This is a genomic window from Paenibacillus sp. GYB004 (genome assembly GCF_036577605.1).
Lineage (GTDB): Bacteria > Bacillota > Bacilli > Paenibacillales > NBRC-103111 > Paenibacillus_AB > Paenibacillus_AB oceani.
In genome coordinates, this window is the sequence record NZ_JARBDB010000011.1 from 1 (window position 1) to 57,671 (window position 57,671).

Here is a 57,671-nt window from a genome sequence, read left to right on the forward strand (position 1 = left end):
TAGATATGGCTGAAGCCAAGAACAAACGCAGCAAACAAACGGTATTGTGTCAACTCCAAGAGTGGATGGCCGATTTGCCCTTGTACATTAAGGGTTTATTCGCTAATCTAAGCTGCGAAAGTTGAGTAAATAACTAAAAATAAGCAAGCGTATAAGCAGTTTACGATTGGCGATTGTATGTACAACCGCTCCTTGCTTACGAGGAGAATAAAAATGAATACCAATTATCAGCTGCTTGAGATCGAATTCGATTATAACGGGCAACATCAAGTGATTACGCCTGTTCTTTTGCAGGATGAACACGAACGGATTCTTGTGGATTGCGGTTATCCCGGTTTTATTCCGCATCTTGAGAAAGCGCTTGGCCGCTATGGAATCGGCCTCGAATCGATCACTCAAATCATTGCGACCCATCACGATATGGATCATATCGGATCGATGGCGGAGCTGAAGCGTAAATTTCCGCACATTCAAATTATAACGCACGAGCTGGAAAAGCCGTATCTGGAAGGCAAAGGAAAATCGCTGAGGCTTGAGCAAGCCGAGTCGTCGCTGGAGGAGATGCCTTCCGAAGCGAAGCCGTATGCGGAACAGTTTATCCGCTTCCTGCAATCAATCGAGACGGCGGAGGTGGATCGGACCGTATCCGGCGGCGACACGCTGCCCTGGTGTGGCGGGATCGTGATCGTTCACACGCCCGGTCATATGCCGGGGCATATCTCGTTGTACTTGCCGGCAGGCAAAACGTTGATCGCAGCCGACGCGGTTGTGATCGAGGACGCGAAGCTGGCCATCGCCAATCCCCAATATACGCTCGATCTGGAAGAAGCGGTCCGTTCGGTCCGTCGCTTGCTTGAATACGACATCGAGCAGCTCGTCTGTTATCACGGAGGGGTATTTCATGGCGACGTACGGCAAGCGCTGCATGAACTTCTCCGGGCCTATCCGATCGATGGAACGAACGCGCAAGTATAAGCGGGATTACACATAATCCCATTCCTTTTAGAAAAAGGCGGGGCAAGCGCAGCAAATCGGCCATTAACCGGTACTTCTGCCTTTGAATTTTAAAAAATGGTTTACCAAACGGCAGTTTTTTGATACTATTATCGCAATATGAAATGCGATGAAGAGACGAGTAAATAAATAAATTCTTTCACAGAGAGCCCCGATCGGCTGGGAAGGGGTAAAGGGTTATTTATTGAAAAAAGACTCTGAGCAGCATGTCGGAACTCAGGCGAGGGATGGCGTGCCAGGAGCTCCTGTTATAGAGCTAGAGTATAAGCATTACGACGTGATGCCGTACTTAAAGAGGCCGGTATGGCGACATACCAGCGAATCAGGGTGGTACCACGAGTATAAGATCTCGTCCCTAAGACCAAGTCTTGGGGGTGGGATTTTTTATTGTTGCCTGAATGTTTGCGGCGCCGTCAGAGCTTTTGTTGCGATTAACAATCGCTGCAGGGAACCTGAGCACCGAAACGGATCGTTTGAATAGTACATTAGTAGAGGATCGAAGCATGCGTCGTTACGTTCCGGGAACGGGCGGCCGTGCAGAGAGGTCTCTCTCCGGGTTGGATGATGGATCTGTCGAAAATTCCTATGTATAAATAACAGAACATGTATATCAGAAAGGAATGGATCGCTTATGTCTCAAAAGCTAAAAGCAGGTATCGTCGGAGGAACGGGCATGGTCGGCCAGCGGTTTGTCCAATTGCTGGATCAGCACCCTTGGTTTCAAGTTACGGCAATCGCGGCAAGCGCCGGGTCGGCTGGCAAAACGTATGAAGAGTCCGTAAAGGGCAGATGGAAGCTGTCCACCCCGATTCCGGAAGACGTCAAATCGATTGTCGTTCAGGATGCTTCCAAGGTGGAGGAAGTTGCGTCAGGTGTAGATTTTATTTTTTGCGCCGTGGACATGAAAAAGAATGAAATTCAAGCGCTGGAAGAGGCTTATGCCAAAACAGGCACGCCCGTTGTTTCCAACAACTCGGCTCATCGCTGGACTCCTGACGTCCCTATGGTTATTCCCGAAGTGAATCCCGAGCATCTGGATGTCATTGCCGCCCAAAGAAAACGTCTTGGCACTTCGACCGGTTTTATCGCAGTTAAGCCGAACTGTTCCATCCAAAGCTATGTGCCTATGCTTCATGCTCTGGCCGATTTTAAGCCGACCCAAGTCGTGGCTTCAACGTATCAGGCGATCTCCGGCGCCGGCAAAAACTTTACCGATTGGCCGGAAATGCTCGATAATGTCATCCCGTACATCGGCGGGGAGGAAGAAAAAAGCGAGCAGGAGCCGCTGCGCATCTGGGGCAGCATCGTCAACGACGAGATTGTTAAGGCGAGCGCGCCGCTCATTACAACCCAGTGCATCCGTGTTCCGGTAACGGACGGACATCTGGCTACCGTATTCGTATCGTTCGAGACAACACCTTCGAAAGAAGAAATTCTCGCACGCTGGTCGAACTACAAAGGCCGTCCGCAGGAGCTGGGGCTGCCAAGCGCGCCGAAGCAGTTCATCACGTATTTTGAAGAAGAGAACCGGCCACAAACCCAACTGGACCGCGATATCGAGAACGGAATGGGCGTGTCGGCAGGCCGGTTGCGCGAGGATTCGCTGTACGACTTCAAATTCGTCGGACTGTCTCACAATACGTTGCGCGGAGCGGCGGGCGGCGCTGTTCTGATCGCCGAGCTGCTAAAAGCCGAAGGGTATATTCAAGCAAAGTAAGGGTAGCGAATCGAATAGATCAATTACAACAGCAGGTTTCCGATTATTCGGGGCTTGCTGTTTTTTTGCTTTTGTAAGGAAAAGATCGATCCTGCAGTAAGAGTCGGCAGTTCGAGTTGATTAAATTGATTTACATCTATTTCAATATAAATGTAAACCACAAATTGAATGTTGTAGCATTCCATTAAAAAGTTACTCCGGTAACTAAATCAATCATTGACTTATCGCTCGAATCGCTCTAGTATTTATATTGAAAAGGGAATATTTGTAAACCAGTAATAATTAATAAATTATACATCAATGTAGATATCTTGGTACATTCCTGTCGGTCCACTTGCATGTCCGGTAATAAAATCTCCCTTTTCCAATACAAGCTGGAGGGCAAAGCGATGAATGATGAAAAGCAAATGAATCGCAGGAATTTGCTTGCGGCAATCGGAACGGCAGGAAGCGGAGCGGTATTATACCATGTTCTCCAAGGTGCGGGAGGCGGAGCCGGGGTGGTTCAGGCGGTATACGGCGGGGGAAGCGGCCCTCATACGAACGGGCTGATCATAGTTGATTCCATTCAAACTTTACGCGGGCTCGATCACACGGTAGCGACGAACGTGTATGCGGCAGGATATTATTCACCGGGGGACGGCGGCGGAGGCAATTATGCATTCGATGGCGCCGATACGGCAAGCCCGGATAACGGAGGCACCATCATCGTAGCCGCAGACGGAGGCAGGTGGAAATTGTCCCACGCCGGCCTGATTTCCGTCAAGCAATTCGGCGCTACAGGGAACGGCGTTACGGACGACGGAGCCCGTATACAGGCGGCGACCGATTCGCTTAGCGGCAAACGGCTGTTTTTTCCGAAAGGCGTGTATATCGTTTCCTCGATTACGATCTCAGCTTCGATCGAATTTAGCGGAGAAGGACCGGAGTCCATCATCAGGCAAAAGGCTCTGTCTAACCGGAACATGATCCAGGTAAGCGGGAGCGGAACGCAAGTCTCCATCTTCGATATGACGATCGATCAGAACAGCGGGAATCAAACGTACGGCCAAGGCAAATTTGCGCTTAACTGCACGGCTGTCGGCACCGGCGTATCGCGTCCGGCGATCCTGCATGTCGAACGCGTCCACATGACGAATACGTGCGAAGGAGCCATTCGCTTTCTGGGCGACAGAACCGAAACGAACCGGGAGATGCTTCGCGTCCTGCGCTGCCGGTTCACGAACGGTTCGGAGAGCAGGTCGAGCCCGGCTTATAACACGTTCACGATTTATATAGCGGATGCGGCCACCGCGACGATCGACGGATGTCATTTCGAGCATACTCCGGCGGAAGCGGGCGAAGGAATTCCGGCCATTTCGGTTGCCGGAACGAACGTATCGTCTCCGGAATACTCGAAGCTTTCCATTACGGACAATTACATCAGCGGGTATGGACGGTTTACGAACGGGAGCGGCATCGGCGTGATTGACATGTATATTTGGTCCCGCAATGTCGTCGTCACCGGCAACCGGCTGGAGAACAGCCACGTAGCTCCGATCCGGGGCAAGGTGAACGCCGACAATATGATCATTTCCGGCAACATCATTCAGGGTGTTACTCAGCACATTCCTGCGAGCGGGTCCGGGATCAGCCTGGTCCCCGCTACTGTCGGGCCGGTCGCAGGACGTTACGTAATAACGGACAATGTTATCAAAGGCAGCGGCTTCAGAGGCATCGAGATAACCGGGACGGCGGACAACAAGCCGGAACTGGTGGACATATCGGGCAATATGATTGATACGGTCGACGATATCGGAATTTATGTGGGTTACTTGAAACATTTCTCGATCGTAAACAATACGATCTCCGGCTCCGGTGCAAGCGGCATTACGTATGCGTTGTGCGAAGGAATCGGGAGGATTGCCGGCAACTTGATCCGCTCTGCGGGGAGAACGGGAATTGGCTATATCGGGGTGCAGAAAAGCTTGAGCTTGTCCATTGAAGGCAATATGCTGGACTCGCCGTCGAGTCAAGGAATCGCAGTGGAACATGTCGGGGAGCTGCTTCTGAGCGGAAATATGGTGAAAAACGTAATCTCCGTGAACGGGACGCAGCGGGCGTTCCGCATAGGCGGAACGTCAGCCGTAGATACGGCCAGTATCCAGAATAATGTCGTGAGCGGCACGGTTGCAAGCGGAGCTATTACATACACGGGAGCCGGCGTGTCCACACTTCATGAGGCCGGGAACAGCTGGAATGGAGCTGCGAAATACGGTACGGCAGCACCCGCAGCGGGAGCATACGCACGGGGCGATCTGGTATACAACACGCTGCCTTTGCCCGGAGGCTGCATCGGCTGGGTGTGTACGACGGCGGGTTCGCCGGGCACATGGAAAGCGTTCGGAACGATCGAAGCTTAAGGCAATCGCCTAGATCGCCGCCCGGCAAGCGTCGATAGCTCTGGCACAATTCATCGCATCTATCCAGAGCATCGATGCCGCCGGCGGACCGGCTTCGGGACCGCATAACTCGCCTCCGTTTCCACAACTCAGAGGCTACCGCGATTACAGGCTTCGTAAACGAGGTGAACGGGCAAACGTTGGATATGATCACGACGAACGGCAATACGAGCATCACCCATAATACGACGATCAAAACCAATACATTGGCGACAAAATTGTTAGAACCAAGCAGGTTGTACCGGTTCAAATGCATATCGGGCACGTGGTATGAGACGAATTAAGCCGGCCTCCTTTGGGCTTAAGTGAGGCAGATCCTTCCGCGGCGTTGCCCGCAGCCGGAAGGTTGGGAAAGTGTCTATTCACAAGAGTTCGTATACGTATGACGGGACAACGTGTACCGGTCTTCAAACGAAAGGACCTCAACTTCCACTGTAGCGTGGAGGCTGGGGTCCTTTTCTCGAGCAAAATCAGGAACCGAATAGGAGCGGTTTGCAGCCTTTAATTTGTCCGAAATCCCGCGTGGACACGGAATAAGAGCGGTTTGAAGCTGCTAATATCGGCGAAAAGGGCGCAGGCTCCATCCGTCGGCGGAAATAAGAGGTACGAACCGCCTCTATTCGTCGCTGCCATCGCAATTTACCGATAATAGGGGGTGCCAGAGAGGCTGTCGATTCATTGTGTAGAAGTGTTAGCAGGCCGTTCCAAGTGAAAAATTACCTTCTTCTACTCAAACAGGTTGTCCGGAATCCCTTGGTTTAATAAGGATTGTAAGGTAGGGGGTTCCAGACAAAACTCGCCAGAAGGTCATCTTTTCCCTTCCCACATGGTTGTCCTCAATGAATCGACAGCCTCGCCAGAGACTTTTATCTGCTCTTCACGCCTCTACAACCGGTGCTCCAAACGATACTGCTTCGGAGTTACGCCGCAATTGTTCTTAAAGACACGGCTTAAGTAAAACCCGTTCTGGTAGCCACAGCATTCGGATAATTGATCCAGCGTCAAATTCGTTTCGACGAGCAGCTTCTTCGCTTTCTCAAGCCGCAGGGCGGTCACGTATTTGATCGGCGTCGTTCCCAGCTCGGCATGGAACTTCTGGCATAACTGCGCACGGCTCACTCCGAGGGAGGCGGCTAACGTGTTCAGGCTGAACCGCTCGAACGCCTGGGATTGCATCAGAACGGTCGCCTTCCGGATCAGCGGATCTAGCGAGCCGGGAGCTTCGGCGGACGGCAGCTGCTCCGCCTGTTCGCAATACATCAGCCAAATATGGTGCAGGCAATGCCTGCGTCCGATCATGCTCCATCGCTCATCCAGATAATGATGCCGCTTCATGGCGGCGTAATCGTCCAGAAGCCTCTCGGTGTCGTGCAGACTTACTTTGCCGACCGGAATGCGGTCGAGCCGCAGCGGGTCGAGCTCGTTGCCCTGGTCGTCGCCCCAGCCCATCCGGAGAACGAACAAGGTGACCGGAGCGATCACGACGCGTTTGAAATTAACGCCGGGAGGACAGAACACCAGATCGCCGAAGGAAGCGGTTGCACAATGGTCTTCGATCTCGTAATAAAAGGACCCGTCTTCGACCGCAAAGACGAGCCATTCGGTTTGCACACTCTCGTATTGAAAAAACTGCTCGCGCTTGACTACGTGCTGAAAATAGGTGAGACGCGGGATATGCCCGCATAAAGGAAAAGACATCCCAACCTCTCCCCTCGTCGGCCAACGAACGGATCACGCCCGGCAGGCAATTTTTTGTATATGGATTAGATTACAAAAGTGTATGGTGAAAGTAAAGCGTTTTCTCCTACAATGAATAAGGGAAGCGGGCCTGCTGAAACCGAATACAAAGAAAAGGGGAGCGCTAAAAATGAAGCTGTCGAAATCAGTAACGGGTGTAGTGGGGACGGGTCTTGCCGTCGTTATGCTGACCGGCGCTTGCGGGTCGGCGGACAACCAGAAGAACGGGCCGGCTCCGGAGGCGGCTCCGAAGTCGTATGTCGACGAGCCGGCGGAGCTCGTTATTTTCGGGGCGGTCGGCAATACCGAAGAGGTATGGAACGAGAGATTCGGGACTGCGCTTAAGATGAAGTTTCCGAAGTACAAATTCACCTATATTCAAGGCACGGCCAAAAATACGCTGCAAAGTAATATTGCCGCCGGCCAGACGATCGATCTCATCCACGACTCGCTCGGCAATATGCGCGCGAACATTATCGATAACGGGTTTCAGTACGATTTGTCGACGCTGATGAAGACGCATCAAATCGATACGAGCCGGTTCGAAACGGCGGTGTTCGACGCGCTCAGCGACAAGGGGAAGCTGTACGGTTTTCCGCTGCATGACGGCGGGCTGGTGATGTATTACAACAAAGATATTTTCGATAAATTCGGCGTCGATTACCCGAAAAACGGCATGACGTGGGATGAGGCGATCGCGCTAGGTAAACGCTTAACCCGCTTCGAAGACGGGATTCAATACCTCGGCCTCGGCGTATCGATCAATCATATGCTGACGATGAACCCGTATTCGCTGCCGTTCGTCGACGAAACGGGCGCCAAAGCGGCGATCAACAACGACGCATTCCGCAAGCTCATCAGGAAGTCGATTCTCGAGCCGACCGAGGCTAACGGATACCGTCAATATTTAACTTCGGTGAACAAAACGATTAATAACGATAATTTCATGAAAGATAAAAATTTGGCCATGTTTGTCATGAATTTTTATTTGCAATTGCAGCCGGACTTCAACACTTTTAACTGGGGAATCGCAAGCTTGCCGGTGTTCGGCGACTTGCCCGGCGTCGGTTCGCAGCCTTACCCGAACGGGTTGTTTATTACGAGCACGAGCAAGTACAAGGATCAGGGGATGGAAGTGCTGAAGTTCCTCGTATCGGACGACTTTCAAATGCAGCTGTCGCGGAAAGGGTTCATCCCTGTCGTGAAGACGAAAGCGGTCCGGGATGCGTTTGCCCAGGATACCACCTTTAAGGATAAACAGATCGTCGAAGCGCTGTATACGAACAAACCGGCCGCCCCGATGGCGCGTTCGGCGAACGAAGGTTTGGTGCTGTCGCCGCTTGGCGCGAATCTGGCTAAAGTGATCATGGGCCAGATGGATCTGAACACGGCGCTGCGGCAAACCGAGGAGCAGGGGAATAAAGCGCTGGAAGAGGCGGTGCGCAAATGAGTACGGGGCGAAACGGCGGGCAGACTGTTACCCTCCCGCTGCCGGCGAAAGACGAGGTTTATGGCGATTACGACATCATGGTGTTCGGCGGCGGATCGGCAGGATGCACGGCGGCCATTCAGGCGGCCCGGGCCGGCAAGCGTACGGCGCTCGTGGAGAAAAACGGCATTCTCGGCGGGACGACGATCGTAGCCTCGGTTAATTTCCCCGGCCTGTTTCACGCCTGGGGCAAGCAGGTCATTCGCGGCATCGGCTGGGAGATTATCGAACGAACGGCGGAGCTGGGCGGCGCGGAGCTTCCGGATTTCTCCGTCGTTCCGCCCAGACACTGGAAACATCAGATATTGGTGAACCGGTTTCTGTACAGCGCCGTGCTGGATCAGCTCTGCCTGGAGTCGGGCGTGAGCCTGCGGCTGCACGAGATGCCTGCTGCGGTACTCAAAGGCGAAGACGGCCTGTATGTCGCGCTCGTTGGCAAGTCGGGGCTGAGATGGTTCAAGACGCGCAAACTGGTCGATGCGACCGGGGACGCGGATGTGACGGGCATGATGGGATACGCGCGCCGGAAAGGCGAGGTACTGCAGCCGGGAACGCTGATCAACGATATCGGCGGCTACGATCCGTCGGCCGTCGATCAGAGCGAACTGAACCGGCTGTACGAAGAAGCGTTCCGGAGCGGGGAAGTGGACCGCAGCCGCAACGGACTGTATAACGACCTGAGAGCGGGACGGATCAACATGCACGTTCAACATATCGACGGCTCGGAATCGGAGTCGAGGACGGCCGCGGAAGTGAAGGCACGGCGGAATTTGCTGGACACCGTACGGTTGCTCCGCCGGGTGCCGGGCTGCGAGAAGCTGGAGGTTCGCTACGTTGCGAATGAGTGCGGCATCCGTGAAACGTGGCGCATCGACGGGGAAGCGGAGGTAGACGAGCAGTCGTACGTGTCCGGTTATGTGTGGCCGGATGCGGTATGCTACAGCTTTTACCCGATCGATCTGCACCATCACAGCGGCTACCATATCGAGCAAAAATATCTTCAGCGCGGTATCGTTGCGACGCTGCCTTACCGGGCGTTGATTCCGAAGGGAAGCGACGATCTGCTCGTCGCCGGACGATGCATATCGGGCGACCGGATGGCCAATTCGGCCTTCCGCGTGCAGGCCAGTTGCATGGCGACCGGACAGGCGGCCGGCATGGCCGCGGCGATTGCCGCCGGGTTGAATTGTTCGGTGCGCAACGTTCCGATGGAGCTATTGCGCGAACAGCTGGAGCGATCCGGTGCGATTGTACCGGAAATTCCGATTTCGTCCACGTAGTAGGCCGCTTCCCTCTCTTCCTACAGTGATCCGAAGCGGGGAGACCGTCGCCGGAGGACCTTCGGGCGTTTCCGTCTGGCGCAAGCGACTCCGACACCGGCTTCGCTCTGATTATACGAACTACCGGCACAGCGCGTTTCCGCGTACATGTAGGGTAAACTCATCCATTGGAATGCATCATCCCCAATGATAGAAGTCCGGTATTTTTATTTTCGCAGGGAGATCAAGCAGGATGCTTCTGTTCAGGGAACAGGGGCATCTTTTTTTTGTTGAAAAAAACTTGGGGTGATGGCTGTGAGCCAAGATAGCCGCCGCAACCCGCACAAATAGGATCATCCAACGATCCTCCTGACGATTTCGTAACCCAAAAGGATGTTTCACGTATTAAGATATAAACATGATCCGACGAATTTATTGCGGCGTGAGTTCCATTCCGATTTGATTCATGGTGTAACCTCATTCTCCTTACGGGATCCATGTTAAACAACAATAGAAATTGAGGGAATCCTATGAAACATCCATATACAGATCATGCCGACGCCTGGTACCGGTTGGCCGAGCGGAAGGCGGCCCAGTATTTCGCATCGCTTGAAGCGTTGGTCAGGGACCGGACTTATGCGACTGCTTTGACGAAAGATTTTCAATCGTGGCAAAGGAACCATATTCATCGGTCTTGGCTATCCTTGTTGCTGCGGGGCAAGAACAAACCTGACTCCCGGGATTTCAATAAATACATCCGGTGGCTGAACTTTACGGGGAAACTGGACGATTACTTGGACCGAAGCGTCTCCTACATGTATATGAGGGATCTGGGCCAAGCGCTCGATTCGCCCGTCACGTTGTCCCGGATACAACGTATGGTCGCCGATGTCAAAAGCCGTCTGATCCGTTCCGCCGCAACCGCCAAAGGGAACGAGTCCGAAGATTTGAGCTTGGCCGGACTGTACCGGTGGGCCCGGAAGGAAGGCGTGGAGAGCGCGACGATCTGGGTCATCGACAAGCTGAAGAACGTATCGGCCCATATTCCCGAAGAGATGAACGCGGAGCATGCGCTGCGCAAGCTGATCAAAATTATCGTCGGCGTCGTCCTTCATGTCGTCGAAGAGATGGGGGACGAGGCGCCGCCTGCGGAACGTGCCCGCAGATTGGATGAGGCGATCCGGCTTGGTTACTCGTACGGCTTGTCGTATCCGTTTATCGACGATCTTCTCGATTCCGGGGTGTTAACCGACCGGGAGAAAGAACGGTATTCCCGCATGATCCGCACCGCGCTGCTCACAGGATCGGTGCCTGAGCTGGGCGAGTGGAGCGGAGCGAACCTGAGTATGGTGCGATTTGTGCATGCGGAGCTTCGGGACGCTTTTGAGTATATTAAAAGCTACCAGCGGCCGGAGACGCGGCAACCTTTTTTTGAGCAGTCCTACGTGTTTTTCCATTCCCAGGATACGGACCGCAACAAGAAACTGTCGGATGCGGCTTACACCAATGAAGAGCTGTATGTGCCCATCATCATTAAATCCTCTTCCTCCCGGCTTATTGTCCGTTCGGTCATTAGCGCTGCCGCAGACGAAGGCTTCGATACTCGAACGTTTTACTACGGCATCTACAACCAGCTTGCCGACGATTTGGCGGATATGTTCGATGATAGCAAGATCGGAGCGGTTACACCTTATACCTATTATTACAAATACCATCGCCAGCGCCCGGATCTGATCAATCCTTACGAGCTGTACTGGGCGGTGATCTCATATTTGATTCATCACGTATACCGTTCCGACGCCAAGTCCCGCGAGGTCATACTGGATCGGGCGATCAATGGGCTGCAGCGGTTCAAGAAACGGATCGGCACGGATACGTACAACGAAGTGATGAACGTGTTTGCCACCGGAAATCCGGAGTTCCACCGACTTGTCCACTATATGGTGCAGCGGGCGGAAGACGTGGATTTCTTCGATAAACTGCTGCGGGACCAGTTGATCCATGTGCTGAGAAGCGACCGGGAAGAAAAGGAACATTTCCGGAAGACGCTCGACACGGTCCGCCAGCAGATCAATGACCAGTTGAGCATCCATAAACCTGAAGGAATTCCGATTATGAAAGAATCGCTTATCGATGCCGCGAACTACAGTCTGGAAGGCGGCGGCAAACGTCTGCGGCCGATCCTGACCTGGGTGATGGGAGTTCAGGAATACGGATTGGGGGCAGCCGCGATCGTGCCGCTGCTAAGGTCGCTGGAATATATGCATACCGCCTCCCTAATCTTCGACGATCTGCCTTCGCAGGATAATGCGTCCACCCGCAGAGGGCGTCCCACCGTGCATCAGGTGCACAATAGCGCGACAGCGGAATTGACCGGTTTGTTTCTGATCCAAAAAGCGATTGAAGAGCAGTCGTCACTGCAGTCTTTCGACGCTGCGACCGTGCTCGAGCTGATCCAATATTCGTCCCGGCGGGCAGCTGATATGTGCGTGGGCCAGGCGATGGATCTCGATTCCAAAGGAAAACGGCTGACGCTGGAACAACTGAACGCGATCTGTTTTTACAAAACCGGCATTGCCTTTGAAGCGGCTCTCGTCATGCCGGCCATACTCGCCCGGATCGGCGCGGAGGAGATCGAAGCGTTGAAGAAATTCGCTTATCACGCGGGGATCGCCTTCCAGATTAAAGATGACCTGCTCGATGTCGAAGGGGATCTGCTCGTGCTAGGCAAGCCCACCGGTCAGGATGCGGAAAATAACAATTCGAACTTCGTGACCGTACTCGGTCCGGAAGGCGCTCAGAAAGAAATGTGGGAGCATTACTGTCTGGCGGTGGAACAGTTGCAGACGATGCCCCGCAATACCGCATTTTTAAAGCATTTAGTAACGTATATCGTTAACCGTGAATGTTAACTTAGCAGATAGCTGGAAAGGAGGTCATCCGTTATGATCGTGGCGATCCTCCTGTTTGATGGACAAATGAAGGGATGCATTCGGCTCGGATGCCGTTGAATATAGAGGGGCAGCTCCCGCGCACCGTGAAAGCAAGGCGTGCCGGAGCTGCTTATTTTGTTCGGCGTGATGCCTCTTTCGTTTAAATCGGATAGAATAGAGTTATATTGTTTAAAGATACCGTTGCACCCGCTAAGTCTTATTACCGGATAATCGGCGGGGTCAGCCTATATTTGGAGATATCTTGAAACCTTTGAAGCCCGTAATACGTCTGACTTGTCAAAGGAGTGGAGTGACATGAGAACCTTGAAAAAGCTTCATTTGCTCGCCTTGCTTTGTTTTGTCATTCTGTTGGCCGCATGTGGCCGTTCCGCAGGATCTGCCGGTCCCGCTCCGGCCAACCCTTCACCGGAACCGGTCACCGAGCAGAAGGGACCTGCGGTCAAAGCGATGGACAAAGGCCATATCGTACAGAAGGACGGGAATCGGTGGCTAATTACGGCCTATGCCGACAAAACCGGCACACCTTCCATCGACGCCTACTGGTTCACCGTGACCGAGCAGACGGTGCTGGAGACCCGTCTCGGCCAAACGGTTACACCGGATAAAATGGCGGTCGGCGCGCAAGTGGAGGCTTGGCATACGGGGAAAGTGGCGGAATCGTATCCGGCTCAGACGACAGCAGCCAAAATCGTCATGCAGGAGGAGCAGGTCAAGCTGCCCGAAGGTACGATCAGCCAAACGGCAGCGGTACAGTCCGCCTTGCAATCCTTGACCGGAACAACGGCCGCGACGGCCGTCAAAAACGTCTCGCTGCAAACGGATGACGGCTACTGGAAAGTCGAGCTCGTCCGTCACGAAACGCCCGATCAACCGCAAACGATACGCATTGATGCCCGCTCCGGCAAAGTGATCCCGACCCCGGTAGCGGAGAACGACGCTTTCCGGATTTTCGCGCCCAAGCCGGGAACGAAAGTTCCCAAAACGTTTACCGTGGAAGGCGAAGCCCGGGTATTCGAGGCTGCTTTCAGCTGGGAGTTGGAAGACGGCCACAATATATTAGCCAAAGGCCATGAGATGGCCGAAGAAGGGGCTCCGGCGTGGGGGCGGTTCAAATTCGAGGTCAGCTACGAGAACGCCTCGCAGCCGAATCTGATGTTGATTTTGTTCATCCACAGCGCCAAGGACGGCTCCATCCAGCATCAGCTGATCCTTCCGTTGAAGGCTTCCTAAGCATACTAGCACCTGGTTTTGCCAGAACGAGCCGCGCAGATCGCGGCTTTTTTTGTTGTTGCGCGCCTAGCCAAGCCAGACACAACGAACCGGCATTTGAATCACACAAAATGATAAGTATTGCGATTGTTCGGATATTCGAGATACGCAACGCCTGTGGTAAGGTGAAATTACTGTAACATATGGTGTTCAAATATCCTAATTGCAGATTACATAACAAGGGGATGTAGGGAAATGAAGTTGAAAACGTACGTTTTACCGTCAAAGCCTCAGTTGGAACAAGTGTGTTCCGCAAGGTGCAGAGAATGGCTGGAGGAGCAATTTAACCCGGTCTGGAACGAAACGGATGAGGAGTATACGCAAGAGAAGCTGATGGAAATGATCGCCGATGCTGAAGTAATACTGACAAGCTGGGGATCGCCCGTGCTTACGGGGGAGATGCTGGCGAAAGCTCCGAAGCTCCGCTACATCGGCCATGCTGCCGGCACGGTTAAAAAGCGTATTCCGAAACAAGCGTTCGCTCAAGGAATCGGCATACATTCCGCTGCGCCTCGACTTGCATGGAGTGTAGGCGAATATTGTCTTTCCGCATTGATGACCTTGCTCAGGAAGCTTCCGCAGTTCGAAGCGAACTATCGCAATGGCGGCTGGAAGCTTCAGGATGTCAGAGGGAACGAATTAATCGGCAGAACGGTAGGCATCGTATCGGCCAGCTCGACCGGAAGAGCGTTTATCCAACTGCTGAAGCCGTTTCAAGTGAACATTCTGCTGTACGACCCGTACTTGAGCGAACAAAAAGCGCAAGAGCTGGGGGTGCGGCGTGCAACGCTGGAAGAGGTGATGGAATGTCCGATCATTTCGATCCATGCGCCATCCATCCCGGCGACGGACAATCTTGTTCATGCGGATCTGATCCGCCGCATCCCGGATGGCGCCATACTAATCAACTCCTCGCGAGGGGCCGTACTGGACGAGGAAGTTTTGTTCGCGGAACTGAGAACCGGCCGGTTCTACGCCGCTCTTGATGTATTTACGAAAAATCCGGCGAAAGATCCTTCGCTTCGCTGGCTGCACAATGTGTTATTGACGCCTCACATAGCAGGGGATACCGTGGAGGGCCATCTGTCGCTGATGGAGGAAGTAGTCGCCGATATATTGCGCAAAGAACGCAACGAGCCTACTCGCTTCGAAGTGTATGAACATTTATGGGAGATTTTAGCTTAGACTGCGATTTGAACGGTAACGGATCGTTGGCATGTGCAGAATCGCTGCACAATGGAAGTCATGGAGGCAGCGTAATCCGACTAATCGATTCCCTTGTTCGGAAGTAATGTATACGGTTTCATGACGGCGAGTAAGTCTGCTGCACATGTAAAACGGGTTACCGGCCTCATCTCGAGGTCGAGTAACCCGTTTCTTGCTGACGAGTCTGAAAGTTGAAGCATGGTGCGGAACGTTTGTTTTAGATCATTTTTTCTGGGGGAATGCGTTACATCATCTGGTAAGATGAATTGTGATTGAATCCGAAGCCCGGGCTTTGGATTAGATTGGAGGTATGCATTTGCCGGGAAGAAAAGTACAAAAGCCGGCCGCTCATGAACTCATGGAGTTGCATGTAGCGGCGCTGTTTACGCATGACCGGAGCATGAGGCTGCAGACAATAAACGAGCCGTGGCCGGGTGAGGCGGCTGCCCCCCGCTTTTTTTTGGGACGGACGATAGAGGGGACGAGCGTTTGCCGGTTCCGGCACGATGTTCCGAAAGAGCTCGTCAGACAGCTGGAAGATTTGGGCGCAGACGAACCGAAGGTGACGGATTTCCGGACGAAGCCGAAGCATTTCGCAACCTATATGAATTTGCTTCAGGGGGTTACGTTTACGACGGGGCCATGCTTCGAGATTCCCGGCGAAGCCGTTCCGTCCATGCAGGTGACGGAGATTACGCGCGGGAATATGGAGGGACTGCTGCACGGTGGTTTCGAATGGCTGGCCTCCGAGATTGATTTCGCCCAGCCCTGTGTGGCACTTCTGCACGAGAATCGGGCCGTCTCCGTATGTCGCAGCGTACGCATCACCCCGCGTGCGCATGAAGCGGGGCTCGAGACGCTGGACGAGTTCCGCGGCCGGGGATACGCCGCGGCGGTTGTAGCCGGTTGGGCCAAGGAGGTACGGAGGGCAGGGGCGGTCCCGTTGTACAGCACATGGTCGGACAATCTCGCTTCCCAACGTGTAGCGGGCAAGTTGGGCTTGTTCTACTACGGAGTCAACTTTACGATCGTATGATCCGGTGTTTCTTATGTTCTTCTGCAACATCCGGGGCGCCGGAGCCGTCAAAAAGATAAGTTGTTGACGGGGAGAGAAGCCGATGAAAAAGCTGATATTGGCGGTATGGATCGCCATGTTCGGAATGTGGAGTGCCGTGCCTGAAGCGCAAGCGTTATCCTGTGCGCCGCCCAGACCGGTCAACGAAGAGATGGATACGAGTTCGGTCGTATTCAAGGGAACGGTCATCGAGATCAGAAAAGGGGGATTGACGATCTTTCAAGTCGATCGAGCTTGGAAAGGCGTAGACGGTCCCCGTGTGCAGATTTATGACAACGGCTGGGACCCTTACACGAAGGGTGCCGACTATTTGGTGTTCGGCGGCCACCGGGAAGGACAGCTCCGAACGAACCTGTGCGGGCGGACCGGAACGTGGGACCCGGCCAGAGATGAGGCGATGAAGGGGGCCGGGGTTCAGCCTGCTGTATTTCAAACGGAGCAAGCCCCGGTTGCAGGCGCACCGGCTGAACAAGCTGGGCGGTATACGGTGGTTCTCGTATTGGCTGGAATCCTGTTGGTCGCCATTTCGGGAATCGTGTTGTACAGGAAAAAAAAGAAAACGACGTAGCGGAGCCGGTATGATGTAACATCCGGCTGTCCAGATCGGGGGGGCTTCCGTATAATGGGGAGGACATGATTGTCGACCTGATTAGGGAGAGGAGTTGGCCTCATATGTACGAACATCTGGTATCATTTCGTTTCAAAGCGCCTCTAACCTTTGAGAAGGAGCGGGAATTGCTGGACGCGCTGCATTCGTTCCGAGGAAATATTCCAGGCATCGTGGAATTAACCGCCGGCATCAACGTGACGGAGGAGACCGGCAACATCCACGGGTACACGCTCGGCCTGCGCGTTACGTTCGAAGACCGGGAAGCGCTGCGGTTATACGGACCACATCCGCTGCATCAGCGGTTCGTTCAGATGCTGGACGGAATTCTCGACAACGTAGTCGTCGTGGATTATCCGGTCAAGGGTAGTCCGTAAGCTGCGGAAGCACGGATCGAACCGCCCGTTCGCAAGCCGGAGGCCGAAGCTGCAGGTATCCGGCTTGCGTTGTCTCGGGACGCGTGCATCCGCGGTTATTACGGGAAGTCCAGATCGTCGTCGATCGTCCGGAATACTTCTCCGATTTTGCCCGGGTAACTCCGCTCAAGCTCTTCCCAGGTTGCGACAGGCAATATGACAAATTCATGCGTATCGGACAAGTAAGAAGCCTCCAATAAACGCACTTCATACCGGTCGCGCACGATCGACTGGAATCCTCTGATCGTGATGTACCGGTCCTTCGGAGAGAAGCTGAGCGGGATCGAATAGCTGCGGCCGTCGTACACGACATTCAGCCCTTCGTCCGTATTTTCAACCTCTACCTGCTCCGGAATCATTTTTCCGAATAAAAGAACGATGTCTTCGTCAAACTCCCGCCAATCCACCGCCACTCCATAAATAATCGCGAACGCCTGCACGATCTGGTCCCGGATCGGCTCTCCGGACCGTTCGGTCCAATCCTCTTCTGAAATCCCTCGACGTTTTAAGGTCATCTTGTGCTCCGCTATAAATTGCCGCAGCTGCAAGTCGTTTTCCTCAAAAAGAATCGACATTTCGGCACTCGTCGGCATCGGCATGTGTTCTGTCTCCTCCTTGGTATGCGAATACAATCGATTTCCGTATCACGCATTTTTATACAGATGACCTGTCCCATAACTTGGTCATTTTCCTAGTTTTGCATGTCGGACTTCATTTGTATATTCGACCAAATGACTATTTTAAGAGCGTTCTAGGATAAAATATGAAAAAATGTAGTTGCAACTATGAATTTACTGGAGTAAAATTCAGGTGTAAACCTCGAAGGGAGTTCAAAAGCTCCCCTTTATTCCCCTCAATATTTACACGAGTATATTTTAAATGGGAGGAAGAAAACCATGATCGAGATGAATTTGGATATTCCGGCACTAATGAAGCAATTTCACGGAGAAGGGTATTTGCTGCTCAGGGGCGCCTTGTCCGAATCCAAGGTAACGGAGCTGAACGCCGCCATCGACCGGATCGTCGCCGAGGAACCCGAATCCCTCGCTTATAACGTCTATCATAGCGTCGAGCGGGACCCTTCGATAATGTCGCTGATCGATCATCCGTCCTTACTGCCGCTTATGGTTAATCTGATCGGGTACAACATTCAGCTGCACATCTCCCATCTGACGGTCCGCAAGCCGAACCCGGATGACGTGAAGACGGCGACGAACAGCTTCATTAACTGGCACCAGGACGGACCGCATCCGCATTTTCCGAAGATCGGCGGCTTGACCGCCCCGTATTACGTGAAGATTTGCTACATTATGAGCGATATGTCGGAGCCGGACCGCGGCAATACGAAAATTATTCCGGGCAGCCACCGGAAAGCGGGCTTTCAACCGGTGCAAACCGATGTGAACGTCCCGGTGGAAGGCGAGCTGCAAATATGCGGCAAGCCGGGAGACGTATTCATTTTCCCGCAAAACCTGTGGCATGCCGGGTCGCCTAACCGGTCGGCCTTTACGCGACGTCAATTGTTTATCGGCTACAGCCCGCTCTGGATTCGCCCGATCGATTACCATCAAGCCTCGCCTGCGCTCCTGGAAGGGGCGGACCCTATTCGCCGCCAGCTGCTCGGTGCCATTAGCGACAATTGCTTCAAATATTACGTCCCGGAAGCGGCGATGGTCCCGTTGAAACAGTACTGGCTCGGCGGCGGTGAATCGCAGACGGCCTATGCGCACTGAGAGGGATTTCCCGTTGTTTCATCTCCAATCTATTGCTTTCCAACCCCGTCATCCGGTGATGACGGGGTTTCGCTTTGTACAGGAGAGGCACACAAAACGACAAATACTAACGCAATTTAGCCATTCGTTTTTCCTGGAGGACATGATACATTCGATTTGACACTGCCGTCCGTGAAGGGACATTCCTAAGGCAGTAACTATTTAATAGGCGAATATAACAGGCCGATTGCTGACGATTGAATAAGGAGTGAGGGCGAGAAAATGAAACGACCGAATGTACTGTTAATCATGACCGATCAGCAGCGCTGGGATACGCTGGGTTGTTACGGGAACAAGACGATCGAAACCGCTAATCTGGACTGGCTGGCGTCGGAAGGAACGGTGTTTACGAGCGCATATACGAGCACCCCGTCTTGCGTCCCGGCCAGAGCTACCTTGATGACCGGCATGGACCCTTGGAATACCGGCATTCTTGGAATGGGCCGCGGTCAAGGACCGATAAGCTGCTTGGAACATACGCTGCCCGAGCAATTGGCTAAGGCCGGCTACCACACGCAAGGTGTCGGAAAAATGCATTTCCATCCGCAAAGGTCCCTGTTCGGTTTTCACCACACCGTGCTGGACGAATCCGGAAGACAAGGCGATCCCGGCTTCATATCCGACTATAGAAGATGGTTCGATCAGAACAAATCGGGGGATTACGGGTTTACCGACCACGGCATCGATTGGAACTCGTGGATGGCCCGTCCTTACCACGCTCCGGAGTATTTGCATCCGACGAATTGGACGGTTAACGAGTCGATCCGGTTTGTGCAAAACCGCGACCCGAACAAACCTTTTTTCCTGAAAATGTCGTTCGCTCGTCCGCACTCGCCTTATGACGCGCCCGCCTTTTACTACGACATCTACGAGAAGAAGAATATTCCGGAGCCGTATATCGGATCATGGTCCGCCATGCATCATGTAGAGAAGGACGCCGCCAAGCCGGATGCCTGGAGAGGCAAACGGAGCGATGAAGAAATCCGCAGAGCGCGGATCGGTTACTACGGCAACATCCACCATATCGATCTGCAAATCGGTCGCCTGCTGATGATGTTGAAAAAAACCGGGCAGTTCGACAATACGCTGATCCTGTTCACCTCCGATCACGGCGATATGATGGGCGATCACCATCTGTGGCGCAAAACGTATGCTTATGAAGGTTCCGCACATATTCCGCTTATCGTAAAGCTGCCGAAAGCGATGGGCGGCTCTGCGGTCGAAAGAAGCGGAGCTCCCGTATGCTTGCAGGATATTATGCCTACTATTCTTGATGTCGCCGGAGCGCCGATACCCGATTCCGTGGACGGGCTCAGCCTGCTGCCGCTAATGAAGGGAGAGTCCGTTCCTTGGCGGGAGTTTGTACATGGAGAGCACAGCACCTGTTACTCCGAGTTGCAGGAGATGCAGTATGTGACGGACGGCAGATGGAAATATATGTGGTTTCCGCGAATCGGCACGGAGCAGCTGTTCGACCTGGCCGCAGATCCGGGCGAATGCGAGGATCTGGCAGCAAGCGGGCACTATGCTGCGGAGCTGAACCGTTGGCGGAAGAAGCTGGTGGCGGTATTGGCGCAGCGGAACGCCGGCTTGACGGACAACGGATCGCTCGTATGCCAAGCAGGCAAGCCTCCGATCGTATCGCCGAAGTACAAGGAGCGAATCGACCGTTTGAGCGGCGCAGGTGAAAAGTAAATCAGGTATCACGCAAAAAGATAAGTTTAACTTGGATTTCGCCATTCGTTCACAATCGGCCGGATGCTATATTGGTACTGAATTCATCATCGAAAGAGGTGTTCTGCAACGTGGACAACATTGGAGTGTTACTGCCTACAAGTATGCAAAAAGCTATATTTTCCGAGGCTAGCCGCAAGGAGCTGGAATCGGTCGCAAACGTCAGGTGGAATGAAACGGACGAACAGCTTACGGAAGAGCAAGCATGTACGTTCCTGAGAGACTGTCAAGTTGCAGTCGGGTCCTGGAGAACGCCCAAGCCAAGCAAGGCGATTCTGGAGTCGTGTCCGTCCCTTCAGCTGTGGGAGCATGCGGCGGGCAGCGTCAAAGCTTTTTTTACCGACGACCTGCTCGGAAGCGGTCTGATGATTGCTTCTTGCGCCCCTGCGATCGGCAAAACCGTCGCGGAGATGGCTCTTGGGGAGATGATCGTCGGCCTGCGCCGAATTATTCCGAACTCGCAAAGCAATCGTACCGAACGGAGAGCGCCCCTCCCGAACAAGCTGTATTTGGCGGCGTCGACGATCGGAGTGGTCGGCGCTTCGCAAGTAGGCCGATACTTTCTGCAGCTCGTACGCCCATTCGGTCCTAGAGTGCTGGTATACGATCCGTTCCTTACGCCGGAAGCGGCGGCTGAGCTTGGGGCAACGAAGGTCGACAGCTTGCTGGAGCTGTGCGGGCAGTGCGATGCGATTACGATGCATACTCCAATGACCGAGAGCACCCGCCACATGATGGGCGCGGCTGAGTTTCAGGCGATGAAGGACGACGCCGTGTTTATCAATTCCTCGCGGGGGGCCTGCATCGATGAAAAAGCGCTGATCGCAGAGCTGGAGAAAGGCAGACTGTTCGCATTTCTGGACGTATCGGACCCGGAGCCGGCGGAGATGAATAACCCGATCCGCACGCTGCCGAACGTCATCTACACGTCCCATCTTGCCGGAGGACCCAGTTATTATATCGGCAACCAGGTGGTGGAGGACATCCGATCTTACAAAAGCGGGCAGAAGCCGAAAATGGTCGTAACCTGGGATATGCTCGATCGTCTTGCGTGAGGTAAAAGGGGAGATGAGACTATGAAAGAAATGACATACTCGCTGTTTCCTAAATTTTTTCAAAACTGCACGGCGGATCAGCTGGCGGAGGTCGTTCTGGATTGCGGTTTGGATGCGGTCGATCTGGTAGTGCGGGACGGATTTTGGGTCACTCCGGACCATATGGCCGCGGAGACGGCGTCTTTTGTCAAAGCCATGCATCGCCGCAACATAAAGGTAGAGTTCGCAACGACCAGTTTCTCGCCGGACCAACTTGCCGAGGACGATACGCCGCTGCGCGTGATGGCGGATCACGGAATCCGAAGCTTCCGCATGTCATATTTTACGTACACCGAACACGAGGATCTGTTCGCCCAGATGGAGAAGGCGCGTGCGCAGATGCACCGGATGGCCGAGCTATGCGGGAAATTCAAGATCAAAGCGGTGTACCAGGTGCACCACGGCAACCGGATGCTCGTCCAACATACGTATGAGGCGTTAGCGCTTGTCCAAGGGCTTCCGGCCGAATACGTCGGCATTATGCCGGACCCCGGGAACCAGTTTCACGAGGGATCGGATAATTGGAACAAGGCGATTGCCGGTCTGGGAGCTTACGCGGCTGCTGTTGGAGTCAAGGACGGCTTGTACCGGTACCGGCCCGAAGATGCCGCGCTGCCGAATAAAGGCTGGACCAAATCTTGGGCTCCTTGTCAGGAAGGCGTCACGAATTGGACGGTGATCGCCAGGGCGCTGCATAAAGTGAAGTTCCGGGGCGTACTTAATTTCCAGCCTTTCTACTGTAGCGACCGGCCTGATCTGTTGATCCCCGCTTTACAGGAAGAGGTTCGTTATATCCGCCAAGTGATGGAGCAAACGGAGGCCGCCGATGAAGCCGTATGATATTCGTGTGACAGGACTTCAACTGTACTATTTGCCTGTGGAAACCCGCGTCCCCTTGAAATTCGGAGCCGAGGTGCTTACGAGCGTGACCTGCGCCAGAGTATGCATCCGGACGGAAAACCGGAGGGGGGAACGAGGGGAAGGCTGGGGAGAGACGCCGCTCAGCGTTCAATGGGTATGGCCGAGTGCGCTTGGTTACGAGATTCGCGAACGCGCGATCAAACGGATATGCGAGCTGATCGCGAACGATCTCGCGGAATGGAACGAGCAAGGGCATCCGTTCGAGCTCGGCCACTCGTACCAGAAGCAGCGGCTCCCCGTGCTCGTCGACCGGTTTAATGCCGGCTCGGGACTGGCGGAGAACGTTCCGTATTTGGCGGCGCTCGTCTGTTTCTCCTTATTCGATATCGCGCTTCATGACGCCTACGGACAAACGAACCGGCTTCCCGTCTATGCGACATATAACGAGCGTTATATGAATGCGGATCTTGCTGCTTACCTGGAGCCGGCGAACGGGTCGGCGGTTCGCTTCGACGGCTTGTACCCGGAGCATTTTCTGGACACTCCGTCGTCTCCGGAGCTGCTGGCCTGGCATTTGGTGGGCGGCAAAGATCTTCTATACAGGCGGGAGCTGACCGGTGACGAGCGTGAGGACGGGTATCCCTACACGTTGGAGGACTGGATTGAACGGGACGGTTTAAAATGCCTGAAGGTAAAACTGGCAGGAAACGATGCGGCGTGGGACTACGAGCGGCTCGTACAGGTGGGTGAAATCGCCTTGGCAAGTCAGGTCGTGTGGCTTACTGCAGATTTCAACTGTCAGGTGACAGACTGCGATTATGTCAATCATATCCTGGACCGATTGCTTCACGAGCAGCCGGATATTTATAAGTCGATTCTGTATATCGAGCAGCCGTTTCCGTACGATTTGGAGGCGAACCGGCTGGACGTCCGCAGCGTCAGTGCGAGGAAACCGCTGTTTATGGACGAAAGCGCTCACGATTGGGAGCTGGTGAAGCTGGGGCGGGAGTTTGGCTGGACCGGAGTCGCGCTGAAGACGTGCAAGACGCAAACCGGGGCTTTGCTCAGCCTGTGCTGGGCGAAAGCGCACGGGATGACGCTGATGGTCCAGGATTTGACCAATCCGATGCTGGCGCAAATTCCGCACGTGCTTCTGGCTTATTACGCAGGTACGATTATGGGAGTGGAGACGAACGGCATGCAGTTTTATCCGGAAGCTTCCAGCTATGAAGCTAAAGTCCATCCGGGCTTGTACCGGAGAGAGGGAGGCAAGCTGCAACTTCGGACGATTGGAGGTTACGGCTTCGGTTACAAGGTCGAGGAGATGGAGAGACCGCTTCCGGCTCCGGTCGTACACATTTGATGCTCGTTTCGATTACCCAAAGGGCTGACTTCGGCTTCATGCCGCTGTCGGTTTTTTGGGTTTTTATTGGGTAGGGCGCCGTGATCGGCAGCACCGGGCTTTAAATCCGATGACACAAAAGAATCAGCAAAAAAATTCCAATTGCGAATGGGAAAACGGCTTCCTGACACTTCGAACACAGCTGCCGGAAAGACCCAGCAGGAACCGGTTCATCCGTTCAATATTAGTGTTGCAGAAAAGCGCCAGCGGCCTAATCACCGTTTTCTCCGTTCGTTTCATCGTAATATGCCGACGCCGTTGCCGCATTCCTAATAAACTGCCGCGGACTTTCGCCCTTATGTTTCTTGAAAAACCTCGAGAATGAAAATATATCGTTAAATCCGAGATCGGCGGCGATTTCCGAGATGCTGTGCTCCCGGTATCGGAGCAATTCCTCGATTTTCTGAATCCGGATCCGATCGATATAGGATTTGAGGTTATCTCCGGTAATTTCCTTGAATTTCTTCGACAAATGGCTGCGCGTATACGACAGCTCGCCGGCGAGATCGCTCACGCTTACCGCTCTGCCGTCACGAGACAGAATCTTTTCCGTAATATGCTTGACGAGTTGCTCGGCCGGATCGTCCGTTTTATGAAATTCGTCGGACACGATATAGTGAAAAATCGTTTCGAGAAAGCCGATTACAAATATTTTCTCGTATGGCTTGTAAGCGGAATCATGTATCGCCGCTTTGAGAGCGGCGATAAGCCTGCCGGTAAACTGATTGCCGGGAATGATCCCGCCCCACACGGGCGACTCGTCCGGAGCCCGCTCGAACTTTAAGGTAATCCAGGCGACGCCCGGTTTCCTGTACCAGAATCCGTGCTCCCAGCCCGGGGGCACCAGCAGCATATCGCCCTTCTCGAGAGCAAGCTCCTCGCCCAGCATCCTGCTGTGGATGACGCCTTGAGTCGCGATCTCCAATTGCCAATAATCGTGCGCGTGCGGCACTACCTTAGACGGAGACGATTTGGAACCGAAATAGACGGAAAGCAATTCGGATTTCATAAGTTTCCTCCCCGGCGGATGATAATGAATGAGTATGGGATCACACATAATCACAAGTTTTGCGATAATTCGGACATTCGTGAAAGACAGACCGCATGATAAGGTAAAGGTATTATAAATCAAAGAGGAGTCAGCTAACAAGATAAAAGAAACGATGGCGTTTTATCATGACAACCCCGATTTTTCTAAATACGTGGTAAGCGCTTCCAGTGTTGTTCCTCATTCCCACCTCAAAAGGAGAGAAGCCGAATGGTCAGAAAAATGGCAGTACCGTCCCTGGAGCTAACCGAGGAGACGGGGGCCGGCACACAAATGTGCGCAGTAGTCGAACGGATCGGCGAAATAACGGTACGCCGGGCTTTCGTTCCGGAACCGGCCGATAATGAAGTGCGCGTGAAGGTCAAATGGGTCGGAATATGCGGCAGTGACATCGAGGTGTTCAGAGGAGCGCGCGAACCGGAGTTCGTGTCCTACCCAACCCGGCTCGGGCACGAAGTGGCGGGAGTCATCGACAAAGTCGGGGCGGGAGTCATCGGCTTGCAAGAGGGAGATCATGTAGCGCTGCGATATGTTTGGGGAGCGTTTGCGGAATACGTATGCTGCAGTCCGTTCTCGGTCAAGGTGCTCCCCAAAGGTTTGCCGTTGCTGGAAGGGTCGCTCATCGAAGTGTTGCCTGGAATCGTTCATGCGGCTGAGCTGGGAGACATTAATCCGGGCAAAAACGTGCTGATTATGGGGCAAGGCGTCAGCGGCCTTGTGTTGACGCAGGTTGTTTCGCTGTACAGCCCGCGCAATCTGGTCGTCACCGACCTGTTCGACGAGAAGCTGGGGCTTGCCCGCCGTTATGGAGCGACGCGTACGTACCGGCTCCCATCGGCCGGCACACGAACGATGGACGTACTGGGCGGCGATTTTCCGGAGGGATTCGATGTCGTTATCCCCTGTCTGCTCGAAGGTGACGGGATGGTCGACGCGATCGACGCAGCCGCCCAGAACGGGCGAATCGTCATGTACGGCTGCATCGGGACATGCCATAAGCCGGTCGATTTTTTTAAGGTACACAAAAAAAGATTGGATATTTATTCGACGGAGCCGAAGCGGGATATTGACAACCGGAGGTACTTCGACGAGGGGCTGCGGCTGGTGATGGACGGGCTGGTTAATACGAAGGATATGATTACGCATATCGTGCCGTTATCCGAAGTCGGGAAAGCGTTCGACATCCGCAATTCACATCAGGGCGACACCATTCATGTGATGATCGATTGCGAGAAATAAGAAAGAGACAATAATAATTGGGGGAGAACATGAACATGAACAGCAATTTGGCTCGGGTGATGGAAAAACAGAAGGAGCCGGTTACGGTCGTAATCGTAGGAGCCGGTCACCGCAGCTTGTTATACGCGTCATTTGCACAGAAACATCCTGATCAGATGAAAATCGTGGGAGTCGTCGAACCGGATAATGAACGGAGAAAGCTGACCATGGAGCGCTTCGGCATCCGGGAGGACAATTGCTTTGCCGAGCTGGAATCGTTCATCCGTAAGCCCAAGATGGCGGACGCCGTTATTAACGGAACGCTGGATCATATTCATGTTGCGACTTCGATCCCGCTGCTTCGTGCCGGATACGACATTCTGCTGGAAAAACCGATCGGCATCAGCGAGGACGAAGTGTTGAAACTGTACGAAGAAGCATGCCGCTACGACCGAAAAGTGATGATTTGCCACGTATTGCGATACGCGCCTTTTTACGAATCCATTCGTCGTGAAATTGCCGAAGGCGTAATCGGCGATATCGTCAGCGTGACGACAAGCGAAAATGTCAGCTATCACCACATGGCGATGGCGTATGTAAGAGGCAAGTGGGGGAACAAAGACAAGAGCGGCTCCTCGATGCTGATGGCCAAAAGCTGCCACGACCTGGACATTGTGACTTGGATGATGGGAGATGTCCGGCCGGTGAAGGCAAGCAGCTTCGGAAGCTTGCGGCAATTCCGCCCGGAACAAGCCCCGGAGGGAGCCGGCACCCGGTGCATGGTTGACTGCCCGATTGAGGAAACCTGTGCTTATTCCGCCCGCAAAAACTATATCGAGCAGCGGCTGTGGAGAGCGTATGTAAGCTACAATACCCATCTGGGCGTCAAGGCGAGCGACGTCATCGACGAGCTGAAAAAAGAAGACTTGTATGACAATAGCCTTATTATCTTTACGAGCGATCATGGCGAGATGCTCGGCTCGCACGGATTATGGCAAAAAATGTGCATGTACGAAGAATCCGTCCGTACGCCGCTGTATATGAAGTTTCCGGCTGATTGCAAACCGGCCGCGATTTCGATCGAATCGTTAGTCAGCAGCATCGACGTGCTGCCGACGATATGCGATTACATGAATTTTCGACCGAAGTCCCCGATGTCCGGTCGATCCTTAATCCCGTTAATTTCCGGTAAATCCTCCGGACGCGAGAGAGTCTTCATCCAATACGACGGCAATGGAGGAAGAGGCAACTTCCAGCGCTGCATCGTCGAGGGAGACTACAAGCTTATCGTTGACTTGTTCAAGGACGAGACGTTTATCGAGCTGTACAACGTAATCGCCGACCCGCAGGAGATGGAAAATCTGGCATTTCAAGACCGGACTTACCGCATGAACATAGAGGAGATGCTGCACCGATTGCGCGAGCATATGCGAGTCACGAACGATTTACTGGAATTGCCTCCCGATATCTACGATCGTTTTCTGAAAAGCTATACGGAGTTCAAGGCGTAACCTATACAGAACAGTTTGGCCTGATTCGCCAAGTTAAGCAGGGTATTTCGAAAAATGGATAAAAAGGGGAGCTTGCAAATGCCGAAAACAATCGTTTTGACCACCGTATCCATCGTTGTGGCCGCCGCACTGTTATCCGCATGCGGCAAAAAGGAGCCGGCAACGGATGAGGCCAATCAACAGCAGCAATTGAAACCGGTTACGCTCAGGTTTTTTACGGGAGACAAAGATTACGAGCAGCGATTCAAAAACGAAATCGCCGACAAGGTCAAACAAAAGTATCCCCATATTTCATTCGAGTTTATAGGATTGCAAGCCGGCAAGCAATTCCAGGACTTGATTGTAGCCGGAGAGGCTCCCGATATTTATTATCAAGGCTTGCCTGCTCTGAACGTGGAGCTGGTCGATAAAAACATGCAGTACGACTTGACCGAAATGATCAAGAAAACGGGCTTTGATCTAAACCGGATCGATCCCGCCTATCTGGACATTATCCGCACCGCTTCCGAGACATATGGAGGCAGTTATTTCGGACTCCCCGTAACCGCTTATACACCGGTTTTGTACTACAACAAGGATCTGTTCGATAAGTTCAGCACCCCGTATCCGAAGGACGGCATGACTTGGGATGAAGCATACGAGTTGGCTCGCAGACTTACTCGGGTGGAGGACGGCATTCAGTACAGAGGGATGACGATGAACTTCATGTATTTGTTCGATAATAACCAGATCGCCGCCCCGTACTTTCGTCCTGCAGAGGACCGGGCAAACCTCAACTCGGACGGATGGCGTACGATCTTTAATACGCTAGGAAGGTTTTATCAGATCCCGATGAGCCAGCCGATCGGAGCGCGATCCCGGGTACTGGAAGTCGGCGAGTTCACCAAAAATCGCATCTCGGCCATGCATGCGGATGTGACGGCTGCGATGGAGAGCTTCCCGGACGATTTTACGAATTGGGATATGGTCTCGCTGCCGACGATGGCGGAAGCCCCCGCTACGAACGCCCAGTTGAACCCGAGGTTCTACTACATCATGAGCTCCAGCAAATATAAGGAGGAAGCGTTCAAGGTTATCGACTTCGTATTGTCCGATGAGATGCAGATGTCGGCCAGCAAGGCGGGCAAAGCGACGGTTCTGAAAAACGAAGAAATACGCAAAGCGTTCGGACAAGAATCCGCCAAGCTGAAGGGGAAAAACACCCAATCCTTTTATCACAATAAACCGGTCAAAATGAGCCCGGCACGGGATTCGAAACTGGTGACGGTACCGGCTGTGACTCCGGTGAACAATGCGTTCAACGCCTTTATTCAAGGGACCAAAGATGTGAACACGGCGCTTCGCGACGCGGACGAAGAGCTGAACAAGGCGATCGAGCAAGCGAAGCAGGCGAAAAGCGCGAAATAGCTTAATGGGGGAGGAAGTGCTGCGTGACCACAAAGCCGAATATCGTCATCATTATGGCCGACCAGCTCCGGTGGGATGCGTTCGGCGACCACACGCCGAATATCAACCGGCTGAAGGACGAAAGCGTGGTTTTCGACCGGGCGTATTGCGCATCGCCGCTGTGCGTACCGGCCAGGGGAGCTTTTTTTACCGGAAAATATCCAAATGAAACAGGTTCGCTCATTAACCCTTGGACGAAGCAGGAAAAACAGCACGGCAACGTTCGACCGGACCATACGAATTGGTACGAGCTGCTGGAGGAACAGTGGGACAGCTGGCATACCGGCAAGCAGCATCTGTTCACCGAGCCTAAGCCGGAACATCGCGAGGACAGCAAGACGCACTGGCTGCAGCTGGAGGAGCGGTATGAAGCCTATCTGAAGGCAAACGGTAAGAAAAAGCCGGGGGGGTCGGCCTTCCAGGGACTTGTGCCCGAGCTGGCTTACGGCAAAATCACGCGTGCACGTAAATATTCGATCCCTACCGTCGGCCGGTATGACGAAGGGCTGGACTTTTTCTTCGACGGCTTTATCCTGAACGACTCGCTGGAAGCTATACGCGGCAGAGACCGTAGCAAGCCGTTCGCGCTGAATGCGATGTTCCTGGCGCCCCATCCTCCGCTGGACATCCCGGAACCCTGGTTCTCGATGATCCGGCAGGTGCAGTTGCCGGGTAACGTAGGCGTATGGGGGAGCAATCAGTCGCCGCTGCAGCTGTACAATTTGACGGGCATGCTGGGAACGTCCTATACGCGCGAAGAATGGGAACGCATATGGAGCGTATATCTCGGACTTGTCGCTTTGCTCGACCATTGTGTAGGAGAGATTGTCGCTGCGCTGAAGCAGGAGGGCATATACGACAACACGCTCCTCGTCTTCACAAGCGACCATGGGGAGATGCTCGGCTCGCACCGGCTCTGGCAAAAAATGTGCATGTACGAGGAATCGGTGAAGACGCCGTTGTACATGAAGTTTCCGTCCGGCTTCACTCCGGCGGCTGACCGGTATGACGAGCTGATCAGCAGCATCGACGTGCTGCCCACGTTATGCGACTATCTGGGGATCGGGACGCCGGACGGCGTGTCCGGAATGTCACTGATGCCGCTTCTTCGCGGGGAAGTGGAGGGGCTCGGACGCGAACGGATCTTCATCCAGTTCGACGGCAACGGGGCGCGCAGCAACTTCCAGCGGTGTGTGATCGAGGGAGACTACAAGCTGATCGTAGATCTGTTCAAGGACGAGATATTCATCGAGCTTTACGATCTGGCCCGCGATTCGTCGGAAATGACCAATCTGGCGTTTCATTCCGATGAACACGGCGGCCGGATCGAAAGAATGCTGGGCGACTTGAGGCGGCATATGATGAGTACGAACGATTTGCTGGAATTGCCGGAGGAGATGTACGACCGCTTTTTGGCCGACTATGGAGAGTTTCAAGTTTAGAAATTTCGGAATATCATTGCGATAAGTAACACGGGCCGTCGATTCGTTCGATGGTCCTTTTGCATTTGAAACCGGATACGGCGGCGTACGTAACAAGTAAAGGTCATATCGCACGCGGATTTTATTTATCAGGAAAGCTGAGGCTCGGCATGGGGAAACGAACAGGAAGCTTTGTGACAGTGGTATTCATATTATTAGGCATCAGCGTGTTGGCGGGCTGCACCATCCTGGAAGAGATGGTGATGGAGGAAGCGGGGGAGACAGCCTTGTCCGAACAGTTTCCGATAGAGAAGGAGGCTCCTGCCGCTGCAAAGCAAACGAAGGAGAACAAAGAAGACCAACCTGCCGGCAAAAAGGGGAAAAGCGTGTGCGAATCCTACGAAGAGGAAGTCGAACCGGGCGTATGCAGTTACAAGGTCGATTGCAAAAATCCGAAAACCTGTGAAGCGTGGGCTGCAAACCTCATTTTCGATATGGAAGAATGGTACGGTGAACTGACGTATTCGGAAGAATGGTACTTCGATGAGAAGATGCTCCGCAAAAGTAAAAAAGATGCGGACGTACTGGCGAGTTATCCGGTCCGGGGCAATACGATCCGGATCGATCCGTCTGATGAAGACGAACAATATTACGCGTGGTTGTGGGAACGGTTCACCTGGATCATTCCGTCGAAAGAGCGAAAGATGGTTTCGAACTATGAAGTGTTTGAACATGTGGATTTGATGGCGTATGTCATTCAGGACGATGAGGATTACGAGAAATGGACGTACGCCGTTAACGTCGAACAAGCGACCTTCGAAACGGAGCGGGTCTTAACCGACATTCACGAGTTCGGACACTTGCTCGCGTTAAATGCCAAACAGGTTGATCCTTACAAGAGCGAGCACGGTTGCAAAACATACATGTGGGATGAAGGCTGCGCCAACCGCGGCTCGTATATGTACGAATTTTATAAGCAGTTTTGGGAAGACGGGGATTTCGAGGACGAGGAAAACTTCGTATCCGACTATGCGATGAATGACGTGTATGAGGATTTTGCCGAGTCCTGGTCCCATTTTGTAGTGACTCCGCGGCCGGAAGGAGATTCGATCGTGGAGCAGAAGATCGAATTTTTCTATGATTATGAAGAACTGGTGATGCTCCGGGCGAACCTGCTCGGCCGGATGGCTTCCTGGCTGGAACGGAATGTCGAGTACGAATGAAGCTGCGGCGCGTTCCCGGTAGTCTCCCTTCCCCTTAACCAAGAGGATAAAATCGTACGGGAAACGGCCACTATTATCCCTGGTCCGGCTGTCTGCACTTTGATAGATTTGCTGGTAGGAGGAGGTGGGCCGGTATGACAATAGGCAAAAACGACAGGGAATATTGGATACATACTATGATACGTATTGCGGACCCCGTCTTAGGCGCGCTGGCTGAACGCCGGTTAAAGGCAACGATGCCGGTGGAAGGAAAGCTGGACGACCGTCCAAACTATACCCATCTGGAAGCATTGGGCCGTCTGCTCGCAGGCATAGCTCCATGGCTGGAGACGGGGGCTGCGGACGGCGAGGAAGGGGAGCGGCGGAAACGAACGGCGATGCTGGCCCGGGAAGCGATCGACGCCGGAACCGATCCTTCGTCGCCCGATTACATGAATTTTTGCGATGGCTTTCAGCCGATCGTGGATGCGGCTTTTATGGCCCATGCGATCTTGCGCGCTCCGACCGAGCTGTGGGACAAGCTGGAGGAACGTGTGAGGCGGAACACGGTGGCCGCGCTGAAAGCGACGCGCATGCGCAAGCCGTTCCATAACAATTGGCTGCTGTTCGCGGCGATCATCGAGACGGCGCTTTACCGGATGGGGGAGAGCGACTGGGACCCGATGCGCGTAGACTATGCGCTGAAGCAGCATGAACAATGGTATGTCGGTGACGGCACATACGGAGACGGTCCAGACTACCACGCCGATTACTACAACAGCTTCGTCATCCAGCCGATGCTGCTCGATATTGTTGATAAGGCGGGGGAATGTTACGGCGAGTGGAACGGAATGGCCGAACGAATCCGAAGCCGGTCGCAGCGGTATGCAGCCGTCCAGGAAAGGCTGATATCCCCGGAAGGGACGTTCCCGCCGCTCGGCCGCTCGCTCGCTTACCGATTCGGAGCGTTCCAGACGCTGGCGCAAATGTCGCTCCGCCGCGAGCTTCCGGCGCCGCTGATCCCTGCGCAAGTCCGATGCGCGCTTACGGCGGTTATCCGCCGGACGATCGAAGCGCCGGGGACGTTTGATCCGGGCGGCTGGCTGACGATCGGTTTTTGCGGACACCAGCCGGAGATTGGAGAGACTTATATATCGACGGGCAGCCTGTATTTGTGCTCAGTCGTCTTTCTCCCGCTCGGCTTGCCGGCGGACGATCCGTTCTGGTGCGGAGAGGCGGAGTGGACGTCGCGCCGGGCGTGGTCGGGCAACGCTTTTGCCATCGATTCAGCGCTGAGGCGCAGTTGATCGAGGGTGCCGAAGACTCCTATTTGGTTTAGAGCCCAGGCGGACAGTCAGCCGACGTATGGCCGGGCACCGCAAGCCGGAAACCGAATGACAGAGAAAATGTCCCATTTCCAAACGAAAGGACCCCAACTTCCACGGGGACGTGGAGGCTGAGGTCCTTTTTCCTGAGGAACATCCGTTCCAGGCGGGCTCGCAAATCGCAAAGCGACTTTGGATTTTGGATATTGTAGACAGCACCTTTTTTTAATTGAGCGGAACCCCTGCTTCACTCCTGCCCGGAAACATACTGCGCCTTGTATTGGCCTGGCGTAATGCCGTGAACGCGTTTGAAGGCGCGTATGAAATAATTGGCTTCCATCCCGAGGGCGGACGCGATATCCTGCACGCTCATATCGAGACTGAGCAGCTGCAGCGACTTCTCGAATCGGATATCGTCCAAATATTGGTGCATCGTCACGCCGTACGCTTGCTTGAACAGCCGGTTCAGATGCTGGATGGTATAGCCGAGGCTTTGGGCGTATTCGGCCAGCAGGATCGGCTCTGCATAATGCTCGCGAATCATCCTGGCCGCCATTTTGATGGCGCCGGAGCTGCTTTTCGTCCGGGTAGACGTCTCGTGATGGAGAACCGACTGCTTCAGCACTTCAAGCAGCAGCTCGTAGAGCAGCGCAGAGACGTTCCACTCCTGCTCCGGGGGATTGTCCCGGACGAGCTGGAACAAGCTCTCGAACAATTTCCAGATCGACTCGGTCGATTGGAGCGGAATCGTTTCCATTAGCGGCAGATTCATCGTTTCCAGCAGATCGTTAACGGACGGCCCGGTGATCGTGACGAAGCCGTGTTTCCAGACGGTGTCGGGAAGCGGATAGTAAGTGTGCGGTACCCGGGCGGGCAGGATGCACGCCTGATTGTCGGCGAGCGTCCACAGCCTGCCGTCGTGCAGAGTCTCGAACTGACCGCTGCCCGTATGGTTGACGAATAGATGGAGAACTGGAAATCCTTCCAGCCGGATAATTTTTTTCTGCTGAATAAGACCCATATTGTACAGGCGCAGGGGGACATTGCCCGAGGTCGCTTCGCTTGATATAAACTGGCGTCTCCGATTGCTCATCGATCATTTTCCTTCGCTATTTATTCAAAAAGTGCTATTGATCTTCAAAAAAGCAGATTGTTTTCATTTTCTTTGCGATGGTAATATAAACGTGTACATATAAGGGATGCTGATCAGATCCGCAGATGCGGCATACCGCAATCATAACGAACGTTATTTCATTTGTCTAGTAATCCGGCACCGTGGTGAAGGCAGAAGCCCACGGCACAGCGAAGGAGGAGAGGCTAGTTGAAGTACGCATTAAGTGCAGGCGCTTACAAAGGGAAAAATGTAATTGAATTACTGGAAAAGGTGGCGGAGCACGGTTTTCAGGGTCTGGAATATTTGAACTGGAAATCGGTGGCGGATGTCCGTGAGCTGGTGAAGGCGCAGGATCGGTTAGGAGTCGGAATCAGCGCGGTGTGCACCACCTTCTTCAATCTGGTTGACGGCGCGGCGAGGGAGCAATATCTGGACGGTCTCCGGCAGACGCTGGCGTTCTGCAAGGAGGCCGGCACGATGAGCATCATAACGCAGACGGGACAGGAAATACCGGGAATTTCCAGGGAGAAGCAAAAGCACGATATGGTGGAGACGTTGAAGATCTGTGCCTCCATGTGTGAAGCGGCCGGTGTCGTGCTGGAGCTGGAGCCTTTGAACGGGCTTATCAACCACCCCGGGCATTTCCTGCAAGCTTCGGATGAGTCCGCCGAAGTGATCGACCGGGTCGGCAGTCCATTCATCAAGCTGGTGTTTGACGTGTATCACCAGCAAATTACCGAAGGCAACGTCATCCGCAACGCCGTCGCTTATATCGATCGGATCAATCATTTTCATATCGCGGACAATCCGGGGAGGAAGCAGCCGGGAACGGGCGAGTTGAATTATCTGAATATTTTGAAATCTATTAAGGATACCGGATTTGACGGTTATGTCGGTCTGGAGTGCGGGTATACGATCGATACGGATGAAGCGCTGCATCAGTTCAAGCGGGATATTCTTCGGCATGTGGAATCGTGAGATAACGGGAAAGGGTGATACGTAATGACGCTTAAGGTCGGCTTTATCGGAACGGGAGGAGTCGCCAAGGGACATATCACGAACCTGGCTGCCATTGAAGGGGTTACGATTTCCGCATTTTGCGATCTGCAGCTGGAGCGCGCCGAAACGGCGGCTAAAGATTGGACGGATGCGAAAGCTTATTCCAGCATTACCGAGATGCTGGACGACCGTAAGCTGGATGCCGCCTTTGTGTGCGTGCCTCCTATGGCGCACGGCGAGGCGGAGCGGGCGTTGATCGAACGCGGCATTCCATTTCTGGTGGAGAAGCCGCTTGGCGTTAACAACGAACTGCCGCGCCAACTGGCGGAACAGATCGCCGGGAAAGGGCTGATCACGTCCGTAGGCTACCAGTGGCGCTATATCCAATCGCTCGACCAGGCGAAGAGCTTTCTGGAGTCCGGCTGCATCGGGATGTCGCTCGGTTATTGGCTCGGCAGTATGCCGAAAGTTCCGTGGTGGCGGGTGCAGCATTTATCCGGGGGGCAGTTTGTCGAGCAGACGACGCATATCACGGATCTGCTGAGATATTTGTGCGGCGAAGTGGTGGAAGTGTATGCGGCGTACGGTCATCGGATTCTCCATGAGCTGGAGGAAGGCGCTAACGTGGCGGATGTAGGAACGGTGACGATGAAGCTGGCGAACGGGAGCGTAGCGACCATCTCCAATTCGTGTATGCTGCCGGCCGGACATAAGACGGGACTGAACGTATACACCGCGCAGGGTGTAGTCGAGGTGCAGAGCAATGGAAGCCGGATCGTCAGAAACAAGGAGGAGGCTGCGGCACCTTTCGCGCTCACGCCAAATCCCCGGGTATTCGAAGATATCGCCTTCATTGATGCGGTTCGCACGGGAGATCCGTCACCGATCAAGTCGTCTTATGCGGATTCCCTGAAAACACACGAAGTTACGGTTGCGGCGAATCTGTCGGCGGCAACGGGAAAGCCGGTCAAGCTGTAAAATGTTGTTTAAAGCGTTTCTATAAGGTGTGCGGACACTGCTTCTTCCCTATGAAGCAGTGTTTTTTCATCATTCAAGAAATATAAACTTTCGGGAATCGGACGTGACGAATAGCGCCCGTATGTCTCGGGACGTTGTTCTTCGTGCCGGTTCGGTTCTGTGCCTTGCTATTAGGCAGCATGCTATAGAAACTTATTTTCCATCCTCTCCCAACGCGTGCGAGAGGAATACCGACAAAGCTTGTCGAAATGAACAGTTATGATGACTACCAGAAAAATTTGGATCATAACTACGATTTTTTTAGCCGTTCTGACCGGGTTTCGTTATTGGTGGCTGGAATCCCATTCGGCCGATTCCTACCCGGTCGCGGCCGGCGGCGTGCTGGACTTGCGGGGCTGGGAGCCGCTGACCGAACATTCCCTTCCGCTTAACGGCGAATGGTTGTTTTATCCGGATACGTTGCTGTACAACGATGGGGCGGTTCCGGCGGCCGATCGTCCTCATTCTGAGGGGCGGCCGATCCAAGTACCCGGCAGCTGGAGCTTCGACGATCGACCGAAGGGCAGCGAGAAGTACGGATACGGCACTTACCGGTTGCGGATTTTGGTAGACTCGGGCAGGGCAAAGGAATACGGGGTTCGAGTAACGAGCATTAAAAGCTCCTCGGAAATCTACATGAACGGGCAATCGATCGGTCGTTCCGGTCAACCGGCCGACAGCCAAGCAGGCTATAAGCCGCTGGACGTTCCGTATACCGTAAAATTTTCAGTGGGCGAAGGAATTGACGAGATCGATCTGGTCATCCAGGCCGCCAATTTCGACAACCATCTCAACGGCGGGATTTTCCGCTCGATCAAGTTTGGTCTGGAGACCACGTTAAGCAGGGATACCGGCTTGTCCAGAGATATGGTCTGGGTCGCTTGTGTCGCATATGCGATTCATGTGCTGTACGGCTTCGTCTTGTACCTCGTCGGAGGCAAAGACCGCCGTCTGATCTACTACTCCCTCATGATCGTATGCATCATTATGGCGACTTTGCTGGACGGGGAAAGGTTACTATACGCGTGGATTCCGTTCCCTTTCGTATGGAGTCTGAAGAGCATCTATCTCGTTATGATCAGCGGCGGATTTTTTCTATACCAGCTCGTTAAAGAAAAGGTTCCGTTTGTTCATCGAAGGGTTTCGCGGATCTATGAGCTGTTGTGCGGCATTGCGTTTATATCCGTGCTGGTCCTGCCGCTATCTGCCGCCCTGTCTTTGCAAGGGGGCTATCTGATTCTGATGTTCATTCCTTGTCTGATGACGCCGGTGCTGCTGTTCCGGTCGGCTGTCCGGATCGACATGGACAATATCTTTTTGCTGCTGGCTGCAACCGCTGCGATCAACAGCCTGATCTGGCTCGTTGTTATGCATATTGCCGGAATCGAGCTGATTTCTTATCCCTTCGATCTAATCATCGCGATGATTTGCTTTTCCGCTTACTGGTTCAGACGTTATATCCGGATGTCCGAGGAATCCAGGGAGCTGACGAACAAGCTGCGGCAGGCCGGCAAGCAGAAGGACGAGTTTCTGTCCACCGTTGCCCACGAACTGCGCAATCCGCTGCACGGCCTTATTAACATCTCCCAATCGGTAGCGGCGAGGGAGCAGTCCAAGCTCGGCATCGACAGCGTAAGCGATCTGCAGATGCTCGTCAAGGTGGGGAGGCGGATGTCGTATCTGCTTAACGATCTGCTGGATATGGCCCGGCTGAGGGACAACCGGATTCACCTGCAGCTGGCGGATCTGTCCGTGCACAGCGTCGCCTCGGGCGTTATAGATATGCTGCGGTTTATGACGGAAGGCAAGCCTCTCCAGCTGGTCAACCGAATCCCGGCCGAGTTCCCGCTCGTTCATGCCGATGAGAACAGACTGAACCAGATATTGTTCAACCTGCTGCACAATGCGGTGAAATATTCGAACGCAGGCGAGGTGTCCGTGCAAGCCGAGGCGGACGGCGGATGGGCGGTCGTCTCCGTCTCCGATACGGGGCTGGGTATGGATGAGGAGCTGCTGAGCCGGGTATTCGAGCCGTACGAGCAGGTTTCCCCGGATGAAGGTTCCCGCAGCGGCGGCTTCGGATTGGGCTTGAACATATGCAAGCAGCTGGTCGAGATGCATGGCGGCACGTTGACGGTCCGCTCGAAGCTGCACGAAGGCTCCGTATTCACCTTCCGGTTGAAGCTGGCGGCGGACAGGGAGAAAGCGGACTCCGCAGTCCGGCAAACGGCAGCGGCCGATTCCGCATACGGAGGCAACAGGGTGAGCAGCCAAGAGACCGCTCCGGCTAACGGACCGGTACGCAGCCCGGCTCCGGAACGGCTTCGCCTGCTCGCGGTCGATGACGATCCGGTCAATCTGAATGTGCTGAAGGCGATATTTGCCGAGGAACCGTACGAGCTATTCACGGCGATCGGGGGAAAGGAAGCGCTGCGCCTGCTGGAATCCGGCGGATGGGACTTGATCATCTCCGACGTCATGATGCCGATCATGTCCGGTTACGAGCTGACGGAGCGGGTCCGTGAACGTTATTCCGTCGAGGAGCTACCGATTCTGCTGCTTACGGCGAGCAGCCAGGATCAAGATATCGAAGCCGGATTTCGCGCCGGCGCCAACGATTATGTCACCAAGCCGGTGAACGCGATCGAGTTGAAGGCCCGCGTGCGGTCGCTGACGAATCTGAGAAAATCGGTGGGCGAACGGCTGCGGATGGAAGCGGCTTTGCTGCAAGCCCAGATCAAGCCGCATTTCCTCATCAATACGTTTAATGCGGTAACCGCGCTGAGCCGGATCGACAGAGACCGGATGGACGATCTGGTGGAGGAGCTGACTACGTATATCAAGTACGGGATCGATTTTCAAAACTCCGACGGGGCGGTGCCGCTGGACCATGAGCTGAAGCTCGTACGTTCGTATTTGAACATTCAGCAGGAGAGGTTCGAAGAAAGGCTGCGGGTAGCCTGGGAGATCGACGATCACGTGAGCGTGTTTCTGCCGCCGCTTACGATCCAGCCGCTTGTGGAAAATGCGGTGACGCACGGCATATTGAAGCGGCGCTCGGGAGGAGAAGTCCGTATACGGATCAGCGATCTCGGACCGGCCGTCGAAGTATGCGTCTCCGATAACGGAACGGGGATCGATGAAGATACGGTCAAGCAGTTATTGAACCGGAACAAGAGCAAACGTTCGGGGATCGGACTGTTGAATACGGATCGGCGGTTGAAGCAGTTTGCCGGCCGCGGGCTGAGGATAGAAAGCAGGCCCGGTGCAGGGACTTCCGTCTCGTTTACTGTCGCCAAAACCGAACAGCGGCTTCTCGGCTCCGATTAAAGCATAATTCCTATTAAAGATCGCCAGTTTTTGATCGATCGGTCGAAAACAGGCGATCTTTTTCGTTACATGCGGCTGAAGGTGCTTATCTTTGAGGTTCCGGTCCATAGTTTCTGCGGCAGGAGGCCCGGTATTGATTCGGCGTCATCCCGGTGCTTTGCCGGAAGATCCGATTCAAGTAACCTTGGCTGTTCAGCCCGACCCGCTCGCCGATCTCGGCGATCGTCAGCTCCGTATTTTCCAGCAGCGATTTGGCCTGATTGATCTGGATGCCCCGCATATATTGAAGCGGCGTTTTGCCGGTATGTTTCTTGAGGCAGCGCGACAAGTAATCAAAATGATAATGAAGCGATTCCTCCAGATGCTGGTAGTGCAGGGGGACGTTCGCGTGCTGCTGCAAATACTCGATAACCTTCTCGGATAAATAAGCGGACCGGGAGCGGCCGCGAACTTGCGCCACGGACTGGATTTTGACCAGCAGCTCGGACACTAAAGCATGAAGCGGCAGCGCATTCGATACGGAAAACGAGTGGAACATCAAATACATCCGTTCCAGCAAAGGCACGATCGATGCAGGGTCGATATAGGTCATTTTCGGCAAGTACATCGATTGATCGAACGGGCGCTCGTCGTTGTCTTCGTTTCGCTGAAGCGGGTAAGACCAAGGAATTTGCTCGCGGTCCAGCGACCGGATCGCTCTCGGATGGGACAGATGGACCCAGATCAGCTCCGTATGCTCGGGAGAGGGCCGGTGCCCCCAATGGGTTTTGCCCGGTTCCAGTACGAGGATGTCGCCCTCCTTCATATTGTAAGCGATATCATCTTCCGTAATGTAAAAGGAACCCGATTGGACGAACACGATATTGTACGCCTCGAAGCATCTTCTGAAATGTTGATAGGCTTTGCCGGTGACCGATCTTCCGACCGTAATGACTTGCGGGAGCGGCGGGATTTTCAACTCCAGGCATAACACGGCCCCATCTTCCTTTCGTCGTCAGATTGGCTGTACGCCGACTATGCTTCCCATCTTATCATATCCCGGGCGTTACCGTAATCCGAAACAAATAGTCGGGATCGTCCAATTATTGTTCGTGATCCCATCTACAAAACAAACGCCGGATTTTATACATTAGTAATGAAAGCGCCTTCGGGCAAATCCAACGATCCAGGAAGGAAAAAAACTTATGGAACCCGTCCTTTTACCAAAACCAAAACCGGAACCAAGAATCGAACGGTTTGAACAGCTCGGCTTCGGCATGTTTATTCATTGGGGTCTTTATTCGCAGCTCGGGAAGGGGGAGTGGATTCAGCAGATCGGCAAAATGGCCCGGGGAGACTATATGCGGCTGGCGGATACGTTCTCTGCAGAAGAGTTTAACGCCAAGGAAATTGTCGCCATCGCCCAAAAAGCCGGGATGAAGTACATTACGCTCACGACGCGTCATCACGACGGCTTCTCGCTGTACGACACGCGGGGGTTGAACCGATACGATGCTCCGCACAGCCTGGCGAAGCGGGATCTGGTCGCCGAATTCGTCGCAGCGTGCAGGGAAGGCGGCGTACTGCCCCTGTTTTATCACACGACGCTGGACTGGTATGAGCCCTCCTTCCAATCCGACTTTGGCGCCTATCTGGATTACTTGTACCAGTCTGTAGAACTGTTGTGCACCCATTACGGGCCGATCGGCGGGATCTGGTTCGACGGCAACTGGAGCAAGCCGGAAGCGGACTGGAAGCTGGACGATCTGTACGGGATGATTCGCAGGCTTCAGCCGGAAGCGATGATCATCAACAACACGGGGCTGTGGAAAAAAGGCGAGCTGGGCCATCCGGAGATCGACAGCGTCACGTACGAGCAGGGGCGTCCGAAACCGATGGACCGAAGCGGCATGAGCAAATACGTGGCTGCCGAAATGTGCGAGACGATGAACGATCATTGGGGGATCGGGGAAGCGGATTATATGTACAAGTCGGTTCCGCATTTGATCGAAAGTCTGTGCGCGTGCAGAAAGGTTGGGGCTAATTATTTACTAAATGTCGGTCCGTCCGCCGGCGGCAAAATCGTTCCGATCCAGCAGGCGATGCTGGAAGTGCTCGGACAATGGCTGAAGGTGAACGGCAAACCGATCTACGAAGGAAAACCGGTCGACGTGGAAGGAGAGGGAAGCAACTTTGCGCTGGAAACGCCGGACGGCAAGCTGTATCTGTTCATCCATCATTTGAAAATAAGCGGACATGCCGATGTAACCGTCGGAGGCGGAGGCCCGGGAGCGAAAACATTTACGGGGCTGAGCCGGAAGGTCGAATCCGTACGCTGGCTGGACAACGGAGAGAGGTTGGAATTTACTCAGGATGCGGCAGCCGGGACGTTTTCATTCACAGCGACGAGCTTCCCCTACGGCGTGAACTATGTGGTCAGAGTGGCGGAGGTTTGCTTCGCTTGACTATCGGTCCGAAGAACGGCTTCGGCATCGTATCGGCTATATTCGATCTAAATTGTAAGCGCTATCGTTAAGCTGCAACGAAACTTCGCTGCAAGATGGATATACAAATTCACGAAAAGGGGCCGAGCAAAATGAAAAATAAGCTCGCAATGGGATGGGTCATACCGATGACGGCGGTACTATTGGCTTCATGCGGAGGGAATGGAGGCGGAAGCGGCAAAGAGGGCAGCGGCGCCCCGGAGGGAGCGGTCAAGCCGGCGGACCAGCCGGTAACGCTCGTCGTGAACAATGGCGTAAACAGCGACGATCAGGAGCGGTTCATGCAGGATTACGGTAACGCGATCCGGAAAAAATTTCCCCACGTCACGCTGGAATACCATCCGAGCGCGGCGTTGAAAGATCGCGTTACGGCTCAGGAAACGATCGATATCGTGTACACCTCGATCGGGCTGACCCCGTCGCAGCTGATGGACTTCGGTTTGCAATACGACATCTCGGAGCTGATCAAGAAAAATCAGTACGACTTAAACCGTCTGGAGCCGTCCACAGTGAAAATGCAGCAGCAGCTTGCCGACGGGGGCATGTACGGTTTACCCGTCCATACGACCACACTGGCGTTGTATTACAACAAGGACATTTTCGACAAATTCGGCGCTCCTTACCCGAAGGACGGGATGACCTGGGACGAGCTGTACGAGCTGACCAAAAAAGTGAGCCGTACGGAAGGCGGAGTGATGTACCGCGGATTTTCCATGTCGTTCCCGCATATGATGCGCCTCAACCAGCAATCGCTTCCTTATCTGGAGTCCAAAACGAACAAGGTGCTGTACGGCAGCGACAACTTTAAGCAGATGACGGAAAATCTCACGAGATTTTTCAGGCTGCCGGGCAATGAGGGCGATGCGGATACCGCTGTGCTGAGCAAGCAGGTCAATCTGTTCATTAAGGATAAAACACTGGCGATGCTCGCTCACCTGACGACCAGCATGCGCGAGCCTGCGATGAGAGAAGCGTTCAAGACGATGAACTGGGACGTCGTCAGCTTGCCTTACCTGAAGGAATCGCCGGGACTCGGCCCGCAATCGTATCCGACCTTCTTCTACGTATCGGCCACCAGCAAGCATAAGGATGCCGCCTTCCAGGTCATAGCTTACTTGACGTCGGAGGAATTCCAGCTGGAGCAGTCGAAGAAAGGAATCCCTTCGATTCTGAAAAGCCCCGAGGTGATGAAGGCGTACGCCCAGGATGACGAATATTCGGCAGGCAAAAACCGGAAGGGCATGATTCCGGAAAAATACGCCGATCCGGCCTTGTACACCAAATATTCAAGCGCCGCCGAAGCCGGCCTGCTCACGGCGCTGAGCCGGATATCACAAGGACAGGAAGACACCAATACGGCGCTGCGGGTGGCGACCGAGACGGCCGAGAAAGCGATCAAGGAGCTGCAGGCCAAATAAAAATGAACGGGCAGCCGCCTTCAGCTGCCCGATTCCCGGATCGGATTCTGGAGAGGAGAATCAATATGGGCAACGTAAAATTCGGAGTGATCGGATTAGGCAATATGGGGACGATGACGGCCAATTACTTGTCGAAAGGTGAGATCGAAGGGGCGGAGCTTGCCGCCGTATGCGAGATGTTTCCCGAAAGGCTGAAGTGGGCTGCCGGACATTTCCCGTCCTCCGTGTCCGGGTTCGACTCGATCGAAGCGATGCTTACCTCGGGAATCATCGACGCCGTCTACATCGCCACCCCTCATTTTGACCATCCCGCCATCGCGATTCGCGCGTTCGAGTGCGGCTTGCACGTGCTGACCGAGAAGCCGGCGGGTGTCTATACGAAGCAAGTCCGGCTGATGAACGAGGCGGCCGCCCGGGCGGGCACCGTGTTCGGAATCATGTACAATGCGCGGACCCAGCCGTTGTACCGGAAGCTTCGGGAGCTCGTCGTATCCGGCGAGCTCGGGGCGATCCGCCGCACCAACTGGATCGTGACGAACTGGTATCGTCCGCAGAGCTATTACGATTCGGGCACCTGGAGAGGAACTTGGGCCGGCGAAGGCGGGGGCGTCCTCATTAATCAGGCCCCGCACCAGCTCGATCTGTGGCAGTGGACGATCGATATGATGCCGAAGCGGATTTGGGCGTCGTGTTACTTCGGGAAAAACCGCGATATCGAGGTGGAGGACGAAGTGATTGCATTTGCCGAATACGAGAACGGGGCGACCGGACAATTGATTACGTCTACGGGTGAGTCGCCGGGGACGAACCGGTACGAGGTGGTCGGAGACCGGGGTAAACTGGTGATCGAGGACGGGAAAATGACGTTCTGGAGGCTGAGGGTGCCGGAGACGGAGTTCAACCGGACGTCGACGGACCTGTTCCGCCAGCCGGAATGCTGGAAGTTCGACGTTCCGCTGCCGAAGCAGGAGAAGGACGGGCATCTGCTCACGACGCAAAATTTCGCCGATGCGATTCGTACAGGCACGCCGCTGATTGCCCCGGGGGAAGAGGGGATCAAGGGGCTGATGCTGTCCAACGCGATGCATTTGTCCGCTTGGACCGACGGGTGGGCCGACTTGCCGGTCGATGAGGACTTGTACTTGTCGCACCTGGAGGAGCGGATGCGGACCAGCCGATTCAAGCGGGCGAAGGATGGAGCTGAATAATCCGACGGAAGCCCATTTTGAAGGAGGAAGCATCTACTCATTTTGCGTAAAACAGGCTGTGCCTGTAGCCGTTGCGGGCTTCGGGCACAGCCTTCCTTCATCCGATGGGAAGATGGCGTTTACTCGTTAAACAAAAATTCGTCTACGGGTCCAGCCTGTACCGGCCTGCCGGAGCCGGATCACGGTTGATCCATATGCCCTTCGTAAAGTCGGGGATGCAAACCGGAGCGCTGCCGAGCGCAATCGAATCTTCGGAAAGCACGGTAATCGCCATCCACACCGCTGTGTCGTAGACGTCGATCGGCGTGTCTGTTCCGTTTTTGACGCTTTCGGCGAAGGCGCGCAGCACGAGATGATCCATGCCGCCGTGTCCGCCTGTGATCCCGTCGCGCAGAAACTGCTTCCAGATCGGATGCTCGTATGCCTCGCGGTAGCTATCGAACGATTCCCACTTGTGGTGCGGACTTCTGCCCTCGATATGAATCGAGTTGTTGTCCTCCGTCCACAGCCCTTTCGTACCCTGCACCCGGCCCGCCCGGGAATAAGGCCGCGGCAGCGTCGTATCGTGAATGATCGAGATCGTTTCGCCGCCGGCGCATTTGATCATCGTCGTGACGATGTCGCCTTGGGCGAACTCCGTTCTGGTCAGCGGATCGCTGTCTCCGAACTTGTCCGTCGCCCACTGGCGGATGCCGCGCGCCTTCGAAGACATCGAAGTCAAGGTCATCAGACGGTTGCCGCGGTTAACATTCAATGCTTTGGACACCGGGCCGAGCCCGTGGATCGGATACAGCTCGCCGTTGCGATTATGGCGGTTCTGTTCGCCGAGCGCCACCTGGCTGCGCAGATCGTGCTCGTAGCCGCACTGGCAATGAATCAGCTCGCCGAGCAGCCCTTGCTTCACAATATTGAGGACGGCAAGTTCATCGCGTCCGTAGCAGCAGTTTTCCAGCAGCATGCACGGCACCCCGGTCTGTTCCGAAGTCCGGACCAGTTCCCAGCACTCTTCGAGCGAAGCGGCTCCGCCGACCTCGATCCCCGCGTATTTCCCTATATCCGCAGCTAGCAGAAGCAGATCTAATCGATTGTCAGTCCATACTAACAAGCAAAAGGCTGCCGAAACCGGCAGCCCTTGTCGTTGTATCAGCTTGCTTCTTCCTCGCCCTCGGAAAACTGGCTGTTGTACAAGTTTTCGTAGAAGCCGCCCCGCGCCAGCAGCTCGTCGTGCGTGCCTTGCTCGATAATGTCGCCGTCCTTCATGACGAAGATCAGGTCGGCATCGCGGATTGTCGACAGACGGTGAGCGATCACGAAGCTGGTGCGGCCCTTCATGAGGTTCGCCATCGCTTTCTGGATCAGAATCTCGGTCCGGGTATCGACGGAGCTCGTCGCTTCATCCAGGATCAGAATTTGCGGATTGGACAAAATGGCGCGCGCGATCGTAAGCAGCTGCTTCTGGCCTTGCGATACGTTGCTCGCTTCTTCGTTGAGCATCATGTCGTAACCGTCAGGCAGCGTACGGATGAAATGATCCACCTGAGCGGCCTTCGCCGCCGCGTACAGCTCTTCGTCGGTCGCGTCCAGCTTCCCGTAGCGGATATTTTCCTTGATGGTATTGTTGTACAGCCAAGTATCCTGCAGCACCATACCGAACAGCGAGCGCAGATCGTTGCGGGCGAAGTCCCGAATGTCGGTATCGTCGATCAAGATGGCGCCGCTCTGAATATCGTAGAAGCGCATCAGCAGCTTGATGATCGTCGACTTGCCGGCACCGGTAGGGCCGACGATGGCCACCTTCTGCCCGGGCTGCACATGAGCTGTAAAGTTATTAATGACCGGCTTCTCCGGATTGTAGCCGAAGTGGACATTGTCAAACCGGACTGCGCCTTTTACTTTGGATGTGTCCGCAGGCGTTGCCGTATCTGCAGGCTCTTCTTCTTCGGCCAAAAATTCAAATACGCGCTCCGCAGCCGCAACCGTCTGCTGAAGGACGTTCGAGATGTTGGCAACCTGAGCAATAGGTTGGGTAAACTGGCGCATGTATTGGATAAACGCCTGGATATCCCCGACCGAGATTCGTCCGTTCACGGCCAAATATCCGCCTAGAATACAAACGGCAACATACCCGAGATTGCCGATAAACATCATGATCGGCATCATCATCCCGGAGAGAAACTGCGATTTCCATGCGGAATTGTACAGCTTTTCGTTATGCTCGTCGAACTTTTTGAGCGACTCTTCCTCGCCGTTGAATGCCTTCATCACCGTATGGCTGCCGTACATCTCCTCAATATGCCCGTTGACGTGCCCGAGCGACTCTTGTTGGGCCACGAAGTGCTTCTGCGACTTTTTCACGACGAACATAATGAAGATAAAGGACAGCGGCAGAACGAATAACGCGACCAGGGTCATTTGCCAGCTGATCGTAAACATCATGATCATAATACCGACGATGCTCGTCACGGAGGTGATGATCTGAGTCAAGCTTTGATTCAGACTTTGACTGATGGCATCGACGTCATTCGTAATGTGCGACAATACTTCGCCGTAATTACGCTTATCAAAATATTTAAGAGGCAGTTTATGAATTTTCTCGGATATATCGCGCCTAAGATTATAGGTCACCTTCATCGCAACATTGGACATGATATAACCTTGAATATAAGCGAACAAAGCGCTGATCAGGTATAGCGCAACCAGGATAAGCATAACCCGGCTGACGTAACCGAAATCGATGCCGTCGCCCGTACCCGAGATCATGGCCATAACGCCTTCGAATACTTTGGTAGTCGCTTCCCCGAGTATTTTCGGGCCTAGGATGTTGAATATGGTGGATCCGATAGCGAACAAGATGACCAGGGAGACGGCAATTTTATATTTGCCCAAGTAAGAGATCAGCTTTTTGAACGTCCCTTTAAAGTCTTTCGCTTTCTCACCGGGCATCATCATTCCCGGTCCGCCGGGTCCGCCGCCCATCGGCCCTCTGTTTCTCGGTTTTCCGAACTTGGAGGCTCGTTCACTCATTGCAATTCCTCCTTAGAAAGCTGGGATGAAGCGATCTCCAGGTAGATCGGGCAATTCTGAAGCAATTCATCGTGGGTACCGATCCCAACGATTTTACCTTCATCCAAGACGATGATTTGGTCGGCATGGCGAATCGTATTTACGCGCTGCGCGACGATCAGGACGGTGCTGTCTCCCGTATATTTCTTCAAGGCTTGTCTGAGAGCCGTATCGGTTTTGTAATCGAGGGCGGAGAAGCTGTCGTCGAAAATATAGATCGGCGATTTCTTCACGAGCGCGCGTGCAATCGACAGACGCTGCTTCTGGCCTCCGGACACGTTGGCGCCGCCTTCCGATATGTTTTTCTCAAATCCGGCCTCATCCTTCTGGATGAAATCGGCGGCTTGGGCAATCTCGGCGGCATGACGCACTTCTTCGTCGGTCGCTTCTTTTTTGCCGTAACGCAGGTTGCTTGCGATCGAGCCGGACATGAGCACCCCTTTCTGAGGGACATAACCGATCTGTTCATGAAGATCGTGTTGGGTTACGTCCTTTACATTCACGCCGTTAACGAAAACCTCGCCTGAAGTAACGTCGTAAAAGCGGGGGATCAAGTTAATCAGCGTTGATTTGCCCGAACCCGTCGAGCCGATAAAGGCTGTCGTTTCCCCGGGTTTGGCCGTGAACGTAATATCGGTCAGTACATCCTCCGGGGCATCCTGGTAATGAAAGCTGACGTTGCGAAATTCTACGACGCCGCGCTGATCGGACTGGAACGGCTTCGCTTGAACAGGATCTACAATCGAAGGTTCGGTCGCAAGCACTTCAACGATACGCTGAGCGGATACGGAAGCACGCGGCACCATAATGAACATCATCGAGATCATCAAGAAGGACATAATAATCTGCATCGCATATTGCATAAATGCCATCATATCTCCAACTTGCATGGCGGATACCGCGATCTGATTCGCACCGACCCATACGATTAGCAAAGTAATCAGGTTCATAATCAGCATCATGACCGGCATCATAAATACCATAACGCGGTTGACAAACAAGTTGGTTTTCGTCAAATCCTGGTTAGCCGCATCGAACCGGTTTTTCTCGAATTTTTGGTTGCTGAATGCGCGTACGACCGAAAGACCGCTCAAATTTTCTCTCGCAACGAGATTTAATTTATCGATCAGCTTCTGAATGATTTTAAACTTCGGCATCGCGACATAAAAGACGATCCCGATCAAGGCGATCAGCAGAGCGACTGCCAGGCCGATAATCCACGTCATCGAGCTGTTCTCTCTCAGCACCATAATGACGCCGCCGACCCCTAAGATCGGAGCATAGAACAAGATCCGGATACCCATAATAATGAGCGTCTGAACCTGGGTAATATCGTTGGTCGTACGGGTAATCAGCGAGGAGGTCGAGAACTTGTCAAATTCGTTGTTCGAGAAGCTCTCGATCTTGCTGAACACGTCGCGCCGAAGCTTCTTGGCTATGCCAGCGGCGATCCGCGCCGATAAATAGCCGACTCCGATCGTAGCGGCGGCCCCGCCTAATGCGATCAGCAGCATGAAAAATCCCGTCTTCATAATATACTGGTTCTGAATCCGGCCTACGTCCATTCCAAGCTCGCCGTACAACAGCTTCACGAAAGCCGTACCCGTCTGAATCTGCATGGCGGGGTCCATCTGGTCTGCCGAAGCGATCGCTTCATTCAGCTGCGCAGCGGGAAGCTGCTGGAGGACAGGGTTTAAAGCGTACAGTTCTTTGTAATCGACGTTGGTCATATCCAGCTTCTTGGCCGGAGCTGCCTGATTCCCCGAAGAAGCGGAGAGCTGCTTGGAGATTTCGATGAACGTTGCGGCGGCTCTGCCGAAGATCGGATTTAATTCGTCGATAACCGTGTCGTTCTTTTCTTTTAAGATATATCCGTTTTTGTTTTTCAGCAGGGGATAGGCGTCGGTATACTTGTTATCTCCCGCTTGGACGAGCGTGTAATGTTGATTTACCGTTTGCTTATCCCGCTCCTGCATGAGAGAGGTCATCAGCGTGAAGCCGTCTTCGCTGATCGCTTCGGGAACGGCATTTTTGATCCCGCTTTGCTGAATGCCTGTGTTGACGATGTCGGACATGTAATTCGGCAAATTTAGATCCGAGATCGCTTGTCCGAACAATAAGGCGATCGACAAAACAAGCATCGCGCTGAAGGGCTTTAAATATTTGGCGAGTTTGGCCATGACAGGTTCCTTTCCTTTCTAGTAGGGATGTTTACGATTGCCGGCTCCGGATATCGCCGACAATCTCATAAAGACGGGTGCAAAGCGAGATAAGCTGTTCGGTTTCCTCATGTCCGAGCCGTCCGACAATTTCGTCCGTAAAGGATAAGAACGCCTTTTTGGCTTTAGCAAGGGCGGCTTCCCCTTCGGAATCGAGCGTGATATAGACAACCCGCCTGTCATTTTTAGTGGTAACCCGCTTTACGTAACCTTTTTGTTCCAGCCCATTGATCATTTGCGAAACTGAGGGCATTGTGATGTGTAAAATCTCGCTTAATTCGGAAACTTTTATCCCCGGGGCAGCGGAATGCTCCTGCTCCTCTGAGCGGTTGCACCGCATCCGGCTATTGATAATTTCCAATACATGGAACTCGCGCTGGGGAATAATATCTTCAAATTGATGCTTGGACGAAACGCGTCTAATTTTGGCCATCACCTCAATCAGCCGTTTGCCCTGACTCATTTCCTGTTCCATATCGGATCATCCTCCACTTTGAAGCGACACCTTCTTTTTTCTAGTTTGTTGCTAGACCGTACCGTATGACTTGGATTCTGCTTGGCATATGTTTAGCCAACCTATTTATTAGCTAATCTATTTGTTAGTTTACCTAAATATATAATCGAAGTAAATAGATTTGTTTTTTCATGTACCATTTCTACTTGCTATACGGAGCAACAAAAAATGGTGAAACCGCCGGATTTATAATTTCTCTAGAGTCCGGCTCCTTTTATGTAGTATAATCGTAACTGCATTGCCATATATAGGGATTTCATTTGGGCGAATTGTATGAATGCCGAATCGGGAAGAGGAGCGAAAAATGGAAACCAGGGAGACGAAATGGGAGCGCTTCAAAGAGGGGATCCGATCGTATGTTTGGATACTTGGCTTCATGCGGCCGTATCGGGGGATGCTCCTGCTGCTGGTGAGCTGCGGTCTGCTGATCGGTTTGGGCGAGCTGTCGATTCCGAAAATGATCGGGATTATCATCGATCAGATCATCCCCTCCAAGGATGTTGCTGCGCTTGGCAAACTGCTGTGGATCTTCCTTGCCGTAATCGCCGTCATGTTGACCTTGTCAAGCGTCCGCAATTTGATCGAGCGCCGGATGCGGGAGTATACGTCCCGGGATATTCAACTGCAATCGTTTCATCAGCTGCGCAGGCTTGGCTATCCTTACTTCGAGAATACGCCGACAGGCGAGATTTTGACCTTGCTTCGTTCGGATGTCGGCACCGTTCAGGAGCTGTACCGGCATCACATCCCGAATCTGATTACCCGGACGATTTTTATTCTCCTGTGTATCGGATTGATGCTTGGCTCGAGCATTACGCTTACTGTATTGTCGTTGTGCGCGTTTCTGGTCTACTATTTCATCGGTCCGACGCTCGAAAGAAAGACCGGCATCCATCGCAGAGAAGCGTCGGAGCTGGATAAAAATTACCAGAAGCAAATCTACGATTCCGTCTCCGCAATGACGGAAGTGCAAGCTTACGGCGCAGAAAGATGGGTATTTCAAGAGATCGATCAGAAATATAAAGCCTACTCGAAGCAATGGTTAAAAATGCTCGCCTATTTATACCGGTCGGAATCGTTCCGGCACTTCTCGCATTATGTCGGCGCAGCGCTGTTGTTTATTGCCGGCAGTTTCGAGATCCGGGAAGGACGAGTCCAGATCGGAGAATTCATTACCTTTCTTCTCTATTATTTTAGCATGATGGGCTTCATGCAAGCTTTGATCGGCTCTATAACGGAACAGAGGCTGCTCCTCGTTCAGGTAGACCGGTTGTACCGGTTTATTCACCTTGTGCCCGAGGTGAAGGAAGCGGCGGAGCCGGTCTCGTTAGAAAACGTGCGCGGCGAAATTACGTTTGAGAACGTCTCCTTTGCTTATGGGAGCGGGACGCCTGTGCTGCATAATTTTAATCTGACGGTTCGTCCGGGCGAAAGAGTGGCGTTAGTAGGCGAAAGCGGGAGCGGCAAAACGACCGTTCTGAAGCTGTTGAGCCGATTTTACGATCCGTTGCAAGGCCGGATTTTGCTGGACGGGGTTCCGATCCGGGAGTTGTCGCTGGGGCAGTTGAGGGAATCGATGGGATATGTGTTTCAAGAAACTTATTTATTCGGCAGCTCGGTCAGTGAGAATATCCGCTTCGGAAATCCGCAGTGTGCGGAGGAAGAGATAACGGCCGCCGCCGAACGTGCGGCCGCGCATCCGTTTATCCGGCAGCTTCCGGATGGGTACGGGACCTGGATCGGCGAGCGTGGCGTGAAGCTGTCGGGCGGGCAGAAGCAGCGCATATCGGTGGCGCGTATGCTGCTCAAAAATCCGCCGATCGTATTGCTGGATGAAGCGACCTCCTCGCTCGACCGCGAGCATGAGCTGGAAATCGTCCGGTCGCTCCGAGCGCTGGAGCAGGCCACCGTCCTGACTGTAGCCCATCGGTTATCGACAATCAGGGATTACGACCGGATTGTCGTAATGGATCAGGGCTCGATTGTGGAGGCCGGCGACTGGGAGTCGCTTATGAAGCAGCGCGGTGCGTTGTATCAATTGTGGAGGGGGAGTGACGAATATGAAGCGGGCTAGCCGAAAGCCGGATCTGCGATGGTATTGGCAATTCGTAGCCCCGTTCCGGAGAAACTATGCCGTAATGCTTCTCCTCATGCTTGCCCAGTGTCTAGTCACTCTTGGAGTTACCGGTATTCAGAAGTTTTTCGTCGACGATGTGATTCTGGTAGGGAAGTATGAACGGTTGCCGGCGCTTATTGCCGTGTTCGTCGTTTTGATGATCTTATTTATGCTTCTATATATCCGCGTTGCCCACTATGTTTTTCTTAATCGGATGGACAGCAAACATTTGATTACCCGAAGTTTGATGGACGCCATTTTGCGTCTGCCGCAGGCGGTATTCCAGCAGGAACGCACTTCAACCTATGTGCACCATATGACCCATGATGCGGATTCGATCGCGCAAGTGTTATCCAACCGGATTCCGAGAGGGCTGCAGCATCTGTTTTACGTGTTCTCGATCTTTATAATCTTAAGCCAAATGGGACCGGCGATTGTGATCGTGACTGCAGCCCTTATCGTGTTTTATGTATGGATCGGCAAATATTCCGGACCTATGATCAAACGAATCAGCCGGGAGGTCAACGATGAACGGATTCAACTCGGTGTCGTCATCGAGGAAGGCATCTCCTCGACCCGTGAAGTAATCTCGTACAACCGGCAGCAGTGGGAGCTGGACAAGTATCATTCCGGTTTTGCGCGTTATTTCCGCAAAGTGATGGAGGAAGGGCGAAAGAGCAACCTGCAGCTGTTTATGACCGAGCCGACCAAATGGGGAATTCACGTTGCTGTGCTCGGTTTCGGCGGATATGCGGTGATCCGGGGGGATTTAAGCATCGGCATGTTCCTCGTTGCTTACCAGTACATCGCCCAGCTGGTCAATTCCTTCCAGAACTTGTTCAATTTCAGTATGGATCTGACGCGTGGAGTGGCTTCGGCGGACCGGTTAAAGACGATCATGCGGCAAGCCGAGACGCATTCGGGCACACTTCGCTTGGGCGGGCCGGTCAACCATATCCGCTTTCAACAAATCCATTTTACGTATCCATCGCAAACGACCCCTGTATTCGAAGGGTTGTCTATGGATATTCCGGCTGGGCACAAAATTGCACTGGTCGGCGTAAGCGGGGGCGGGAAATCGACCTTGCTGCAAATGCTGCTCCGAACGATCTCTCCTCGGCAAGGGCAAGTCTTCATCAATCAGCTGCCTCTGGAACAGCTGGCTGCGGATGACTGGAACCGGCGCTTGGCGATCGTGATGCAGGAGCCTTATTTTTTCCCGGATACGGTACGGAAAAATGTAACGTTCGGCATGGACGTAACCGAGCAAGAGATGATCGACGCTTGCCGGAAAGCCCAAATTCATGAAACGATCATCCGAATGACGGACGGTTATGACAGCGTTCTCGGGGAACGCGGGATTACATTGTCGGGGGGGCAGCGGCAACGATTGGCGCTGGCTCGCGCCATGCTGCGCAATCCGGAAATTCTCGTGCTGGATGAAGCGACGTCCGCGCTTGATCTGGAGACGGAGCGACGGGTGATGCAGGCGCTGGATCAGGACCGCCAAGGCAAGACGACAATCTTAGTCGCCCATCGGTTATCCACGATCAAAAATGCGGATCTCATCTATTTTTTGGCCGGAGGGCAAATGGAACATTGCGGTTCCTATGAAGAGCTGTACAGCCGCTCGCCTGCCTTCCGGCGATTGGCCGAGTTGGACGAGGAGCAGCTGATCTCCAGTTCTTAAAGTTCCGGGGGAGCGTGGAAGTCCATCATCGATCGGTGAATCCGCCGTATTAGACCGATTCATTTTTTGAAAAAATGTGCTTGCATGTATTGACTCTGACATTAATGTAAGGGTTTATGATGGACCTACCGGTTGGGAGAACGACCGGGGCTATGAGAACCGGGCTTATGAACGACTCGCAACTGCAGCTACCCAACAGGAGGAATGACCGATGAGTTTGTATGCTGTTGATGATACGACATTTCGAGGGATGATCCGCCAGCAGGGGGTGACGCTCGTCGAATTTGGAGCGGTGTGGTGCCCGCCGTGCAAAGTGCTTTTGCCGATTCTGGACGATCTGGCGACCGAATACGGGGAACGGCTGTCGGTGTTGAAAGTGGACTGCGACGACTCCCCGGCCATCGCTTCCGAGTACGGAATTATGTCGATGCCGACCGTTATCGTATTTCATAACGGAGTACCGGTGGAGAAGCTGGTCGGACTCCGGCCTAAAAGTGTGTATGCGGCGCTGGTTACGAAGTACGCAAGTTTATGAGCCGTCGCCATTAGAAAGGGTCAAAGGGAAAGTGACCGGATGGAGAAATGCTTACTAGTCCGGTTCCGCAGACGATCAAAATACCGCAGAGGACAGACCGGTTCTCCGGCCGCCTGTTAGGCGGCTTATCCCGTTCCGCAATAATGCGGGGCGGGATTTTTGTCGTTTCTGTTTAACTGGAGCAGACTGGGAAAAGCAGGTGCAGCCGCCGGGCAGGATTTTTTACGGATACCGAGAATTGTAGTATGTGGAAGAGTCGATATCCATAAGTTGCCTATACGATGGATCGAACATAACTTCGAATGAGGAGAGGTTGTCGTTGTTTTATGTGAATTCCCGCGCCATCATAGAGCGCGAACGCGATGGCACAACCGAGATCATCATCCAGACGCGCAACAAGCCGAACCAACCGAAACAGCTGGAGCTGCCGGGAGGCGGCGTGGAGCAGTTCGAGTCGCTTACAAGCGCGCTGCGTCGCGAAGTGAAGGAAGAAACCGGCCTCGATGTCGTGTGGATTGAAGGGGAAGATACGCGGATCGATACGGTCGGGATCAATCCGAATGTCGTCGTCGAGTGTATCCGGCCTTTCACAGCCTATCAGACGATTAAAGGCGGGATCGACTCGGTCGGGTATTACTTTATATGCAGAGCAGAAGGCGAACTGCTTTCCGAAGGCGATTGCGCGCAAAACCCCCGATGGGTCACCGTAGACGAGCTTGCCGGACTTATTCGCAACGATCCGCTGCAGTTTATCAATATCGATTGTGCCGCGATCACGTTTTATATGAAACACCGTATCCAATCGCCGGGATTTTAATCGGGACCTGTCTCCCGGGACAGGCGTGTGCATATATAAGCTGGAGATGATAGAGCTGATCAACAAAGAACTGGAGAAGCTGAAAAAATAAAGATCGCAGATCAAGCGTCGTCGGTTGCGAGGAGTCCCGGGGAATTGTGTCCTATGCCCGGAGGCTGTCTGATAGTTCAGTAGTCTCCTTTGGGCACAGTTTGGCACAAAAGTGCGCAGCGGCCGAACACGCAGCCCACTGCGGCCCACTGTACCGATTACGGTTCGTATGGTAAAGTATTCCAAGAGAAAGGATGTAGTCGTCACGACTAAGGAAGGAAGGGCGCGATGAGAACATCGATCGTTCAACCTCTCCTGGCTGGAGTTATTATTGCGGTCGTCTATTATGTGGTTCAGGTCGTACGGGGGATGTATCTAACCAAAGAATACGTTCCGGACCTGATTAACGCATACGAATCCGTTGACTATTTACAGCAGCAGACGGCGTTCGGTACGATCTCCAGTCCGGTGTGGAGCGTGCTTGAAGCTTCAGGGCTGATTCTGCTTGGAGCGGCTGTATTTTATATCGGAAAAACGCTGAGGAGGAAAAGATAACGGCCAGCTTATAGGAAGCCGGGATAGATGGGGATCTGGCGGGAGCGCAATAGAAGGGGAGGGAAGTCAAGAGAAGGGCCGTGCGGAAACATACGCTGCAAAGTTTTTTGTACGCTCCAGTTGATCGGCGGTCTCGAACGTGATATGATACGGTTAATTTGAATCTAGGAGTTGAGAAGAATAATGTGATTGTTCTTGCAGATCGTAATGAAATAAAACATCAAAGCGATTATTTCGCCTGTTTTATTCGTTATATGCAAGAAAGTTACGTTATTCGGATCACTCAACTTAAATATCCGGATCTGGTCCATTAACGGGCCGGATTTGCTGTATTTATTTGAGCTGCTGAAAGGTAACTTTCTTGCGGCTCTTTTATTTTCTATACAGGAGGATATTTATGTCATTAATCAATGTAGTGAACCTGACTTTCGCTTACGACGGCAGTTACGATAACATTTTCGAGAACGTCAATTTCCAGCTCGATACCGACTGGAAGCTGGGATTTACGGGCCGCAACGGCAGAGGGAAGACGACCTTTCTGTACTTGCTGCTCGGCAAATATGAATACAGCGGCACGATTTCGGCTCATGTCCATTTCGACTATTTCCCGTACCCGGTCGATAACAAGGAACAAAACACAGTGGATGTAGTCGGCGACATTTACCCGGATTATGTCCATTGGCAATTGATGCGCGAGTTTTCGCTGCTTGACGTATCGGAGGACGTTTTATATCGTCCCTTCGACTCGTTGTCCAACGGAGAGCAGACGAAGGTGCTGCTGGCCGCCTTGTTTTTGAAAGAAAACCGGTTTCTGCTGATCGATGAACCGACCAATCATCTGGACAAAGAAGCAAGAAAACGGGTCAGCGATTATCTCAGCAAGAAGAACGGTTATATCCTCGTCTCCCACGATCGGGCGTTTCTCGATAACTGCGTCGACCATATTCTCTCGATCAACAAGACCGATATCGAAATCCAAAAAGGCAACTTCTCGGACTGGTGGGCCAATAAACAAAGACAGGACGATTACGAGCTTGCGGAGAACGAAAAGCTGAAAAAAGATATTCAGCGCCTGTCGGAATCGTCCAGACGGACGGGGAACTGGTCGCACGAAGTGGAGAAAACGAAAAACGGCACAAGAAATTCCGGCTCCAAGGTGGATAAAGGGTACGTCGGCCATAAAGCCGCCAAAATGATGAAACGGTCCAAATCGATGGAGCACAGGCAGCAGTCCGCGATCGAGGAAAAGTCCAAACTGCTGAAAAATGTGGAAACGTCCGAAAGCTTGAAAATTTCCCAGCTGACGTATCATAAACACCAGCTTGTCGAGCTTGACAAAGTATCG

43 protein-coding genes, 1 pseudogene and 1 other annotated feature (1 of these 45 running past the window's edge) are annotated in these 57,671 nt (G+C 53.5%); of the genes and pseudogenes, 35 read left to right on the plus strand and 9 right to left on the minus strand.

The window, feature by feature from the left end; translation table 11 throughout:
• Positions 1 to 213 precede the first annotated feature (213 nt).
• The 4 genes from PV433_RS06115 to PV433_RS06130 all read left to right on the plus strand — a co-directional run bounded on the left by PV433_RS06115 (position 214) and on the right by PV433_RS06130 (position 5,456).
• A complete protein-coding gene (locus PV433_RS06115; protein ID WP_332071295.1) occupies positions 214 to 975 on the plus strand; it encodes an MBL fold metallo-hydrolase in 762 nt (253 codons plus the stop codon).
• Positions 976 to 1,114: 139 nt separating this feature from the next.
• Positions 1,115 to 1,374, plus strand: a binding site (T-box leader).
• A gap of 271 nt (positions 1,375 to 1,645) precedes the next feature.
• Positions 1,646 to 2,731, plus strand: coding sequence for an aspartate-semialdehyde dehydrogenase (gene asd, locus PV433_RS06120; RefSeq protein WP_332071296.1), 1,086 nt, complete (start codon positions 1,646 to 1,648; stop codon positions 2,729 to 2,731).
• 389 nt (positions 2,732 to 3,120) lie between these two features.
• On the plus strand, positions 3,121 to 5,133 hold the full coding sequence (locus PV433_RS06125; RefSeq protein ID WP_332071297.1) for a right-handed parallel beta-helix repeat-containing protein: 2,013 nt from the start codon (positions 3,121 to 3,123) through the stop codon (positions 5,131 to 5,133).
• A 179-nt stretch (positions 5,134 to 5,312) separates the two neighbouring features.
• A complete protein-coding gene (locus tag PV433_RS06130; protein WP_332071298.1) occupies positions 5,313 to 5,456 on the plus strand; it encodes a hypothetical protein in 144 nt (47 codons plus the stop codon).
• 601 nt (positions 5,457 to 6,057) lie between these two features.
• On the opposite strand, the gene PV433_RS06135 is transcribed toward PV433_RS06130, so the two are convergent.
• A complete protein-coding gene (locus tag PV433_RS06135; protein ID WP_332071300.1) occupies positions 6,058 to 6,870 on the minus strand; it encodes an AraC family transcriptional regulator in 813 nt (270 codons plus the stop codon).
• A gap of 169 nt (positions 6,871 to 7,039) precedes the next feature.
• Between PV433_RS06135 and PV433_RS06140 the strand changes: the two genes are divergently transcribed.
• From PV433_RS06140 to PV433_RS06175, 8 genes are all read left to right on the plus strand, one after another.
• The gene (locus PV433_RS06140; RefSeq protein WP_332071301.1) at positions 7,040 to 8,359 is read left to right on the plus strand and encodes an ABC transporter substrate-binding protein; all 1,320 of its coding nucleotides are present in this window, start codon (positions 7,040 to 7,042) and stop codon (positions 8,357 to 8,359) included.
• Complete coding sequence (locus tag PV433_RS06145; RefSeq protein ID WP_332071302.1) at positions 8,356 to 9,678, plus strand: FAD-dependent oxidoreductase; 1,323 nt, start codon at positions 8,356 to 8,358, stop codon at positions 9,676 to 9,678. The genes PV433_RS06140 and PV433_RS06145 overlap by 4 nt, the downstream gene beginning before the upstream one ends.
• A gap of 509 nt (positions 9,679 to 10,187) precedes the next feature.
• Positions 10,188 to 12,569 carry a polyprenyl synthetase family protein gene (locus PV433_RS06150; protein WP_332071303.1) on the plus strand — a complete coding sequence of 794 codons (2,382 nt, stop codon included), beginning with the start codon at positions 10,188 to 10,190 and terminating at the stop codon, positions 12,567 to 12,569.
• Positions 12,570 to 12,905: 336 nt separating this feature from the next.
• Positions 12,906 to 13,841 (plus strand): Gmad2 immunoglobulin-like domain-containing protein, encoded by a 936-nt coding sequence (locus PV433_RS06155; RefSeq protein WP_332071304.1) that lies wholly within the window; start codon positions 12,906 to 12,908, stop codon positions 13,839 to 13,841.
• Between the two features lie 234 nt (positions 13,842 to 14,075).
• Entirely contained in the window at positions 14,076 to 15,065 is a 990-nt protein-coding gene (locus PV433_RS06160; protein WP_332071305.1) for a hydroxyacid dehydrogenase, read from the plus strand.
• Positions 15,066 to 15,396: 331 nt separating this feature from the next.
• Positions 15,397 to 16,122, plus strand: coding sequence for a kasugamycin N-acetyltransferase AAC(2')-IIb (aac(2')-IIb, locus tag PV433_RS06165; protein WP_442951484.1), 726 nt, complete (start codon positions 15,397 to 15,399; stop codon positions 16,120 to 16,122).
• An 82-nt stretch (positions 16,123 to 16,204) separates the two neighbouring features.
• Positions 16,205 to 16,729, plus strand: a complete 525-nt coding sequence (locus tag PV433_RS06170) for an LPXTG cell wall anchor domain-containing protein (RefSeq protein WP_332071307.1) — start codon at positions 16,205 to 16,207, stop codon at positions 16,727 to 16,729.
• A gap of 104 nt (positions 16,730 to 16,833) precedes the next feature.
• Positions 16,834 to 17,145, plus strand: coding sequence for a Dabb family protein (locus tag PV433_RS06175; RefSeq protein ID WP_332071308.1), 312 nt, complete (start codon positions 16,834 to 16,836; stop codon positions 17,143 to 17,145).
• A 98-nt stretch (positions 17,146 to 17,243) separates the two neighbouring features.
• Here PV433_RS06175 and PV433_RS06180 read toward each other — a convergent pair whose 3' ends face one another.
• On the minus strand, positions 17,244 to 17,783 hold the full coding sequence (locus tag PV433_RS06180; RefSeq protein WP_332071309.1) for a hypothetical protein: 540 nt from the start codon (positions 17,781 to 17,783) through the stop codon (positions 17,244 to 17,246).
• A 297-nt stretch (positions 17,784 to 18,080) separates the two neighbouring features.
• Between PV433_RS06180 and PV433_RS06185 the strand changes: the two genes are divergently transcribed.
• The 5 genes from PV433_RS06185 to PV433_RS06205 all read left to right on the plus strand — a co-directional run bounded on the left by PV433_RS06185 (position 18,081) and on the right by PV433_RS06205 (position 24,008).
• Positions 18,081 to 18,917, plus strand: coding sequence for a phytanoyl-CoA dioxygenase family protein (locus PV433_RS06185; protein WP_332071310.1), 837 nt, complete (start codon positions 18,081 to 18,083; stop codon positions 18,915 to 18,917).
• 261 nt (positions 18,918 to 19,178) lie between these two features.
• Positions 19,179 to 20,651, plus strand: a complete 1,473-nt coding sequence (locus PV433_RS06190; protein WP_332071311.1) for an arylsulfatase — start codon at positions 19,179 to 19,181, stop codon at positions 20,649 to 20,651.
• A 110-nt stretch (positions 20,652 to 20,761) separates the two neighbouring features.
• Positions 20,762 to 21,745, plus strand: a complete 984-nt coding sequence (locus PV433_RS06195) for a hydroxyacid dehydrogenase (RefSeq protein ID WP_332071312.1) — start codon at positions 20,762 to 20,764, stop codon at positions 21,743 to 21,745.
• 21 nt (positions 21,746 to 21,766) lie between these two features.
• A complete protein-coding gene (locus PV433_RS06200) occupies positions 21,767 to 22,624 on the plus strand; it encodes a sugar phosphate isomerase/epimerase family protein (protein WP_332071313.1) in 858 nt (285 codons plus the stop codon).
• Positions 22,611 to 24,008: an enolase C-terminal domain-like protein gene (locus tag PV433_RS06205; RefSeq protein ID WP_332071314.1), complete on the plus strand. Its 1,398-nt coding sequence runs from the start codon at positions 22,611 to 22,613 to the stop codon at positions 24,006 to 24,008. Before PV433_RS06200 ends, PV433_RS06205 begins: the two co-directional genes overlap by 14 nt.
• 250 nt (positions 24,009 to 24,258) lie before the next feature.
• Here PV433_RS06205 and PV433_RS06210 read toward each other — a convergent pair whose 3' ends face one another.
• A complete protein-coding gene (locus PV433_RS06210; protein WP_332071315.1) occupies positions 24,259 to 25,056 on the minus strand; it encodes a helix-turn-helix domain-containing protein in 798 nt (265 codons plus the stop codon).
• 249 nt (positions 25,057 to 25,305) lie between these two features.
• On the opposite strand from PV433_RS06210, the gene PV433_RS06215 reads away from it, so the two are divergent.
• The 6 genes from PV433_RS06215 to PV433_RS06240 all read left to right on the plus strand — a co-directional run bounded on the left by PV433_RS06215 (position 25,306) and on the right by PV433_RS06240 (position 33,200).
• A complete protein-coding gene (locus PV433_RS06215; protein ID WP_332071316.1) occupies positions 25,306 to 26,334 on the plus strand; it encodes a zinc-dependent alcohol dehydrogenase in 1,029 nt (342 codons plus the stop codon).
• Positions 26,335 to 26,369: 35 nt separating this feature from the next.
• The gene (locus tag PV433_RS06220) at positions 26,370 to 27,824 is read left to right on the plus strand and encodes a sulfatase/phosphatase domain-containing protein (protein WP_332071317.1); all 1,455 of its coding nucleotides are present in this window, start codon (positions 26,370 to 26,372) and stop codon (positions 27,822 to 27,824) included.
• A gap of 78 nt (positions 27,825 to 27,902) precedes the next feature.
• Positions 27,903 to 29,231, plus strand: a complete 1,329-nt coding sequence (locus PV433_RS06225; RefSeq protein ID WP_332071318.1) for an ABC transporter substrate-binding protein — start codon at positions 27,903 to 27,905, stop codon at positions 29,229 to 29,231.
• 23 nt (positions 29,232 to 29,254) lie between these two features.
• Positions 29,255 to 30,712: a sulfatase family protein gene (locus PV433_RS06230; protein WP_332071319.1), complete on the plus strand. Its 1,458-nt coding sequence runs from the start codon at positions 29,255 to 29,257 to the stop codon at positions 30,710 to 30,712.
• A gap of 179 nt (positions 30,713 to 30,891) precedes the next feature.
• Positions 30,892 to 31,914, plus strand: coding sequence for a hypothetical protein (locus PV433_RS06235; RefSeq protein ID WP_332071320.1), 1,023 nt, complete (start codon positions 30,892 to 30,894; stop codon positions 31,912 to 31,914).
• A gap of 134 nt (positions 31,915 to 32,048) precedes the next feature.
• Positions 32,049 to 33,200, plus strand: coding sequence for a DUF2264 domain-containing protein (locus PV433_RS06240; RefSeq protein WP_332071321.1), 1,152 nt, complete (start codon positions 32,049 to 32,051; stop codon positions 33,198 to 33,200).
• A gap of 265 nt (positions 33,201 to 33,465) precedes the next feature.
• Here the strand turns inward: PV433_RS06240 and PV433_RS06245 are convergent, their stop codons facing one another.
• Complete coding sequence (locus PV433_RS06245) at positions 33,466 to 34,311, minus strand: helix-turn-helix domain-containing protein (RefSeq protein ID WP_332071322.1); 846 nt, start codon at positions 34,309 to 34,311, stop codon at positions 33,466 to 33,468.
• Between the two features lie 228 nt (positions 34,312 to 34,539).
• Between PV433_RS06245 and PV433_RS06250 the strand changes: the two genes are divergently transcribed.
• From PV433_RS06250 to PV433_RS06260, 3 genes are all read left to right on the plus strand, one after another.
• Positions 34,540 to 35,310, plus strand: coding sequence for a TIM barrel protein (locus PV433_RS06250; RefSeq protein WP_332071323.1), 771 nt, complete (start codon positions 34,540 to 34,542; stop codon positions 35,308 to 35,310).
• Between the two features lie 24 nt (positions 35,311 to 35,334).
• Entirely contained in the window at positions 35,335 to 36,309 is a 975-nt protein-coding gene (locus tag PV433_RS06255) for a Gfo/Idh/MocA family protein (RefSeq protein ID WP_332071324.1), read from the plus strand.
• Positions 36,310 to 36,567: 258 nt separating this feature from the next.
• On the plus strand, positions 36,568 to 39,678 hold the full coding sequence (locus PV433_RS06260; RefSeq protein ID WP_332071325.1) for a hybrid sensor histidine kinase/response regulator: 3,111 nt from the start codon (positions 36,568 to 36,570) through the stop codon (positions 39,676 to 39,678).
• An 85-nt stretch (positions 39,679 to 39,763) separates the two neighbouring features.
• Here the strand turns inward: PV433_RS06260 and PV433_RS06265 are convergent, their stop codons facing one another.
• On the minus strand, positions 39,764 to 40,651 hold the full coding sequence (locus tag PV433_RS06265) for an AraC family transcriptional regulator (protein WP_332071326.1): 888 nt from the start codon (positions 40,649 to 40,651) through the stop codon (positions 39,764 to 39,766).
• A gap of 211 nt (positions 40,652 to 40,862) precedes the next feature.
• Here PV433_RS06265 and PV433_RS06270 point away from each other — a divergent pair, with 211 nt between their 5' ends.
• The 3 genes from PV433_RS06270 to PV433_RS06280 all read left to right on the plus strand — a co-directional run bounded on the left by PV433_RS06270 (position 40,863) and on the right by PV433_RS06280 (position 44,787).
• Complete coding sequence (locus PV433_RS06270) at positions 40,863 to 42,122, plus strand: alpha-L-fucosidase (RefSeq protein ID WP_332071327.1); 1,260 nt, start codon at positions 40,863 to 40,865, stop codon at positions 42,120 to 42,122.
• Between the two features lie 131 nt (positions 42,123 to 42,253).
• Positions 42,254 to 43,579 carry an ABC transporter substrate-binding protein gene (locus PV433_RS06275; RefSeq protein ID WP_332071328.1) on the plus strand — a complete coding sequence of 442 codons (1,326 nt, stop codon included), beginning with the start codon at positions 42,254 to 42,256 and terminating at the stop codon, positions 43,577 to 43,579.
• A gap of 65 nt (positions 43,580 to 43,644) precedes the next feature.
• A complete protein-coding gene (locus tag PV433_RS06280; protein ID WP_332071329.1) occupies positions 43,645 to 44,787 on the plus strand; it encodes a Gfo/Idh/MocA family protein in 1,143 nt (380 codons plus the stop codon).
• Between the two features lie 142 nt (positions 44,788 to 44,929).
• Here the strand turns inward: PV433_RS06280 and PV433_RS06285 are convergent, their stop codons facing one another.
• The 4 genes from PV433_RS06285 to PV433_RS06300 are packed head-to-tail and all read right to left on the minus strand — an operon-like array spanning position 44,930 to position 50,544.
• A complete protein-coding gene (locus PV433_RS06285; RefSeq protein WP_332071330.1) occupies positions 44,930 to 45,892 on the minus strand; it encodes a gfo/Idh/MocA family oxidoreductase in 963 nt (320 codons plus the stop codon).
• Between the two features lie 38 nt (positions 45,893 to 45,930).
• The gene (locus tag PV433_RS06290) at positions 45,931 to 47,811 is read right to left on the minus strand and encodes an ABC transporter ATP-binding protein (RefSeq protein ID WP_332071331.1); all 1,881 of its coding nucleotides are present in this window, start codon (positions 47,809 to 47,811) and stop codon (positions 45,931 to 45,933) included.
• Positions 47,808 to 50,030, minus strand: a complete 2,223-nt coding sequence (locus PV433_RS06295) for an ABC transporter ATP-binding protein (protein WP_332071332.1) — start codon at positions 50,028 to 50,030, stop codon at positions 47,808 to 47,810. Before PV433_RS06295 ends, PV433_RS06290 begins: the two co-directional genes overlap by 4 nt.
• A gap of 31 nt (positions 50,031 to 50,061) precedes the next feature.
• Positions 50,062 to 50,544 carry a MarR family winged helix-turn-helix transcriptional regulator gene (locus tag PV433_RS06300; RefSeq protein WP_332071333.1) on the minus strand — a complete coding sequence of 161 codons (483 nt, stop codon included), beginning with the start codon at positions 50,542 to 50,544 and terminating at the stop codon, positions 50,062 to 50,064.
• A 343-nt stretch (positions 50,545 to 50,887) separates the two neighbouring features.
• On the opposite strand from PV433_RS06300, the gene PV433_RS06305 reads away from it, so the two are divergent.
• The 6 genes and pseudogenes from PV433_RS06305 to PV433_RS06330 form a co-directional block, all read left to right on the plus strand.
• Entirely contained in the window at positions 50,888 to 52,657 is a 1,770-nt protein-coding gene (locus PV433_RS06305) for an ABC transporter ATP-binding protein (protein ID WP_332071334.1), read from the plus strand.
• The gene (locus PV433_RS06310; protein ID WP_332071335.1) at positions 52,644 to 54,389 is read left to right on the plus strand and encodes an ABC transporter ATP-binding protein; all 1,746 of its coding nucleotides are present in this window, start codon (positions 52,644 to 52,646) and stop codon (positions 54,387 to 54,389) included. The genes PV433_RS06305 and PV433_RS06310 overlap by 14 nt, the downstream gene beginning before the upstream one ends.
• Positions 54,390 to 54,600: 211 nt before the next feature.
• The gene (locus tag PV433_RS06315) at positions 54,601 to 54,924 is read left to right on the plus strand and encodes a thioredoxin family protein (RefSeq protein WP_332071336.1); all 324 of its coding nucleotides are present in this window, start codon (positions 54,601 to 54,603) and stop codon (positions 54,922 to 54,924) included.
• 328 nt (positions 54,925 to 55,252) lie between these two features.
• A complete protein-coding gene (locus tag PV433_RS06320) occupies positions 55,253 to 55,741 on the plus strand; it encodes an NUDIX hydrolase (protein WP_332071638.1) in 489 nt (162 codons plus the stop codon).
• 378 nt (positions 55,742 to 56,119) lie between these two features.
• A pseudogene (locus tag PV433_RS34020) lies at positions 56,120 to 56,230 on the plus strand (cytochrome b6); the annotation flags it as partial.
• A 493-nt stretch (positions 56,231 to 56,723) separates the two neighbouring features.
• Positions 56,724 to 57,671, plus strand: the 5' portion of a protein-coding gene (locus PV433_RS06330; RefSeq protein WP_332071338.1) for an Lsa family ABC-F type ribosomal protection protein. The gene runs 531 nt beyond the window's last position; only the first 948 of its 1,479 coding nucleotides appear in the window; its start codon is at positions 56,724 to 56,726; its stop codon lies off the right edge, out of view.

Excerpts from the sequence above, each read along its gene's own strand:
- PV433_RS06115 (WP_332071295.1), top strand. The coding sequence starts at position 214 with ATGAATACCAATTATCAGCTGCTTGAGATCGAATTCGATTATAACGGG.
- asd (WP_332071296.1), top strand. The coding sequence starts at position 1,646 with ATGTCTCAAAAGCTAAAAGCAGGTATCGTCGGAGGAACGGGCATGGTC.
- PV433_RS06125 (WP_332071297.1), top strand. The coding sequence starts at position 3,121 with ATGAATGATGAAAAGCAAATGAATCGCAGGAATTTGCTTGCGGCAATC.
- PV433_RS06135 (WP_332071300.1), bottom strand. The coding sequence starts at position 6,870 with ATGTCTTTTCCTTTATGCGGGCATATCCCGCGTCTCACCTATTTTCAG.
- PV433_RS06140 (WP_332071301.1), top strand. The coding sequence starts at position 7,040 with ATGAAGCTGTCGAAATCAGTAACGGGTGTAGTGGGGACGGGTCTTGCC.
- PV433_RS06145 (WP_332071302.1), top strand. The coding sequence starts at position 8,356 with ATGAGTACGGGGCGAAACGGCGGGCAGACTGTTACCCTCCCGCTGCCG.
- PV433_RS06150 (WP_332071303.1), top strand. The coding sequence starts at position 10,188 with ATGAAACATCCATATACAGATCATGCCGACGCCTGGTACCGGTTGGCC.
- PV433_RS06155 (WP_332071304.1), top strand. The coding sequence starts at position 12,906 with ATGAGAACCTTGAAAAAGCTTCATTTGCTCGCCTTGCTTTGTTTTGTC.
- PV433_RS06160 (WP_332071305.1), top strand. The coding sequence starts at position 14,076 with ATGAAGTTGAAAACGTACGTTTTACCGTCAAAGCCTCAGTTGGAACAA.
- PV433_RS06170 (WP_332071307.1), top strand. The coding sequence starts at position 16,205 with ATGAAAAAGCTGATATTGGCGGTATGGATCGCCATGTTCGGAATGTGG.
- PV433_RS06175 (WP_332071308.1), top strand. The coding sequence starts at position 16,834 with ATGTACGAACATCTGGTATCATTTCGTTTCAAAGCGCCTCTAACCTTT.
- PV433_RS06180 (WP_332071309.1), bottom strand. The coding sequence starts at position 17,783 with ATGCCGATGCCGACGAGTGCCGAAATGTCGATTCTTTTTGAGGAAAAC.
- PV433_RS06185 (WP_332071310.1), top strand. The coding sequence starts at position 18,081 with ATGATCGAGATGAATTTGGATATTCCGGCACTAATGAAGCAATTTCAC.
- PV433_RS06190 (WP_332071311.1), top strand. The coding sequence starts at position 19,179 with ATGAAACGACCGAATGTACTGTTAATCATGACCGATCAGCAGCGCTGG.
- PV433_RS06200 (WP_332071313.1), top strand. The coding sequence starts at position 21,767 with ATGAAAGAAATGACATACTCGCTGTTTCCTAAATTTTTTCAAAACTGC.
- PV433_RS06205 (WP_332071314.1), top strand. The coding sequence starts at position 22,611 with ATGAAGCCGTATGATATTCGTGTGACAGGACTTCAACTGTACTATTTG.
- PV433_RS06210 (WP_332071315.1), bottom strand. The coding sequence starts at position 25,056 with ATGAAATCCGAATTGCTTTCCGTCTATTTCGGTTCCAAATCGTCTCCG.
- PV433_RS06215 (WP_332071316.1), top strand. The coding sequence starts at position 25,306 with ATGGTCAGAAAAATGGCAGTACCGTCCCTGGAGCTAACCGAGGAGACG.
- PV433_RS06220 (WP_332071317.1), top strand. The coding sequence starts at position 26,370 with ATGAACAGCAATTTGGCTCGGGTGATGGAAAAACAGAAGGAGCCGGTT.
- PV433_RS06225 (WP_332071318.1), top strand. The coding sequence starts at position 27,903 with ATGCCGAAAACAATCGTTTTGACCACCGTATCCATCGTTGTGGCCGCC.
- PV433_RS06240 (WP_332071321.1), top strand. The coding sequence starts at position 32,049 with ATGACAATAGGCAAAAACGACAGGGAATATTGGATACATACTATGATA.
- PV433_RS06245 (WP_332071322.1), bottom strand. The coding sequence starts at position 34,311 with ATGAGCAATCGGAGACGCCAGTTTATATCAAGCGAAGCGACCTCGGGC.
- PV433_RS06255 (WP_332071324.1), top strand. The coding sequence starts at position 35,335 with ATGACGCTTAAGGTCGGCTTTATCGGAACGGGAGGAGTCGCCAAGGGA.
- PV433_RS06260 (WP_332071325.1), top strand. The coding sequence starts at position 36,568 with ATGATGACTACCAGAAAAATTTGGATCATAACTACGATTTTTTTAGCC.
- PV433_RS06270 (WP_332071327.1), top strand. The coding sequence starts at position 40,863 with ATGGAACCCGTCCTTTTACCAAAACCAAAACCGGAACCAAGAATCGAA.
- PV433_RS06275 (WP_332071328.1), top strand. The coding sequence starts at position 42,254 with ATGAAAAATAAGCTCGCAATGGGATGGGTCATACCGATGACGGCGGTA.
- PV433_RS06280 (WP_332071329.1), top strand. The coding sequence starts at position 43,645 with ATGGGCAACGTAAAATTCGGAGTGATCGGATTAGGCAATATGGGGACG.
- PV433_RS06290 (WP_332071331.1), bottom strand. The coding sequence starts at position 47,811 with ATGAGTGAACGAGCCTCCAAGTTCGGAAAACCGAGAAACAGAGGGCCG.
- PV433_RS06295 (WP_332071332.1), bottom strand. The coding sequence starts at position 50,030 with ATGGCCAAACTCGCCAAATATTTAAAGCCCTTCAGCGCGATGCTTGTT.
- PV433_RS06300 (WP_332071333.1), bottom strand. The coding sequence starts at position 50,544 with ATGGAACAGGAAATGAGTCAGGGCAAACGGCTGATTGAGGTGATGGCC.
- PV433_RS06305 (WP_332071334.1), top strand. The coding sequence starts at position 50,888 with ATGGAAACCAGGGAGACGAAATGGGAGCGCTTCAAAGAGGGGATCCGA.
- PV433_RS06310 (WP_332071335.1), top strand. The coding sequence starts at position 52,644 with ATGAAGCGGGCTAGCCGAAAGCCGGATCTGCGATGGTATTGGCAATTC.
- PV433_RS06315 (WP_332071336.1), top strand. The coding sequence starts at position 54,601 with ATGAGTTTGTATGCTGTTGATGATACGACATTTCGAGGGATGATCCGC.